General features: G+C 68.9%; 49 protein-coding genes and 1 pseudogene (2 of these 50 only partly in view). 20 read left to right on the forward strand and 30 right to left on the reverse strand.

Annotation, left to right across the window (positions count from 1 at the left end; genetic code table 11):
• Both ACRWNM_RS20755 and ald read left to right on the forward strand, forming a co-directional pair.
• Nucleotides 1-943, forward strand: the 3' portion of a protein-coding gene (locus tag ACRWNM_RS20755; RefSeq protein ID WP_431969702.1) for a glycerol-3-phosphate dehydrogenase/oxidase. Its footprint begins 812 nt before the window's first position; only the last 943 of its 1755 coding nucleotides appear in the window; the start codon falls outside the window, past its left edge; its stop codon occupies nt 941-943.
• A 236-nt stretch (nt 944-1179) separates the two neighbouring features.
• On the forward strand, nt 1180-2289 hold the full coding sequence (gene ald / locus ACRWNM_RS20760) for an alanine dehydrogenase (protein ID WP_431969703.1): 1110 nt from the start codon (nt 1180-1182) through the stop codon (nt 2287-2289).
• 38 nt (nt 2290-2327) lie between these two features.
• Here the strand turns inward: ald and ACRWNM_RS20765 are convergent, their stop codons facing one another.
• Nucleotides 2328-2852 (reverse strand): Lrp/AsnC family transcriptional regulator, encoded by a 525-nt coding sequence (locus ACRWNM_RS20765; protein WP_431969704.1) that lies wholly within the window; start codon nt 2850-2852, stop codon nt 2328-2330.
• 63 nt (nt 2853-2915) lie between these two features.
• Here ACRWNM_RS20765 and ACRWNM_RS20770 point away from each other — a divergent pair, with 63 nt between their 5' ends.
• On the forward strand, nt 2916-3155 hold the full coding sequence (locus ACRWNM_RS20770) for an EamA family transporter (protein ID WP_431969705.1): 240 nt from the start codon (nt 2916-2918) through the stop codon (nt 3153-3155).
• Nucleotides 3156-3395: 240 nt separating this feature from the next.
• On the forward strand, nt 3396-5090 hold the full coding sequence (locus ACRWNM_RS20775; protein WP_431969706.1) for an enoyl-CoA hydratase-related protein: 1695 nt from the start codon (nt 3396-3398) through the stop codon (nt 5088-5090).
• A gap of 34 nt (nt 5091-5124) precedes the next feature.
• Here ACRWNM_RS20775 and ACRWNM_RS20780 read toward each other — a convergent pair whose 3' ends face one another.
• The 3 genes from ACRWNM_RS20780 to pruA all read right to left on the reverse strand — a co-directional run bounded on the left by ACRWNM_RS20780 (nt 5125) and on the right by pruA (nt 9391).
• Entirely contained in the window at nt 5125-6576 is a 1452-nt protein-coding gene (locus ACRWNM_RS20780) for an amino acid permease (RefSeq protein ID WP_431969707.1), read from the reverse strand.
• Between the two features lie 185 nt (nt 6577-6761).
• On the reverse strand, nt 6762-7727 hold the full coding sequence (locus ACRWNM_RS20785) for a proline dehydrogenase family protein (protein ID WP_431969708.1): 966 nt from the start codon (nt 7725-7727) through the stop codon (nt 6762-6764).
• Entirely contained in the window at nt 7727-9391 is a 1665-nt protein-coding gene (gene pruA / locus ACRWNM_RS20790; protein ID WP_431969709.1) for an L-glutamate gamma-semialdehyde dehydrogenase, read from the reverse strand. The genes ACRWNM_RS20785 and pruA overlap by 1 nt, the downstream gene beginning before the upstream one ends.
• Nucleotides 9392-9527: 136 nt before the next feature.
• On the opposite strand from pruA, the gene ACRWNM_RS20795 reads away from it, so the two are divergent.
• Nucleotides 9528-11168 (forward strand): PucR family transcriptional regulator, encoded by a 1641-nt coding sequence (locus tag ACRWNM_RS20795; protein ID WP_431969710.1) that lies wholly within the window; start codon nt 9528-9530, stop codon nt 11166-11168.
• A gap of 23 nt (nt 11169-11191) precedes the next feature.
• Here ACRWNM_RS20795 and ACRWNM_RS20800 read toward each other — a convergent pair whose 3' ends face one another.
• Nucleotides 11192-11917: a uracil-DNA glycosylase gene (locus tag ACRWNM_RS20800; RefSeq protein ID WP_431969801.1), complete on the reverse strand. Its 726-nt coding sequence runs from the start codon at nt 11915-11917 to the stop codon at nt 11192-11194.
• A 323-nt stretch (nt 11918-12240) separates the two neighbouring features.
• On the opposite strand from ACRWNM_RS20800, the gene ACRWNM_RS20805 reads away from it, so the two are divergent.
• The 3 genes from ACRWNM_RS20805 (at nt 12241) to ACRWNM_RS20815 (ending at nt 14434) form a co-directional block, all read left to right on the forward strand.
• Entirely contained in the window at nt 12241-13284 is a 1044-nt protein-coding gene (locus tag ACRWNM_RS20805; protein ID WP_431969711.1) for a Clp protease N-terminal domain-containing protein, read from the forward strand.
• Nucleotides 13285-13400: 116 nt separating this feature from the next.
• On the forward strand, nt 13401-14045 hold the full coding sequence (locus ACRWNM_RS20810) for a LutC/YkgG family protein (RefSeq protein ID WP_431969712.1): 645 nt from the start codon (nt 13401-13403) through the stop codon (nt 14043-14045).
• Nucleotides 14046-14050: 5 nt separating this feature from the next.
• On the forward strand, nt 14051-14434 hold the full coding sequence (locus ACRWNM_RS20815; RefSeq protein ID WP_431969713.1) for a DUF488 domain-containing protein: 384 nt from the start codon (nt 14051-14053) through the stop codon (nt 14432-14434).
• Between the two features lie 16 nt (nt 14435-14450).
• Here ACRWNM_RS20815 and ACRWNM_RS20820 read toward each other — a convergent pair whose 3' ends face one another.
• Nucleotides 14451-15515 (reverse strand): GNAT family N-acetyltransferase, encoded by a 1065-nt coding sequence (locus ACRWNM_RS20820; protein ID WP_431969714.1) that lies wholly within the window; start codon nt 15513-15515, stop codon nt 14451-14453.
• 180 nt (nt 15516-15695) lie between these two features.
• Nucleotides 15696-16316, reverse strand: coding sequence for a QsdR family transcriptional regulator (locus ACRWNM_RS20825; RefSeq protein WP_431969715.1), 621 nt, complete (start codon nt 16314-16316; stop codon nt 15696-15698).
• Nucleotides 16317-16422: 106 nt separating this feature from the next.
• On the opposite strand from ACRWNM_RS20825, the gene fabG reads away from it, so the two are divergent.
• The 3 genes from fabG (at nt 16423) to ACRWNM_RS20840 (ending at nt 19867) form a co-directional block, all read left to right on the forward strand.
• Entirely contained in the window at nt 16423-17184 is a 762-nt protein-coding gene (gene fabG / locus ACRWNM_RS20830; protein WP_431969716.1) for a 3-oxoacyl-ACP reductase FabG, read from the forward strand.
• 118 nt (nt 17185-17302) lie between these two features.
• Nucleotides 17303-17728 carry a hypothetical protein gene (locus tag ACRWNM_RS20835; RefSeq protein WP_431969717.1) on the forward strand — a complete coding sequence of 142 codons (426 nt, stop codon included), beginning with the start codon at nt 17303-17305 and terminating at the stop codon, nt 17726-17728.
• A 66-nt stretch (nt 17729-17794) separates the two neighbouring features.
• Nucleotides 17795-19867: a serine/threonine-protein kinase gene (locus tag ACRWNM_RS20840; protein WP_431969718.1), complete on the forward strand. Its 2073-nt coding sequence runs from the start codon at nt 17795-17797 to the stop codon at nt 19865-19867.
• A 442-nt stretch (nt 19868-20309) separates the two neighbouring features.
• Here ACRWNM_RS20840 and ACRWNM_RS20845 read toward each other — a convergent pair whose 3' ends face one another.
• On the reverse strand, nt 20310-22664 hold the full coding sequence (locus tag ACRWNM_RS20845; RefSeq protein ID WP_431969719.1) for an MMPL family transporter: 2355 nt from the start codon (nt 22662-22664) through the stop codon (nt 20310-20312).
• Entirely contained in the window at nt 22665-22850 is a 186-nt protein-coding gene (locus ACRWNM_RS20850) for a hypothetical protein (RefSeq protein ID WP_431969720.1), read from the reverse strand.
• Nucleotides 22851-22929: 79 nt separating this feature from the next.
• Here ACRWNM_RS20850 and ACRWNM_RS20855 point away from each other — a divergent pair, with 79 nt between their 5' ends.
• The gene (locus ACRWNM_RS20855) at nt 22930-23301 is read left to right on the forward strand and encodes a helix-turn-helix domain-containing protein (RefSeq protein ID WP_431969721.1); all 372 of its coding nucleotides are present in this window, start codon (nt 22930-22932) and stop codon (nt 23299-23301) included.
• A gap of 593 nt (nt 23302-23894) precedes the next feature.
• Here ACRWNM_RS20855 and ACRWNM_RS20860 read toward each other — a convergent pair.
• Complete coding sequence (locus tag ACRWNM_RS20860) at nt 23895-24758, reverse strand: protein kinase family protein (RefSeq protein WP_431969722.1); 864 nt, start codon at nt 24756-24758, stop codon at nt 23895-23897.
• Between the two features lie 729 nt (nt 24759-25487).
• On the opposite strand from ACRWNM_RS20860, the gene ACRWNM_RS20865 reads away from it, so the two are divergent.
• Nucleotides 25488-26036, forward strand: a complete 549-nt coding sequence (locus ACRWNM_RS20865; RefSeq protein WP_431969723.1) for a hypothetical protein — start codon at nt 25488-25490, stop codon at nt 26034-26036.
• A 243-nt stretch (nt 26037-26279) separates the two neighbouring features.
• Here ACRWNM_RS20865 and ACRWNM_RS20870 read toward each other — a convergent pair whose 3' ends face one another.
• Nucleotides 26280-26675 (reverse strand): winged helix-turn-helix transcriptional regulator, encoded by a 396-nt coding sequence (locus tag ACRWNM_RS20870; RefSeq protein ID WP_431969724.1) that lies wholly within the window; start codon nt 26673-26675, stop codon nt 26280-26282.
• A 64-nt stretch (nt 26676-26739) separates the two neighbouring features.
• Here ACRWNM_RS20870 and ACRWNM_RS20875 point away from each other — a divergent pair, with 64 nt between their 5' ends.
• Nucleotides 26740-27579, forward strand: a complete 840-nt coding sequence (locus tag ACRWNM_RS20875; protein ID WP_431969725.1) for an NAD(P)H-binding protein — start codon at nt 26740-26742, stop codon at nt 27577-27579.
• 362 nt (nt 27580-27941) lie between these two features.
• Here ACRWNM_RS20875 and ACRWNM_RS20880 read toward each other — a convergent pair whose 3' ends face one another.
• The 8 genes from ACRWNM_RS20880 to ACRWNM_RS20915 form a co-directional block, all read right to left on the reverse strand.
• Entirely contained in the window at nt 27942-28475 is a 534-nt protein-coding gene (locus ACRWNM_RS20880; protein ID WP_431969726.1) for a hypothetical protein, read from the reverse strand.
• Nucleotides 28476-28827: 352 nt separating this feature from the next.
• On the reverse strand, nt 28828-29943 hold the full coding sequence (locus tag ACRWNM_RS20885) for a hypothetical protein (RefSeq protein WP_431969727.1): 1116 nt from the start codon (nt 29941-29943) through the stop codon (nt 28828-28830).
• Nucleotides 29944-30016: 73 nt separating this feature from the next.
• Nucleotides 30017-30529, reverse strand: a complete 513-nt coding sequence (locus tag ACRWNM_RS20890) for a DUF2199 domain-containing protein (protein WP_431969728.1) — start codon at nt 30527-30529, stop codon at nt 30017-30019.
• 173 nt (nt 30530-30702) lie between these two features.
• On the reverse strand, nt 30703-33489 hold the full coding sequence (locus ACRWNM_RS20895) for a DUF5682 family protein (protein WP_431969729.1): 2787 nt from the start codon (nt 33487-33489) through the stop codon (nt 30703-30705).
• Nucleotides 33486-34601, reverse strand: coding sequence for an ATP-binding protein (locus ACRWNM_RS20900; RefSeq protein WP_431969730.1), 1116 nt, complete (start codon nt 34599-34601; stop codon nt 33486-33488). Before ACRWNM_RS20900 ends, ACRWNM_RS20895 begins: the two co-directional genes overlap by 4 nt.
• A 13-nt stretch (nt 34602-34614) precedes the next feature.
• Nucleotides 34615-35991, reverse strand: a complete 1377-nt coding sequence (locus ACRWNM_RS20905) for a VWA domain-containing protein (protein WP_431969731.1) — start codon at nt 35989-35991, stop codon at nt 34615-34617.
• Nucleotides 35988-37364: a hypothetical protein gene (locus ACRWNM_RS20910; RefSeq protein WP_431969732.1), complete on the reverse strand. Its 1377-nt coding sequence runs from the start codon at nt 37362-37364 to the stop codon at nt 35988-35990. Before ACRWNM_RS20910 ends, ACRWNM_RS20905 begins: the two co-directional genes overlap by 4 nt.
• Nucleotides 37364-37858: a hypothetical protein gene (locus ACRWNM_RS20915; protein ID WP_431969733.1), complete on the reverse strand. Its 495-nt coding sequence runs from the start codon at nt 37856-37858 to the stop codon at nt 37364-37366. Before ACRWNM_RS20915 ends, ACRWNM_RS20910 begins: the two co-directional genes overlap by 1 nt.
• A gap of 275 nt (nt 37859-38133) precedes the next feature.
• Here ACRWNM_RS20915 and ACRWNM_RS20920 point away from each other — a divergent pair, with 275 nt between their 5' ends.
• The 3 genes from ACRWNM_RS20920 (at nt 38134) to ACRWNM_RS20930 (ending at nt 41415) form a co-directional block, all read left to right on the forward strand.
• Nucleotides 38134-39681 (forward strand): phytoene desaturase family protein, encoded by a 1548-nt coding sequence (locus ACRWNM_RS20920; RefSeq protein ID WP_431969734.1) that lies wholly within the window; start codon nt 38134-38136, stop codon nt 39679-39681.
• Nucleotides 39682-39828: 147 nt separating this feature from the next.
• Nucleotides 39829-40617: an SAM-dependent methyltransferase gene (locus ACRWNM_RS20925; RefSeq protein ID WP_431969735.1), complete on the forward strand. Its 789-nt coding sequence runs from the start codon at nt 39829-39831 to the stop codon at nt 40615-40617.
• 72 nt (nt 40618-40689) lie between these two features.
• Nucleotides 40690-41415 (forward strand): ferritin-like domain-containing protein, encoded by a 726-nt coding sequence (locus ACRWNM_RS20930; RefSeq protein ID WP_431969736.1) that lies wholly within the window; start codon nt 40690-40692, stop codon nt 41413-41415.
• On the opposite strand, the gene ACRWNM_RS20935 is transcribed toward ACRWNM_RS20930, so the two are convergent.
• A complete protein-coding gene (locus ACRWNM_RS20935; RefSeq protein WP_431969737.1) occupies nt 41416-43944 on the reverse strand; it encodes a caspase, EACC1-associated type in 2529 nt (842 codons plus the stop codon).
• Nucleotides 43931-44317: a hypothetical protein gene (locus ACRWNM_RS20940; RefSeq protein ID WP_431969738.1), complete on the reverse strand. Its 387-nt coding sequence runs from the start codon at nt 44315-44317 to the stop codon at nt 43931-43933. Before ACRWNM_RS20940 ends, ACRWNM_RS20935 begins: the two co-directional genes overlap by 14 nt.
• Nucleotides 44318-44447: 130 nt before the next feature.
• On the opposite strand from ACRWNM_RS20940, the gene hutH reads away from it, so the two are divergent.
• Together hutH and hutU are read left to right on the forward strand one after the other, a co-directional pair.
• Nucleotides 44448-46019, forward strand: a complete 1572-nt coding sequence (hutH, locus tag ACRWNM_RS20945; protein WP_431969739.1) for a histidine ammonia-lyase — start codon at nt 44448-44450, stop codon at nt 46017-46019.
• Nucleotides 46016-47677, forward strand: a complete 1662-nt coding sequence (gene hutU, locus ACRWNM_RS20950) for a urocanate hydratase (protein ID WP_431969740.1) — start codon at nt 46016-46018, stop codon at nt 47675-47677. The genes hutH and hutU overlap by 4 nt, the downstream gene beginning before the upstream one ends.
• Nucleotides 47678-47687: 10 nt before the next feature.
• On the opposite strand, the gene ACRWNM_RS20955 is transcribed toward hutU, so the two are convergent.
• From ACRWNM_RS20955 to ACRWNM_RS20970, 4 genes are all read right to left on the reverse strand, one after another.
• On the reverse strand, nt 47688-48800 hold the full coding sequence (locus ACRWNM_RS20955) for a PQQ-dependent sugar dehydrogenase (protein ID WP_431969741.1): 1113 nt from the start codon (nt 48798-48800) through the stop codon (nt 47688-47690).
• 163 nt (nt 48801-48963) lie between these two features.
• On the reverse strand, nt 48964-49890 hold the full coding sequence (locus ACRWNM_RS20960; RefSeq protein WP_431969742.1) for a DUF5995 family protein: 927 nt from the start codon (nt 49888-49890) through the stop codon (nt 48964-48966).
• Between the two features lie 210 nt (nt 49891-50100).
• Nucleotides 50101-52053, reverse strand: coding sequence for a protein kinase domain-containing protein (locus tag ACRWNM_RS20965; protein ID WP_431969743.1), 1953 nt, complete (start codon nt 52051-52053; stop codon nt 50101-50103).
• Between the two features lie 79 nt (nt 52054-52132).
• Nucleotides 52133-53053, reverse strand: coding sequence for an LLM class F420-dependent oxidoreductase (locus ACRWNM_RS20970; protein ID WP_431969744.1), 921 nt, complete (start codon nt 53051-53053; stop codon nt 52133-52135).
• A 151-nt stretch (nt 53054-53204) separates the two neighbouring features.
• On the opposite strand from ACRWNM_RS20970, the gene ACRWNM_RS20975 reads away from it, so the two are divergent.
• Nucleotides 53205-53690 (forward strand): gluconokinase, encoded by a 486-nt coding sequence (locus ACRWNM_RS20975; RefSeq protein WP_431969802.1) that lies wholly within the window; start codon nt 53205-53207, stop codon nt 53688-53690.
• A gap of 58 nt (nt 53691-53748) precedes the next feature.
• Here ACRWNM_RS20975 and ACRWNM_RS20980 read toward each other — a convergent pair whose 3' ends face one another.
• From ACRWNM_RS20980 to ACRWNM_RS21000, 5 genes and pseudogenes are all read right to left on the reverse strand, one after another.
• On the reverse strand, nt 53749-54126 hold the full coding sequence (locus ACRWNM_RS20980; protein ID WP_431969745.1) for a hypothetical protein: 378 nt from the start codon (nt 54124-54126) through the stop codon (nt 53749-53751).
• Between the two features lie 221 nt (nt 54127-54347).
• A complete protein-coding gene (locus ACRWNM_RS20985) occupies nt 54348-55139 on the reverse strand; it encodes a M50 family metallopeptidase (RefSeq protein WP_431969746.1) in 792 nt (263 codons plus the stop codon).
• A 62-nt stretch (nt 55140-55201) separates the two neighbouring features.
• Nucleotides 55202-56608 (reverse strand): Gfo/Idh/MocA family oxidoreductase, encoded by a 1407-nt coding sequence (locus ACRWNM_RS20990; RefSeq protein ID WP_431969747.1) that lies wholly within the window; start codon nt 56606-56608, stop codon nt 55202-55204.
• A 79-nt stretch (nt 56609-56687) separates the two neighbouring features.
• Nucleotides 56688-56795 (reverse strand): annotated as a pseudogene (locus ACRWNM_RS20995) (hypothetical protein); the annotation flags it as partial.
• Nucleotides 56796-56952: 157 nt separating this feature from the next.
• On the reverse strand, nt 56953-57671 hold the 3' portion of the coding sequence (locus ACRWNM_RS21000; RefSeq protein ID WP_431969748.1) for an amino acid adenylation domain-containing protein. It continues 16552 nt past the right edge of the window; the window shows 719 of its 17271 coding nt (coding positions 16553-17271); the start codon falls outside the window, past its right edge; its stop codon occupies nt 56953-56955.

Raw genomic sequence — 57671 nt, forward strand, 5'->3', positions numbered from 1 at the left:
CCGGATCGACTCGGCGACCGGCCTGATCACCGAGACCGAGAAGAGCCTGCTGTTCGTGATCCCGTGCCCGTGGAGCGAGGACCACTGGGTCATCGGCACCACCGACACCGAATGGGACCACGACCTGGCCCACCCCGCCGCCACCCGCGCCGACATCGATTACATTCTCGCCCAGGTGAATCGGCTGCTGGAACAGCCGATCGACCACGACGACATCGTCGGCGTCTACGCCGGGCTGCGGCCCCTGCTCGCGGGCGCCTCCGAGCAGACCAGCGCGCTCTCGCGTGAGCACACCGTGGCGACGCCGGTACCCGGCCTGGTGATCGTCGCGGGCGGCAAGTACACCACCTACCGCGTGATGGCCAAGGACGCCATCGACGCCGCCGTCGCGGATCTGCCAGGGCGGGTGGCCCGGTCGTGCACCGAGCGGGTGCCGCTGGTCGGCGCCAACGGATACCGTGAGCTCTCGCTCTCCCGCGCCCGGTTGGCCGACGAGTTCGGCGTCGACCTCGCGACCGTGGAGCACCTGCTCGGCCGGTACGGCAGCGCCGTGGCGGAACTGCGTGAGATCGTCGCCGCGCAGCCGGAACTCGGCGCCCCGCTGGGCAATTCCCGGTACCTGCGGGCCGAGATCGTCTACGCGGTGACCCACGAGGGCGCCCTGCACCTCGACGACATCCTCACCCGCCGCACCCACCTGTCGGTGGAGACCGGCGACCGCGGGGTCCTGGTCGCGGCCGAGGTCGCGCGGCTGGTGGCCCCGTACCTGGGCTGGGGCGGTGAGCGAGTCGAGCGCGAGATCGAGACCTACCGGGTCCGCGTCGAGGCCGAACTGCGCGCCAACGAGCAGCCCGACGACCGGTCGGCCGATGTGGTCCGGCTCAGTGCGCCGGACTCGCGCGGGATCGCGGGGGCGCCGGAAGAGGACCGGGTCTCGGTGTAGCCGGTGTGGGCGCGGCCTCCGCGCCCGCGCCCGGTCCGAACCGGTCGAAGATGATTCGACCGGACGGCCGCGGTGACCGACCGTCTCGTCGATCACGTATATATACGACCCAATCTGAGAATTATCTTCGGATATCTGGATCTGATCTCGCAGAATTTTCATACTGAGACCTGTCGCGATCCCCATCAATAGGGATTCGCTCTGACTCGAAAGCCGACGAGACGACAGGAGTGCTGATGAAAATCGGGATCCCCCGCGAGGTCAAGAATCACGAGTACCGGGTGGCGTGCACACCCGCCGGTGTGCGTGAACTTGTCGCTCGCGGACACGAAGTGTTCCTCGAGGCCGGGGCGGGCGCCGGATCGGCGTTCGAGGACGCGGCCTATGGATACGTCGGCGCGCGCGTGCTGCCGACGGCCGACGAGGTCTGGGCCGCCGCGGATCTGGTGTTGAAGGTGAAAGAGCCGGTGGCCGAGGAGTATTCGCGGATGCGCGCCGGGCAGGTGCTGTTCACCTATCTGCACCTGGCCGCGTCAAGGGAGTGCACCGACGCGCTGCTGGCCTCCGGTGTCACCGCCCTCGCCTACGAGACGGTGACCGGCCGGGACGGCAGCCTGCCGCTGCTGGCGCCGATGAGCGAGGTCGCGGGCAGGCTCGCGCCGCAAGCGGGCGCGTACCACCTGATGCGCAGCGAGGGCGGCCGCGGCGTTCTGATGGGCGGGGTGCCCGGGGTGCGGCCCGCGAAGGTCGTGGTGCTCGGCGCGGGAGTGGCGGGTCGCAACGCGATCGCCGTCGCGGTCGGGATGCGCGCTGAGGTCACCGTGCTGGATGTGAACATCGGCCGGTTGCGCGAGGTCGACGAGCAGTACCGCGGGCACGTGCGCACCGTCGTCTCCAATGCGCTCGAGGTCGAGAATCTGGTGCGCGAAGCGGATCTGGTGATCGGCGCGGTGCTGGTGCCGGGCGCGAAGGCGCCCGAACTGGTGTCGCACGACCTCGTCGAGCAGTTGAAGCCGGGATCGGTGCTGGTCGACATCGCCATCGACCAGGGCGGCTGCTTCGCCGATTCCCGTCCGACCACCCACGCCGACCCCACCTACCGGGTGCACGATTCGGTGTTCTACTGCGTCGCGAACATGCCGGGCGCGGTGCCGAACACCTCCACGGTGGCGCTCACCAATGCCACCCTCCCTTACGTCATCGCGGTGGCCGAGCACGGCTGGCGCGCCGCGGCGGCCGCCGATTCCGGCCTGGCCGCGGGGCTGAGCACCCACGAGGGGATGCTGCTGTCCGAATCCGTCGCCGCCGCACACGGTTACACCGCGGAGCGGCTCGTCGCCGCGTGAGGTCCGAACGCCGCGCACCGTGCGGGGCGCGGCCGCGCTCAATGCCCGGGCACCGGTGTCTGCGGACGTAGGTGCTCGAAGATGAGGATCGTCTCCGTCGAGGACACCGCCGGGTTGGCGCTCAGGTGCTCCAGCACGAAACCCCGCAGCTCGTCGGTGTTCTCGGTGGCGACGTGGATCAGATAGTCGTCAGCGCCCGCGATGAAATACACATTGAGCACTTCGGGCAGCGCCGCGAGCCGATTGCCGAACTCGGCGAGGCGCTGGCGCGAATTCCCTTGCAGCCGTACCGCGATCATCGCCTGCAAGCCGCGCCCGAGGGCGGCCGGGTCGATATCGGCGTGGAAGCCGCGGATCACGCCGCGCTCCACCAGCGCCCGCACCCGCCCCAGGCAGGTCGACGGCGCGATACCGGCCGCCGCGGCGAGCGCGTTGTTGGTGATCCGGCCGTCGCGCGCCAGGTGGTCCAGCAGGACGCGGTCGACGTCGTCGAGGGGGACCGGCGCGCGACTGCGACTCGAGGAGGCCCGCGGCGGGGAGTCGGCTGAATCCTTGCTGGTCATCGACCCCATCTTAGCGAATTGGATTCGATTCCGAGCCCGATCGTCCGAACAATCGTCGATCGGATGCATCTGGCCTTCTTCACCACATTCCTGGCCTACCGGCTCTTCGGATACGGTCTGCGGCACACGCCGGTGGAGGTGGCCACCACGCTGACCCTCGCCGAGCCCGCCGTCGCCGCGATACTCGGCGTGGTGATCGTCGGCGAGCGTCTTCCGCTCGTATCGTGGTGCGGCCTGGCGGTTTTGGGCGTGGGGCTCGCGCTGCTCACGCTCGCGCCGGGCCGGTGGAGCCGCGGGGAGTGAACTGTCGCGGGTTCGGGACCGCGTGCGGTGCCGAACCCACGCCGGTCGGGAGGTCGAATCGCGGAATTGCGGGCCGGTCGAATCGACTCGAGTGATAATGGCTTGCGCTTTTGGATTGTCGTTCGTGTCCGAGAAATGGTGGCGGTGGTCCGGGAAGTACCTCGACGAGTGCCGTGCGAATTTCGCACCGAGTGTTTTCCGGGGAAGACGTAAAGCTCTCTACATGCGATGGAGGGTGTCTTGCGAATTCTGTTGGTGGCCAATGCATTCAATAGTCTCACCCAGCGCGTCCACGCCGAACTGCGTGCCCGCGACCACCACGTCGGCGTCGAATTGGCGCTCGGCGACGAATTGTTGCGGGCGGGGGTGGCGGCCTTCCAGCCGGAATTGATCCTGGCGCCGATGCTCACCACCGCGATCCCCGAGGACATCTGGTCCGCGCACACCGTCCTGATCGTGCACCCGGGACCCATCGGTGACCGCGGGCCCTCCTCTCTCGATTGGGCAATTCACGACGGCGAACGCGAGTGGGCTGTGACAGTGCTTCAGGCGGTGGCGGAGTTCGACGCGGGACCGATCTGGGCTTCGGTGCCGTTCACCGTCGCGGCCTGCGGCAAGAGCGAGCTCTATCGCACCGACGTCGCCGATGCCGCGGTGCGGGCCGTGCTGCTCGCGCTCGCCCGGTTCGCAGGCGGCCGTTTCCAGCCGGAGCCACTGGGCCGCGTCCGGTCCGATGCCAGGGGACGGCTTCGGCCCTATCACGATCAGCGATACCGCCGGATCGACTGGGCTTCCGACGACACGACGGTCGTGCTGCGGAAGTTACGCGCCGCCGATTCGCAACCGGGCGTCCTGGACGAGCTGTGCGGCCAGGAGTTCTACCTGCACGGTGGCCATCACGAGGATCGGCTGCGTGGCCGTCCCGGCACGATCATCGCCACCCGTGCCTGCGCGATCTGCCTGGCGACCGTCGACGGCGCGGTGTGGGTGCCGCAGCTACGTCCGCGCCGGGAGGCAGGCGGCCCGCCGACGTTCAAGCGGCCCGCGACCGACGCGCTCGGTTCCGGGTTGCCCGCGTCGGTCAGGGAAGTGCCCGTGTCACCCGCGGCGGCCACGATCCGGGACACCTGGTCCGAGCTGCGCTACTGGGAGGACAGTGCCGTCGGCTACCTCGAGTTCTCCTTTCCCGGCGGCGCGATGAGCGCCCGCCAGTGCCGCGCGCTGCTGTCGGCCTACCGGCAGGCCTGTGCGCGACCGATCGACGTGCTCGTGCTCGGCTCGCCGCGCGACCTCTTCTCCAACGGCATCCACCTGAACGTCATCGAGGCGGCCGACGACCCGGCGGTCGAATCCTGGCTCAACATCACCGCGATGAACGACGTGGTGGAGGCGATCCTCACCACCACGGACAAGGTCGTGATCTCGGCGCTGGCGGGCAACGCGGCGGCGGGCGGCGTGATGCTGGCATTGGCCGCGGACGAAGTGTGGTGCCGAGAGTCGGTGGTGTTGAACCCGCACTATCGGCTGATGGGCCTGCACGGCTCGGAGTACTGGACCTATCTGTTGCCCCGGCGCGTCGCCGCGACCGAGGCCGATCGCCTGATGCGGGAGGCGCTCCCGGTGGGAGCCGGTGCGGCCGCGGCACTCGGTCTGGTGGACCGCGTCGTACCCGGCGATGCCGAGACCTTCTCGGACTCGACACGGCGAGAGGCAGCGCGTCTGGCGGGCGGCGCGGAGCTGGCGCAGCGCCTTGTGGCGAAGAAGCAACGCCGCGCCGCCGACGAGATGACCAAACCGTTGGACGCCTATCGCGGCGCGGAGCTGGCCAGGATGCACCGCAACTTCTTCGCTCCTGGCGAGCCGTATCACGCGCTGCGGCGGGACTTCGTGCGCAAAGCGCCTCCGGCCGTGACCCCGCCGCATCTGCTCGGATGACCCGCGCGCGGCAGGCTCGCCTCGGACGGGCAGGCTACGCCCGAGCGTGCTCGCCGGCCGGCGGCGGCGCGGCGGGACCGGTCTGCTGGAGCTTGGAGTGGGTGCGCGAGTACCCGAAATAGATCACCAGGCCGATCACCAGCCAGACCCCGAAGCGCACCCAGGTCTCCCACGGCAGCGACAGGATCAGCCACACCGAGAACACCACGCCGACGATCGGGACGACCGGCATGAACGGCAGCCGGAAGGTGCGCGGCACCTCGGGCCGGGTGTAGCGGAAGACCAGCACGGCTACACAGACCACCACGAACGCGCTGAGGATGCCGATGTTGGTGAGCTCGGCGACCAGGTCGATCGGCAGCAGTCCGGCGAGGACGGCCGAGCCGACGCCGACGATCCACGTCACGCGGGTCGGCACTTTGCGCTCCGGATGGGTCTTGGCGAACCATTCGGGCAGCAGGCCGTCGCGGCTCATCGAGTACCACACCCGGGTCACCCCGAGCATGAAGGTGAGCACCACCGTGATGATGCCGACGATGGCGCCGACCGCGATGACGTTGGCGATGCCTGGCATGCCGACGGACTCGAAGGCGGTGGAAAAGCCGCTCTCCGGATCGATTTCGGTGTACTTCTGCATGCCGGTGAGCACCAGGGTGGCCAGCACGTACAGCACCATCGCGATGGCCAGCGAGTAGAGGATCGCCTTGGGCAGGTGCTTCTTGCCGTCGACCGACTCCTCGGCCGCGGTGCTCATGGCGTCGTAGCCGAACACCGCGAAGAACACGGTGGCCGCGCCGGTCATCACCGCGCCCGTGCCGTACGGGAAGTAGGGGGTGTAGTTCGCGCTGTCGATCTGGAAGACGCCGAGCACGATGATCAGCAGCACAAGGGCGACCTTGATGCCGACGGCCACCGTCTCGAACCGGCCGACGCTGCGGATGCCGCGGGACAGCACCCACGCCGTGCCGAGGCAGAACACCATCGCGAACACGTCGACTACGTGGCCTTCGCCGGTCCCGGAGGCGCCGAGCATCCAATCCGGCAGCGTGATGCCCACCTGATCGAGCAGGAATCCGAAGTATCCGGAGACGCCGATCGCGACGACCGCCGCGACGGCGATGTACTCCAGCAGCAGATCCCAGCCGATGAACCAGCCGACGAACTCGCCGAGCGAGACGTAGCCGTAGGTGTAGGCCGATCCGGCCTTGGGCACCATGCCGGCGAATTCCGCGTAACACAGCGCCGCCGCCGCGCTGGCCAGGCCCGCCACCAGGAAGGACAGCAGCACGGCCGGACCGGTGGTCTTGTTGGCGACGCTGCCCGCGAGGGTGAAGATGCCCGCGCCGATGATGCCGCCGACGCCGATCGCGGTGAGCTGCCACACGCCGAGGTGTTTGGCCAACCGTTCGTCGGTGGGCGTCTCGTCCTCGACTTCGACGAGGGGCTTGCGGCGCAACATCTGGTGGCGCAACTCCGCGAGGGACATGCGGCTTCCTTTCTCCGCTGCGTTCGGCTCGGCACGCCCCGGGTCGCGGGGCGTGCGCCGTAACGCGGATCACACTGGTGGCTGTCAGCTAATCGGACCACGAACGCGGTGTGATCGGTGAGTTGGATAAATAATGTTCGACCAGGCTTGGCCGATCGGACAACGCCGGGCGGGGCGCGGCGGGCTCAGCGCCGGTTGGCCGGAGCCAGCGCGCGCAGGAAGAACGCCAGGTTGGCGGGCCGTTCGGCGAGCCTGCGCATGAAGTAGCCGTACCACTGGTCGCCGTAGGGCAGATAGACGCGCACCTGGCGCCGGTCCTCGGCGAGGCGGCGCTGCTCGACGTCGCGGATGCCGTAGAGCATCTGGAACTCGAACTCGTCCGCCTTACGGTCGACAGTGTCGGCGTAGCGCTGCGCGGCCTCGATCATCGCCGGGTCGTGGGTGGCCACCATCGGATAACCCGCGCCGTCCATCAGGATGCGCAGGCACCGCAGGTAGGCGGCGTCCACCTCGGCGGCCGACTGATACGCCACCGACTCCGGCTCCCGGTACGCGCCCTTGCACAGCCGGATCCGCGAACCCGGCCCCGCGAACTCGCGGCAGTCGGCCTCGGTGCGCCGCAGGTACGCCTGTAGCACGGTGCCGGTGCCGGGAAAGTCCGCGCGCAGGTCTCGCACGATCGCCAGCGTCGAATCGGTGGTGGTGTGGTCCTCGGCGTCGACGGTGACCGCGACGCCCGCCGCGTCGGCGGCGGCGCAGATCTCGCGGGCGTGGTCGAGGGCGATCCGGTGGCCGTCGTGCGGCAGGGACTGACCGAGCGCCGAGAGCTTCAGCGAAACCTCCAGCGGCCGAGCGGTTCCCGGCTCCGCGGCGGCGAACGCCTCAGCGAGCGCCGCGAACAGTTCGCGATAGTGTGCCACGGTGTTGCGCGCCTGGGCCGGGTCGGTGGTGTCCTCGCCCAGGTAGTCGATGGTGACGAACCGGCCGGAGCTCCGGAGCGCTTCGGCCGCGGCGATGGCTTGCGGTTCGGTCGACCCGGCCACGAAACGATCGACCAGCGAGCGGGTGGCGCGCATCCGCGTGACGCCGCGCTCCAACCGCGGCGAGCGAGCGGCCGCGAGCAGCGCGGGCCGTAGCCGTCCGGCGGGCATCACTGCACCTCCGTCTCGGTGCCGGGCGTCGGTGCCTGGTGCGGATAACGGTGCTCGGTGGGCGGCACGAAGGTCTCCTTGATGGTGCGAGCAGAGGTCCAGCGCAGCAGGTTCTGCGGTGATCCCGCCTTGTCGTCGGTGCCCGACGCGCGGGCGCCGCCGAACGGTTGCTGGCCGACCACCGCGCCGGTGGGTTTGTCGTTGACGTAGAAATTGCCCGCCGCGAAGCGCAGCCGGTCGGTGGCCGCGGCGACGGCCGCGCGGTCGTCGGCGACGATCGAGCCGGTGAGGCCGTAGGCCGTCCCGCGGTCGACGAGTTCCATTGCCGCGTCGAAGGATCCGGGCGCCGAGTCGTCGTAGACGTGCACGGCCAGGATCGGTCCGAAGTACTCGGTGCGGAACGCCTCGTCGGCCGGATCGTCGCCGAGCAGCACGGTTGGATCGACGAAATAGCCCACGCTGTCGTCGGTTCGGCCGCCCGCGGCGATGGTCAGCCCCGGCGTCGCCTTCGCGCGGGCGATGGCGTCGGCGTTCTTGTCGAAGGCGCGCCGATCGATGAGCGCGCCGCCGAAATTGCCGAAATCGGTGACGTCGCCGTAGGTCAGCGCGCCGACCTTGTCGATGAAATCGACGCCCATCCTCGCCCACACCGAGGCGGGGACGAACGCGCGCGAGGCGGCCGAGCACTTCTGGCCCTGATAGTCGAACGCGCCGCGGATCAGCGCCGTGGTGAGCACGTCCGGATCGGCGGAGCTGTGCGCGAGCACGAAGTCCTTGCCGCCGGTCTCGCCGACCAGGCGCGGATATCCTTGGTAGCGCTCGAGATTCGTCGCGACGGTGCGCCACAGGTGCCGGAAGGTCGCGGTGGATCCGGTGAAATGCACACCGGCCAGGCGCGCGTCGGCCAGCGCCACCTCCGAGACCTCGGGGCCCGCCCCGTGCACCAGGTTGATCACGCCGGGCGGCAACCCGGCCGCCTCCAGCAGCTTCATGGTCCAGTACGCGGCCACCGCCTGCGTCGGCGCGGGCTTCCACAGCACGGTATTGCCCATCAGCGCGGGCGCGGTGGGCAGGTTGCCCGCGATGGCGGTGAAGTTGAACGGGGTGATCGCGTAGACGAAGCCCTCCAGCGGACGGTATTCCAGCCGGTTCCAGACGCCCGGCGTGGAGATCGGCTGCTCGGCCAGGATCTGGCGCGCGAAATGCACGTTGAAGCGCCAGAAGTCCACCAGCTCGCACGGTGTGTCGATCTCGGCCTGGTACGCCGTCTTGGATTGGCCGAGCATCGTCGCGGCGGCGAGGGTTTCGCGCCACGGCCCGGCGAGCAGATCGGCGGCGCGCAGGAATACCGCCGCCCGGTCCTCGAACGACAGCGCGCGCCAACCCGGCGCGGCCGCGGTGGCGGCCTCGATGGCGTCCTGCACATCGCGGTGCTCGGCGAACGTGACGGTGCCGAGTACCGAGGCGTGCCGATGCGGCTGCACCACCTCGACGATCGGGCCCGCCGTGCGGCGGTGTCGGCCGCCGATGACGTGGTGCACCTCGGTCGGTGTCGCCGTGAGCCGGGCCAGTTCGGCGCGCAGCCGCTCCCGTTCGGGTGTACCGGGGGCGAAGCTGCCGACCGGTTCGTTGACGGGCGTGGGCGTGGTCGCGATGGCGTCCATGGATCCTCCTGCCTGGTCGGAGCTGGTCAGCGCAGTCAACTCCGGGAAAGCCCGGCGCAGGATCGGCCGATAGGACAAAGATGGAACCGAGTTGTTGTCCGATCGGCCGAAGCCGAGCGGAACGAAAGGTGTGAGCGTGGTCACCGAGGAACCGGGCCGGCGGGAGGGCGTGCCGCTGCGCGAACTGCTCGACGCGCTCGACAGCACCGTCATCGATCTGGTCGAGGCGCCCGACGGCGACGCGGTCGGGATCGGCTCGGTGGCGCTGCTGGACAGCGACGATCTCGGCGAGACGCCCGCGACGCCGGCGGACATGGCGTTGCTGGTGGGTGTGCGGGAGTCGGCGGTGCGGCGCTGGCTGGGGGAGCTGGCCGCGCGCCCGCCCGAGCAGCGCCCGCGCGTAGTGCTGCTCAAATCGACCGCCGAGTCGGCTTCGGTGCGCGGCGCCGCCCGCCGGTCGCGAGTCGCGGTGGTCGTGGTGCACCACAAGGCGCGCTGGGACGCGGTGCTGGCGCAGGTCCGCCGCGTCCTCGACCGGGCGGCGGGTGGCGGGCCCGCCGACGACCCGCTCACCACCGACACCGACCTGTTCGGGCTGGCCCAGATCGTCGCGCAGAACGCGGGCGGCATGGTCTCCATCGAGGACCCGCATTCGCACGTGCTCGCCTATTCGGCCTCCGACGACTCGGCCGACGAACTGCGCATCCTGTCGATCCTCGGCCGCGAGGGCCCGCGCGACTACCTGCGGGTGCTGCACGACTGGGGCGTGTTCGACCGGCTGCGCCGCAGCGACGAGGTGATCGACCTGCCCGCACACGAGGAGCTGAACATCAAGCGCCGCTTGGTCGTCGGCATCCACGCGACGGCCGTCGACGGCGGGTCGCGCACACTCGGCTCGATCTGGTTGCAACAGGGTGACCGGCCGTTCAAGCCGGACGCCGCGGAGGTGCTGTGCGGAGCCGCCGCCATCGCCGCCCGCATCATCGCGCGCGCCCTGGACGCGCCGTCCACCGAAACATTGCTGCTCCAAAGGCTTTTCGGTGCGCACGGCGCCGGTGTCGACATACCGTCCGTGGCGGGCGCGCTGCGCGTCCCCGTGCACGGGCCTGCGGCCGTCGTCGGATTCGCCGTGCATGCGCCCGCGAGGGAACGGCATTCGGCGCTGGGCAGCGTGATCCGGTTGCACGCGAGTTCGTTTCGTCCCGACTCGATCGCGACCGTGCTCGGCGACCGCGTCTATGTGCTGCTGCCCGGATACCGGTCCGCGCCGTCGGTCATCGCGTGGACCCGGCAGCTGGTCGACCAGCTGGAGGCCGGCCGCGGCGCGGTCCTGCGCGCGGGCATCGCCATTCCCGTCGCCGACCTCACCGAGGTGGCCGCCGCCCGCGCCGAGGTCGATCGGGTGCTGGACAGCACCGCCGCCACCTTTCCGCGCGGCCGGGTGACCACCCTCGCCGAATCCCGCACCGCCGTGTTGCTCGGGGAGATCCTCGATCTGCTCGCCACCCGCGACGATCTGCGCGACCCCCGCGTGCGTGCCCTGTTCGACTACGACCGCGACCACGGCTCGCAACTCGGCGAGAGCGTCGAGGGCTATCTGCGCGAGCACGGCGACGTGCGCCGCGCGGCCGCCGCGCTGCGGGTACACCCGAACACGCTGCGCTACCGCCTGCGCCGCGCGGAGTCCATCACCGGCATCGGCCTGACGGACCCCGCCGACCGACTGCTCCTCGAGCTCCAGCTCACCCTGCACCGCCGCGGGAATCGCCCGGCGTGAACTGACCTTCCGGGTCGGCGATCTCAGTGCGGCCGGTGCGGGTGCAGTCCCGCGGCCGTCGCCGCCTCGGCGAGCACCTGCTCCAGCATCGCCGGGGTCAATCGTCCGGTGAAAGTGTTCTGCTGGCTGACGTGGTAGCAGCCGAACAGTTCCAGTTCCGCGCGGTTCGCGACAGCGGGCGCCAGCGTGTAGCGCACGCCGTGGCCGAACTTCGGGCGCGGGCGCGGCACCACCCAGCCTGCCTCGGCGAGCGCGGGCAGCGCCGCCTGCCACCCGAACGCGCCGAGCACAACGACCGCACGCACCGTCGGCGCCAGCAGTCCGAGCTCGAGGTCGAGCCAGCCGCGGCACCGATCGCGTTCGTCGGGAGCCGGTTTGTTGTCCGGCGGCGCGCAGTGCACGGGCGCGGTGACCCGGGCGCCGAGCAGCTCGAGCCCGTCGTCGCGGCGCACCGAGGTCGGCTGGTTGGCGAGGCCGACGGCGTGCATGGCGGCGTAGAGCACGTCCCCGCTGCGGTCGCCGGTGAACATGCGCCCGGTGCGATTTCCGCCGTGCGCCGCGGGCGCGAGGCCGATGATCAGCAGCCGGGCGTCGTCCGGACCGAAGCCGGGAACCGGTCGGCCCCAATAGGTTTCGTCGCGGAAGGCGGCGCGCTTCTCGCGCGCCACCCGCTCCCGCCATGCCACCAGGCGCGGGCAGGCGAAGCAATCGGCGACCGAGGCGTCGAGTTCGGCGAGGGTGCGGCACATGGGTACCACTCGATCACGGCCGTCGCCCGGCCGCGGCGGAACAGGCCCGGTGCCGGTCGCCATGCCAGCAGGATAGGTCCGCCCGGCACGTAGCGGCCGATTAGCCCGTATCGACTTGATCACGAACCGCGCGGTTGCCAGCCCCTGTGAAACGGCGGTACGTTGCCAGGGAGCGCGCGCTCGATTTCCCGTGGTCGCACCGGCGTCAGCGACGCGATGTGAACGAGCGCGAACCGTGAGCAGTCCAGTGGGGTGCCATCTCGTCCGGCGCCGTCCGTTATCCCGTTGGCGCACAGCGTGCGCCGCGACGCAGCGAGGTGGACATGACCGAGGGTTGGCCCAGTTCGATCAGTTCGTTCGACGACATCTTCCAGCGGTTCTTCGGCTCGGGGATGATGTCCCAGCCACCCGTGCAGCGCACCGGTCTCGGGCGGCTGATGACCGACAACGCCAAACTGCTGATCGCCACCGCGCGCGAGACGGCCCGGGACTGGGGCAATCACGAGGTCACCCCCGAGAATCTGTTGTACGCGGCCACCGAGGCGGAACCCGGTCGCAGCATCATCGCCGAACTCGGCCACGACCCCGACAAGGTTGCCAACCAGATGCGGGACGTCAGCGACACCGGCGAACCCGCCGAGGAGGCCGACGAGCCGGTGACCCTGAGCCCGGCCGCCAAGCTCGCCCTGCGGGCGGCTCAGCGCCGCGCGGCCGAAGCGGGCAGCAGCTATATCGGACCCGAGCACGTCCTGCTCGGTATCGCCTCCCTCACCGACAGTCCGGCGGCCCACGTGCTGCTGTCCGGCGCGAAGCCCGCCCCCACCGGCCGACCGGCGAAAAGCGAGACGCCGACGCTCGACGAATACAGCCGCGATCCGACCGCGGAGGCGCGGGCCGTCATCAACACCAGCAACATCGGCTCCGACCTGATCCTCTCCGCGCCCGAAGGCGATGTCGACGCGATCACACCGCAGCTGATGGATCGGCTGAGCGCGCACTTCCGCCCCGAGTTCCTCAACCGGATCGACGAGACCATCGTGTTCCACCGTCTCGACCGGCAGGAACTGCGCAACATCGTGGATCTGGTGCTGGACGGCACCCGCCGCCTGCTGCACGCACAGGACATCGACCTCGACATCACCGATCCCGCCGTGGACTGGCTCGCCGAGCACGGCTACCAGCCCGAGTACGGGGCCCGCCCGCTGCGCCGCACGGTGCAGAAAGAGCTCGACAACAAGCTGTCTCGCCTGCTGCTGGACGGAAAGCTCGGCCCGGGTGATGCGGTGCGCGTCGACGCCGACGACAGCGGGTTGATTCTCGGCGCGATCGAGCATCGCGGCGGGCAAACCGTGGAAGCCGGAGTCTGAGCGGTGGTCCCTTCCGTGCGGTACTATCGCGACGCCTATCCGGAAAGAGCCGGAGAGATGGTGGAAACCGCTGGGGGAGTGGGACATTGGGCGAACACGAGCGGATGGTGGCGCACGTGAATTCTCGCGAGGATCTGCTGCGCAGGATCAGGGACGCGCTGGTCGAGCTACCCGATGACGAACGGGTGGTACCGGTGCCGCGCGCCACCGCCCGCCCGGGCTCCGGCCCCGAGCGCGGCGACCTGGCCGAGCTGGTCGATCTGCTCGCCGAGCGATTGGCACAGCACGGTGCGCAGCTGCGCCGAATCACCGCCGCGGCCATCCCGGACCGGGTGGACGCCGCGCTGCGTGAGCACGGCGCGCGCTCGGTGATCGCCCCCGACGGATTACCCGGTGAATGGCTGGCTCGGTGGGCGGCCGCGGAAGGGCACCGCATCGTTCCCGACAGTCCGCTGGCGACGGCGAGCGAGACGGAACAGGTCGACGCGGTGGTCACCACCTGCGCGGCCGCGGCCGCCGATATCGGCGTCCTCGTGCTCGACGGTGGTGAAGGGCAGAGCCGCCGTCCCTCGACCCTGGCGCCCGACTGCCACGTCTGCGTGGTGCGAGCCGAACAGATCCAGCCGTCGCTGCCGGAGGTCATGGACCGGCTCGACCCGCGCCGCTCGACCATCCTGGTCAGCGGCCCGTCGGCGACCGCCGACGCCGTGGCGCCCGGAGTACACGGGCCGCGCAGACTGATCGTGCTCGTCGTGGAGTGAACCGGATGGCACAGCGGAAGGACGCGAACGTGAGTGAGTTCCGGACCAAGCGGATCTACGAGGACCCGAGCGACGACGACGGCCGCCGCGTGCTGGTCGACCGGCTGTGGCCGCGCGGCATCAGCAAAGAGCGGGCCCGAATCGACCTGTGGGACAAGGAGATCACTCCCTCGAACGAGCTGCGCACCTGGTTCCACCACGACTCCGCCGCCGACTTCGCCGAGTTCGCCCGGCGTTACGAGGCCGAACTGTCCGGCGAACCGCAGCGGCGCGGTCTCCAGGAGCTGCGCGAGCTGGCGGCCGAGCATCCCGTCACCCTGGTGACCGCGGCGAAGGACCCGTCGCACAGTCACGTCTCGGTGCTGCTCGACCAGCTACGCGGCGACTGAGGTCGATCGGCGAAGATCAGCGCAACTCCGCGGCGCCGGTGACCGCGTCGCCCTCGACGCGCGGCCGCGCACCGAATCCGGTGTGGATGAGCCGCCGCGCCGCGGCGTTGTCCGGCGTGGTGACGGCGGTGAGGCGGTGAGCGCCGGTTCCGGCGGCGAGCTCGCGCAACCGAGCTACGACCCGACCGCCGACGCCCTGGCCGCGATGCGAACGGCCGATCCACACGCCCGCCTCGACCTCCTCGCCGTGCGGTTCGAGCCGCGCCGCGCCGACGACCCGCCCCCCGGCCGTGATGACGAAGGTGCGTTCGTTCGGGCAGGTGGGGTGCAGCGCGCGGTCACGGTGAAAGGCGAGGAATGCCTGCTTCCGCTGTTCGGTCCAGCCGGGCGGACCTGGCACCGGCGCCATGACCTCGAGCGGGTCGGCGTCGGCGACGGCCGCGTCGAGCAGGAGCGGGAGGTTGTCCTCACTGAGTTCGATCAGCTCGACAACCGGTGCGATGCGCTCGCACCGGATCGTGTCGGCTCGCTCGAGATGCTTCGGCGACCAGAAGGCGGCCCAGTCGGCGTCCTGGCCGAGCCCGCGGCGAATCGACAGCACCCGATCGACGAGAACGACCAGATCGGCGAGGGCGCGCTCGCTCTCGGCGCGGTCCACGAAGCCCATGTGAACGGCGGAGTCGCGCACCGTGACGATCCGCGCGAGCAGTTCCTCCGGTAGGCGAACGTCGGCGGGTGTGGCGCGGTTCAGCACCTGCGCGGCCTCGATCGCGCCCACGGTCCACATGTCGGGCAGCGGCCGGTCCGGATGCTCCGGCAGCCCCGCCAGCGTCAGCGTCGTCTCGATGCCCGCCGACTGCCCGCGCACGAGGTGGATGTCGATCGCGGCGAGGACGGCCTTGAGCAGCGCCTCGGCGCACGCGCCGATCGAGACGGCCTGATCGATCAGCGCGAGCGGTTCGCGCGAATCGGTGCTGGCCAGCGCCCTGCGCGCGTGCGCGCACGCCAGCTGATCCAGCGCGGCGGGCAGCCGATCGTAGTCGACCGCGCCGAAAGCGGTGGGCCACTTGCGAAGTGCCATCGTCGGCTCCCGAAGATCGTGGGTGCGGATGTCGGGTTGTAGATTGCCACACCGCGCCCGGCCCGGCTCGGGCTTTTCACGGGCCCACAGACCATTTCGACGCCGCACAGCGCCACTGTCGCTCCGCGGCATGGCGGACGGCCCACCCGCGTGGGTTCGGGTCGGTGTCGCGGGCGCGGATCAGGCGGGGGCGCCGGATTGCTCGGTGAGACCGAGCAGCACCGACTGCACCTCGCGCAGCCGGTCCACGTCGTTGCGGATGCCCGCGGCGGTGTCGGTGTAGAGGAACGCCTCGCCCAAACGAACCAGCGTGTACGCCAACAGCTCTCGTTCCAGGAGTGGGCGGTAGCCGTCCTCCTCCTCGACCCGGGCGATGAGTTCGGTGACGGCCGCGACCGCGCGCGGCTGGACCGGTCCGTCGCTGGCGGTGAGGATGCGCAGGCCCGAGATCGGTTCGTTCTCGAAGTAGCGCCGGAAGGGCTCGTTCACGGCCTCCCAGCGGGCGACGCGGTCGAGCACCTCGAGGATGCGCTCCGCGCCACTGGTCCGCCGCTTGGCGTCGGCGCGGGCGATCATCTGCTCGTATTCCTGGAGCAGCATGGCGCCGAGCAGACCGTCCCGCGAGCCGTACCAGCGGTAGACCGAGGCGCGGCTGAGCCCTAGCTCGGCGGCGATCGCCTGCACGTCGACGCGTTCACCGGCCAGGAAAGCACGGCGGGCGAGTTCGATGACCTGCTCGCGGGTGGCCGAAGCCGGGCGTCCGGGGGAGCGGGTGGCGGTGGGCCGCGAGGAAGTGGTCACCACGTGAATCGTACAGCCGCCGCCATTTCATTGGAGACGCAGTGGTCGAGTTGTATTTTATGGATGTCCCCTCGAATCGGGACCACCCTCGACAGTCAGGAGAACCATGAGCGCCCCGACTTCTCGCACGGCCATCGTCACCGGTTCGGCCCGCGGCATCGGCGCCGCCACCGCACGCAAGCTCGCCGCGGACGGGTTCGCGGTCGCGGTCCTCGATCTGGACGAGGCCGCCTGCAAGCCCGTGGTCGAGGAGATCGAGGCCGCGGGTGGCAAGGCGCTCGCGGTCGGCGTCGACGTGTCCGACGAACAGTCCGTCGGAGCCGCCGTGCAGCGTGTCGCCGACGAACTCGGCGCGCCGACGGTGCTGGTGAACAACGCGGGCATCACCCGCGACAACCTGCTGTTCAAGATGAGCGTCGCCGACTGGGACTCGGTGCTGAGCGTGCACCTGCGCGGCTCGTTCCTGATGAGCCGCGCCGCGCAGAAGTACATGACCGAGGCCAAGTGGGGGCGCATCGTCAACCTGTCGAGCACCTCCGCGCTCGGCAACCGCGGCCAGGCCAACTACTCCGCGGCGAAGGCAGGCATGCAGGGCTTCACCAAGACACTGGCCATCGAGCTCGGCAAGTTCGGCGTGACGGTCAACGCCATCGCCCCCGGCTTCATCGAGACCGATATGACCGCCGCCACCGCCGAGCGGCTCGGCGTGACCTTCGAGCAGTTCCGCGAGGCGGCCGCCAAGCAGATCCCGGTCGGACGCACCGGCAAGCCGGAGGACATCGCCAACACGGTCTCCTTCCTGGTCGGCGAGGGCGCCGGATTCGTTTCCGGGCAGGTCATCTACGTGGCGGGCGGCCCCACCGACTGACCGCAGCGCCGCGGCGCGCTCGCCGGAGCGAACGGCCACCATGATCGGCGGATGGCGCAATCCGCCGGTGTCGGAGCGATACCATCGGAAGGGGCCGGCGTCCCGGAAGGGGTACAGGATGATCGTTGACCGCGATACTCGTCGGCGGCCGATTCGCGCCACCGTGATGGCGAGCGCCTGTGCGGGCGCCGCCGCGATCGCCGTGGCCGCCGCGCCCTCGGCGGGCGCCACGGCGACCGGAGTCGGTGTTCTGCCCGACCTCGGCTACGGCCTCGCGACCAATTTCGGCACCGGCTGTAGCTACACGATCGAGGCATTCCTCACCGACGCCGTCTCGCCGGTGTACTTCTACGACAACGGTATTCCGCTCGCCACGGTGCGGCCGACCGGCGGGGTCGCGCTGCTGAAGTGGGTGCCCGCGACGCCGGGCAGGCACACGATCAGCGTGGTGCAGGCGCCCGACGACGTCATCACCGCCGACTACGCGGTGTCCGTCGGCACCGGCGTGCACGTCGGCCACGGGTGTGCGGTGTTCGGCGGCTGATCCACGGCTCGCGCGGCACGGGGCCGCGCCGCCGTCCGGGAGCGATGCGCGTCACGGAGGATCGATATGACGAACCAGCGCAGACTCGAGGTCGGATCGGAATTCGGGCCGTACCGGCTGGTCCGGCTGATCGGTCGCGGCGGCATGGGCGAGGTGTTCGAGGCCTACGACACCGGCAAGGATCGCGTCGTCGCGATCAAGGTGCTGCCCGAGCGGCTCGCCGAAGACCCCGTCTACCGCGAACGGTTCCGGCGCGAATCGCACGCCGCGGCCCGGCTCAAGGAACCGCACGTCATCCCGATCCACGACTACGGCGAGATCGACGGGCACCTCTTCATCGACATGCGCCTTGTCGAAGGCGAGAACCTGCGCGCGGTACTGCGGCAACACGCGCCGCTGGAACCGGCCGTCGCGGTCGAACTGATCAAGCAGGTGGCCGCCGCTCTCGACGCCGCGCACGGTGACGAGCTGGTGCACCGTGACATCAAGCCCGACAACATCCTGACCACGCCCGACGGCTTCGCCTATCTCGTCGACTTCGGCATCGCGCACTCCAGCACCGCCGAGGGCCTGACCGCCGACGGTTCGGCGATCGGTTCGTTCCATTACATGTCGCCGGAGCGGTTCACCTCGCGCGTGGTGACCCAGTCCGCCGACATCTACGCCCTCGGCTGCGTGCTCTACGAATGCCTCACCGGCGCCAGACCCTTCCCGGCCGAGACCGACGGCGAGATCATGCGGGCGCACATGAACGAGCCGCCGCCGCGGCCGAGCACGCTCCGTCCGGAGATCCCGTCGGCCATGGACACCGTGATCGCCAGGGCGCTGGCGAAGGACCCCGACGCACGGTATGCCAGCGCGGGGGAGTTCGCGGCCGCCGCGCAGGAGGCGCTGCGGGGCGAGGCGGAGGTGGCACTGCCGGTGCTCCCGACTCAGGAAGCGGCCATCGGCGATGACACCGTCACGAGCGCGGAAGCCGTTGTGCCGCAGGGCGCTACAGCCGGAGACGGGCCGCGAATCCGGCCGCTCGCCGAAGACGGCGGTGCGCGGTCGCTCGGGCCGCCGAAGCGGAACTTGCGGCGGACGGCGCGCCGGTTGGCCGTCCCGGCGCTGATCGCCGCCGTGATACTCGCGGCGGCAACGGTTCTCGTCGCCTGGATGGCCTCGGGCAGGCCCGCCGACGGCACCGCGGTTCCCGACCGCGCCGCCTTGAACCCGGCGGATGTGGAGCTGGTGGCCAGCGCGGGCCTGATCGGCTACAAGCGCACCAATTGCGTGCACCGCGAGCCTGCCGCCGACACCACGGCGATCGTGTCCTGCGACGCCAACGACCGGACGGACGCCCCCGCCGCCCGCCTCTTCCGATTCCGAACCCTCGACGGCCTGCGGGACTACTACCGGCATTTCGTCGTCGAGGCATACGACGCCACGAACTGTCCGAACGATCCGCCGGGCGACGACGGCCCCCTCGTGGTGGACGGCAAGCCCGCGGGGCGGGACGCATGCCTGACCAGCCGCGTCGACGACCCGGCGACGCCCAAACCGGTGCTCGCCGTGGCCGACGAGGACCAGCTCTCGCTGGGTATCTACATCTGGGCGGACCCGAGTGACCAGCCGACGCGCGATTACGTTGCGTCGCACCATCTCTACCATTTCCTGCCGCAGGAGAAGACGGTCGACCCGGACTTCTTCACCGCCGCCGATCGGCGTGTCCTCGATCACCTGACCGGCGATTTCGGACCCTCGACCTGCAAGCACATGGACCTGCCCGCGGGTAGCACGGCGGAAGCGGCGATCCACTGCGCCACCCACCGCGGCGACCCCGCTCCCACGTTCTTCGGTTTCCCTGACCACCGGACGATGACCTTCGGATATCAAGCCGGGCTGGGGCAGGTGTCGGGACACGCGTGCGGTGGCTCCGGCGCGGACGACGTGTGGCGCAAGGCATCCGGCCCCGTCGGCCGCTTCTTCTGCTACACCGACGAGAACGCCACGTTCGGCGCGCGCCCCTGCCTGCTGGCGGTGCACGACGAATTCCGGCTCATGGTCGATGTGTGCGCCCTGGCCAAGGACGATCCGGACGAGGGCGTGAAGTCGGAAGCGGATCTGTTGGGGTGGTTCCGCACCAATTTCGGCTAGCTGCAGGGGTTTACGGTCCGGCCGTTGTTCCTGGCAGGCGAAGAAGTCGATCCCGCAGGTTTCGAGTGGGTGACCGACGACCGCCTCACGAACACCCCCGCCGATGCCAGGGTCACCCACGTAACCCTGGTCCCCTGCAACGAACCGCACTATGCGGAGGTGATCACCGAGGTACGCCTGTCCGGACCATGGCCCGGCACCGCACAGGCCTTTCAACAGTCCGAACGCCTCTGTATGGACGCCACGATAGCGATCCTGACCAACAGCACCATGCTCGATCAGCTTCGCAACCTCGTCCTTACCCGGACCAGACCCGCTGGACCCGCAAGGGCACGGCCACCTGCTTGGTAATCAACGGTTACGGCCCACAACTCACCACCGCAGTACCGCGCTGACCGATCCGCCCATAGCGCGCCCAGCGGTATGGGCGTGCGTATGGCATTTATCGATGGATCGGCGTGGTGGGCGGTTCAGTGTCGGTTGAGATGGCTCGGGGCGGGCGTGGTCGCCGCAGTCGTGACACCCGCCGTTGCGACGGCGCGGGGTCGGGACCGAACACCGCGGGCAGCTGTGTGGTGACCGGATCGGTGACCGGTGTCGTGCGGATCAGATCCACCGGGTTGGCGTTACGAGGGTGCGCGTCGTCGAGGACAGGTTCGCCGAGCCCGGCTTTCTGTTGAATGCGTTTCATCCATTCTGGCGCCCACCAGCAGTCGTCGCCGAGCAGTTTCATGGTCGCTGGGACCAGCAGCATGCGCAGGACCGTGGCATCGATAATCAGGGCCGCGATCATGCCGACGGCGATGTACTGCATCATCACCAGATCCGAGAACGCGAATGCGCCGACAACCACGAGCAGGATCAACGCGGCGGCGGTGATGATGCGCCCGGTGTGCGCGGTGCCGATGCGCACCGCCTCGGTGGTCGATGCCCCCTGCGCGCGGGCTTCGACCATGCGTGAGAGCAGGAAGACCTCGTAGTCGGTGGACAGGCCGTAGATGATGGCCACGATGACCACCAGCACCGGCGAAGTGATCGGTTGCGGGGTGAAGTTCAGCAGCGTCGCGCCGTGGCCGTCGATGAAGATCCAAGTCAGGATTCCGAGGGTGGAACCGAGGCCGAGCGCGCTCATCAGTGCGGCCTTGATCGGCAGCACCAGTGATCCGAAAGTCAGAAACATCAGCACCGTCGTGATAAGCACGACCAGGGTGACCATCCACGGTATCCGGGATAGCAGGGTATCGACACTGTCCTTCTGCAGGGCGGGCATACCACCGACGAGCATGCGCACGGACTCGGGCTGGGGGAGGTCACGCAGGTAATCGATGGCGGGCCCGGCGTTGCTCGAGTTGGTGAGCACGGCGGTGGTGCGGAAGACCTCGGGCTGTGTGGTCGAGCGGGCCGGCACACCGAACGCTTCGGCCAGGCCGGGTGCGGCGTTTGCTTGTTTCCACAGCGCGCCAATGGCGTTGGTGTCCTCGGAGACGAAAATCAGTTCGATCGGGTCGGATTTGCGAAGCGGGAAGAGCTGGTCGAATTCCTGTTGGGCCAGACGGGTCGGATTGTCCGGTGGCAGGTATTTCTCGCTGAGTCCGCCGAATGCCAGGTTGCCGATGGGCAGGATCAGCAAGACGAGCCCGAGCACGAGCGGGACCAAGACCTTGATCGGATGGCGCATGACCCAGCGGGTGCTGCGTCCCCAGAACCCGTTCTCGACCTCTTCAGCCGACCTCGTTTTGCGGAATCGCTTGATACCCAGCATGTCCACCCGCGGTCCGAGGACCGCCAGCATCGCGGGCAGGATCGTGATGGCGGTCAGCGCCGCCATCGATACCGTCGCGATCGCGCCATAGGCGAAGGATTTCAGGAATCCTTGCGGGAACAGCAGCATTCCGCCGACGCTGGCGACGATCATCGTCGCGGAGAAGACAACGGTGCGGCCCGCGGTCATCACGGTGCGCCGCACGGCGGCAGGAGTGTCATAGCCTTCGGCGAGTTCTTCGCGGAACCGGCTGACGATGAACAGTCCGTAGTCGATGGCAAGGCCGAACCCGATCATCGAAACAACAGCGGAGACAAACGAGTTGACCTCGGTGAACTCGGTGAGGAACTTGACGATGCCGAAGGCGCCGAAGACCGTCAGCCCGCCCACGACCAACGGCAGCGACGCGGCGACGAGACCGCCGAAGATGAAGAACAACAGCAGCCCGACGACGGGGAAGGCCAGCAGCTCCATCCGGTGGATATCTTCGGCAATGGTGTCGTTGAGTGCGCTGGCAACCGGCTGCAACCCGCCCACCTGCACATCGACGCCAGCGATGTCGAAGGCGCCCTTGACAGCCCGGTAGTTGCGGATCATCGACGTGTCGTCGTCGCCGTGCAGGGCGATGGCCGCGAAGGCGTGTCTGCGATCGTCGGTCGCGAGCCGGGGGCCACTGATTTTTCCGGTTTCGGTGCGCCAGTAGGCGGCGGTGATCCCTGAGATCTGCTCCGGGTATCGTCGTGGCAGATCGTTGAGGCTTTCGACGACCTTGCCCGAGAACTCGGGATCGTCGACGGTCTTCCCCTCGGGCGCGGTGTAGAGGACGAGCACATCACCGTCGTGGTTGCGCCCGAACGCCGTATCAGCCAGCCGCGCGGCTTCCGAGGACTCCGAGGTCGGGTCGAACATCCCGCCCGAACTCAGATGATCCGCGAGCCCGGCCCCGTAACCGGCCAGACCGAGCATGCCCGCGGCCACCACCCCGATGACCACGAACCGGATCCGCGAGACCAGGCCACCCCACCACGCAAACACTCACACCACCGCCACAATGCGCGCGGCGGTTAGGCGTGGGGTGAGCGTCTCGGTCTCGGTGATGGCTTCGGCCAACTGGACGATCGTGGCACCGCGGTAGTCGGGGTGTGCGCGGATCTGCTCGATGCCGAGGGTGTATCCGTCGTGCCAGCCGATCGGACAAGGCAGGCTCGCGGCACCCCTCACCGGCCACCGTGATGCGACTGCTGCGCGACCACGACCAGCACACCCGACCGATTGCCGATCTGGGACAAGGCGGGCACCGATGACCAACTCACCAGCTGTATTACGCCACGGCGCTGACGCCGCCGCATGGCAGAGATTCGGTGCGCGCCTGCGGGCGCTGCGCCGCGAAGCACGCAAGACCCAGGACGACATCGCGGCGGCCCTCTCGATCCCACGCGGCGCGGTATCCGAACTCGAACGCGGAAACCGCAAGCTACACAGCGGCGAACTCGCCCGCTTGGCCCGCTTCTCCGACATCTCGGCCGACGAGATTCTCGACCTCCCTGTGCAGACCAGCACGCTGCTCGGTGTCGACCTGCGCCCGGCCGACTACCGAACGGTGCTGTCCTACGCCGAATACCTGCGCTACCAATGCGATCGCGTCGAACAGGACAGTGCGCCGACGCCGTGAGCTGGGCACTGAACTATTCGCGCGGCGGGCCGCGGCGCGCGAATCTGTCACCGAAGCGTTCAGTAAACGCCGTCGCCACTGGGCTTCAGCCGATGCACAACGACCTTGACCTGCGCATTGCACTGAAGCTGACAGGCACTGAACTGTGCACTGCCCTGTTCGTTGAAAGACTGTCCTTTTGTCTGACGTTTCGCGTGTTCGCGAGCGTCTAGATCGCCGCTGGGTGCGAGTTCCCACCTCGATGTCAGCGTTCAGTCACAGACGGGGGAGTGACTGAGTCCGCCTCGTGCAGGAAGCGTTCGATGGTCGACCGCCACTGTTCGCGCGCGTCGATGTGTGTCATATGTCCGGCTCCGTCGAGCACTACTGCCTCGGCAGAGGGAATCGACATCGCGGTACGTTCGGCCGTAGGCAGGCCGTTCAGCAGAAGCGGATCAAAGTACCCAGGGCCTGCCGCATCCAGCCCTGTTGTCGGCCGCCCGGGGGCCATCAGATGGTGAACGAGCTGTCCGGCCCGCCGATCCGGCGGATCGCCTCCAGGGGATACGGGGTCTGTCTGCTCTCGAAACGGAACTCGCGGTAGTAGTCCGTCATTACTGCGGCGACCGGTGCGTGGCGGGTGAGGATCGCCGCGATCTGCGGCGGAATTCCCGTTGGAGGTTCCCCTCGTGCGCAGGCGTGCACGAACGCGATGCACTCGTCCCGCTCGACCCGTACAGGGCGACGACGAGCCACTGCACCAGGTGGGTGAGGGTGTAGCAGCGGTCATAGGTCTGGTGGTCGGCGAAGAAGTCGACCTCTTCCTTGGACAGGTCGAACCGGGAGGAGATCGCGAGGCCGTAGTCGGTGAAGAACAGCCGCTTGCCGTCGGTGAGGATGTTCTGGAAGTGGCCATCGAAGTGCAGGAGCCCGCGGGCGTTCATGAAGGAGATTCCGGCTTCGAGTTCCTTCGTGACCATGGTGCATGCCTGCTCGGCGGTCTCGTCGTCGGCTTTGACCTGAACGTCCAGCCAGTCGTGCAGGTTCTGCGGGATGTACTCCAGGAACAGTGTGACGCTCGCCGAGGAGTCCCGCAGCGCCTCGATCCGGTGGCGCACCTGTGGTCCGCCTCCCCAGTAGGCGACAACTTTCTCCACATCGGCCAGTTCCTCGGGCAGCGCCTGCCCGGTGTGGGGCAGCACCCGCCAGTGGTACATCAAGGGAAAGCCCTCATGGTCCTGTGCGAGCACCCAGTTCGTCGTCATGGTGTGCACGGCCAACTCCCGCCAGGCCCCCCATCCCGGGCTTCCGGGGACCCCGAGGCCGGGATGGCAGAAGACAGGTAGCCCGAAGAGGTTCGCCGTGGACCGGACGTGCTCCGGCTGCCTTTCCAGATCGGTCAGCGGCAGCCGCTTGACGAAGACCGGGGTCCCGTCGACCTCCAGCAACGCCGAAGTCCCGCCGATGCCAGAACCCATCGGCGCAGCCGTATCCACTAGGTCGCGCAGTTCGCGATCACTGCACAGCGCCAATGATGTGGAGACGGCACTGTAGGCAGCCAAACGCGCACCACGCGATGCGTCGAGCTTCTCGACGGCTACCTCCACCAGGGCACCGACCTCTCTGCGATACTCGAGTCCGTCCAAAGGGCGCGCACACACGAGGGATAGCCCGGCGGCGCGCCCGCTGGGACGGGCGGACGGCATCCGGGACCATGTTTGTGAGGCCGATCCAAATACCCTTTGGCCGCACTGTACGAACCGCGCCAGCATGGTGTTCAACAAATGCGTCGAAAACAGTTGGTGTTCAACAAATTCTGTCAGACCTTTCTCGGACAGCCACGGCTATGATCGCGACGACCGACCGACCTGATGCGGTCGTGCTCGACGGCGACACCCTCGATCCGATCGTCGGAGGTGGTGCGCGAAGCCCTCGACACCACTACACCAGGCGGCCGCCTCGTCTTCATGTGTTCGCCGCCCTCGCCGAGTTCATCCGCGACCTGATCGTCGACGGGACCAACGAGGGTCCGGCTGCCACATCGTCGCGGCTTGGTGGAAGGAGTCGTGGTGTGGGCATCGTGCGAGATCGCCACCGACTTGTGCAGTCCCAGTACTGTTGCGGTACAGCGCTATGGCCGATCGCCTGGCGCTCTCGGCACAGTTCTCGAAGGGCCCCGTATGGACAACTTTCTTGCCGTGTCCGGTATGGCCGGAACCGCCGTCGGTATCGCCGGGCTCATTTTCGCGATCATCGCATCGCGGCGGACGGCACGCGCGCGGCGGCGCCGCCAGGATCTGCTTCAGTGGGCGATCGACCGAGCCAACCACGCGAAAATGGAACACGAGATCCTCGATGACCTCGTGGCGACGAACAATGATCCCCTGCTCGCCCGCTGGCTGTGGCTGAGCCACCAGAGCGGAACCGACATGTACCTCGCCCTCGTCGACGAATACCTGTCCGGAGAGAAGAAATTCACCTACGCCGACCTGAACAAGATCGCCGACACTGGTCTTGTCGGTGGCGCCTGGCAGTACCGGTACTGGCTGTCGAAGATCGTGCTGAGGCCGGAGAACCGCGGCGAGGATGCTCCCGCAGCGCCCCAGTTCACCAGCACGCGCGTGCGGCGCCACAACGAACTCCGTCGGCTCGAAGCCGAAGGCGGCAACGCAGCCCTGACTGCTCTCAACGCGGACCCCGCAAGCGAATCGGGAAAGGCCAGCCACCCGCTCGGCCGAAAACCGGCGGATGATTGACACATCGCCCGTAGGGCGCTGGCGATCCAGGGTGGCATCAACCAACATTCCCGTGCTGCCTCGCATTCAGTTGGACAATCTCGCTCCAGTCACTTGACATCTATAACTGGTGGAGTGCACTTATTTGCGGTCTGCACTGATCCGATGGTCCTGGCCGTCCTGAGTGCCGATGAGCGAGTGATCCGGGGTGTGCTGCCGAATCTCATACGCCCTGCTCGGCTGGGGTGACTCCCAGACGTTCGGTCATGTGTGGTGTTGGTCGTATTGCTGTCGTGCGGCGGTCACATCAGCGGCGTGGAGGCGGACCCATGCTACGAATGGCTGCAGGGACTCGGTCAGGCTGTGTCCGAGGGCGGTGAGTTCGTAGCTCACCCGTGGTGGGGTGGTGGGTTCGACACTGCGTACTACCAGCCCGTCCCGTATCTGGGTGCGCAGGGTTTGCGACAGCATCTTGTCGCTGATCCGATCGATCGCGGCCTGCAACTCGGAGAATCGTAATGGACCGTCCCGCAGCGCATTCAGAATGTGGCCGCCCCATCGGCTGGTGACGTCGACTACCTCGCGTGCGGAGCATTCGATGTTAGGTGTGTCACTCGCGCCCGATGCGGTGGGGTGGAAGACCTGCGACCGTACCGTCATTTCGGCAGCTTACCTGCAGGTAGGTACTTACCCGAGGCAAGTTCTCGGTTCTACTGTTCCGGCCATGTTGACAGTTGTTTTCGGAGCGAGTGGAAACGTCGGCCGCCACGTGGCGGCAGGGTTGAATTCCGCTGGTGCGCACGTCCGTCTGACCAGCCGCAACCCCGACACGGCGCCGCTCCCGCCAGGAGCCGACGTGGTGGCGGCCGATCTGGAACACCCCGCAACCCTTGCCTCCGCACTCGAAGGTGCCAACAAGGTGTTTCTCTACGCCAGACCCGCGGGGATCGACGGGTTCGTAAGAGCCGCCGAATCCGCTGGCGTGCAACATGTTGTGCTGCTCTCGTCGGTGGCCGTCCTGGACCTCGACCCCAGCACCAACCCCACTGCCTGGATGCACACCCAGGTCGAATCCGCCCTCGAGGCATCGGATCTGGAGTGGACATTCATCAGACCCGGGATGTTCGCCACGAACACCCTGTGGTCGTGGCAGCGGTCCGTTCGGGACGTGGGCGCGGTCCGGCTGCCGTATCCCGACGCGAGGACCGCACCTGTTCACGAAAAGGACGTCGCGGCGCTCGCGGTGGCGGCATTGACCGAGCCATACCACCGCGGCCGCGCCTATGTTGTGTCCGGACCAGAGGCGCTCACCCTGCGTAGCCAAGTGCAGCACATCGGCGAGGCCCTCGGCCGTGACATCGCCATCGAGGAATCCTCCGTCGACCAGGCACGCGCGGAATTGGTCGCGACCGTGCCACCCTTCGTCGCCGACGCGATCCTGGAGGGATGGCAGGCCGCGGCGACGACACCGCCACCGGTGTCGACCACGATCGCCGACATCCTCGGTTGTCCCGCAAGGACATTCGCGCAGTGGGCCCTCGACCACGAAGCCGACTTCCGTTGAACGACTGCTCGCCAAGCAACACCATGCTCAGTCGCGTGCATGAGTTATGACCCTCCTTCCCTTCCTTCCGATGTTCTGGCACAGGGAGCGTGGAGTCCAGGTGAGGTGGCGTCCCTTCTGTCGGTTCGAGCTGCTCGGGAGTTCGTGCCGAGGGCAAGTCGGTCGAGGCATCGTCCGTGTCTGGGTCGTGCAGGTATCGACGGCGATGTAGCGACGGAGTGGACGCGCGGCGATCACACTGTCGCGCCGACCGCGGCGGCGAGGCGGTCGATGTATTTCTCCGCCGAGGTACCGGTAACCGACTCCAGGAGTTGGCACAGCGGCCATCGGCACTACCCTCGGCCGCTGCGCTTCATCGCTCATCAAGCAACATCGTCGGGCCCGAACGGCGGACAGAACAGCTCATCGCTCGAGAGGATCCGCAAGCCCGGGTTCACCCGGATACTGTCGAGATCCACATGCGTATCCGAGTAGAGCGTCAGGTCGGTCAGGTTGGGAAGCGGTGGCAGCGAAACAGATTCGCCGTGCAGGTCGAGAATCAGCGACTTCAGCCCGGTCACGTCACTGAGGACATCGAACGTCTCGACAGCGACCAAGGACAGGACCAGATGGCGCACCGGAACTCCGCTGAGTTGCCCGAGATCCACGTGCGCAGGCCCACCCAGAAGAAGTCGATCCCACGACCGAACCTCGCCCTCGTCAGTCCGTGTCAGCGGTCCTAGATCCATGCCGTTCTCATCCCACAGCAGGGCCTCGCGCACCGCCGGCAGACAGGTCACCGGCTCCAAATATCCGACCCATTCGAGGTCGGTCGTGAGCCGTCGCCGACCGAGTATCGATGCCGCGTCAGGTGCGGCCTCTGACGCGGTGCCCGCGATAGCCCGCTGCCACGGCACGCTCAGGCTCTCCCAGAAGGAGTCCCATGATAGGTCGAAACGCGACTCCCACTGGGTGACCAGCGATGCAGTACCGTCCACCCACCCACCCTACGTTCGAACGCGGTCGCCCACTGCGATCGGTGAACGAAATACGGTTCGGTGCAGCACATTCCACAACGCCGAAGTGTCTGTGCCAGCTGCCGCTTGTGTCGGGTCGCCCTATGATCGAACCGGCCGCACTCGACAACACGCCGTAATGCCGCCTATTGCGCGGTCACGAACGTCCGCTTCTGCCGATGAGCGTGCATCTGGTCGTACCGCTTGTGTACACCGCGACCTCGAAGACTAACCCCAACGGGTCAGCGCACGCCTACATTGCCGTGCTGGGGAAAATCGCGACCGCACCGTCGATCAGCACATAGAGGGTGTGGGTCTTCGAGTCCACGGCGAGGCTGTGTGGATCCTCGACGCGCAACGTGCCGGTGCTTGCGCCGGTCACTGTGTCGATCATCTTGATCTCGTCGGTGTCGTCGGAGAATGCGTTACCCGCGACGTACACGGTGTGCGTAGCAGGGTCAAGCGTTGCCGTGTACATCAGATCGAGGCCCTTGGAGTCTTTCCGCTTTCCGAAGCCGACATGCCTCCTGAACTCCGCCATGGTGGAGTCGGCGACAACGAGATCGCCTTCTTGGTTCACAACAACGAGTTTGCCGGTGCCGGAATCGAACAGGGCGATCTCGGCCCTGGCGGATTCGCCGTAGGGCAGGCGGCTCGTCCTGGTTCGGGAGTGTGTCACCAGGTCGATCATGTCCACCTCGCCATCCACTACAAAAGCGGTGTTCGACCTGGCCTCGACAGCGATGTCCTTACCGTAGCCGACGGCCACCGGCACCGCAGCCGTGACTGACGTGGCACCCTCCGGGAGTGCCGACATGGTGCTGTTGTAGTGCAGCCCGTCGACATCCTCGACCGTACCTTGGCTGAGAATGTATGCGGTGTGGGTGTTTTCATCGACGTCTACCCGCATCGAGTACGTTCCCGTGTGAACGTTGGCGGTGATGGCGTTGGTCTTGCCGTCGATGACCGTGAGCAGCCCACGACGTTCCCGACGGTCCAAAGCGCTGACGACGTAGAGGCTGCGCGTAGTCGAGTCGAATGCGATATCCGAGGGGTAGGCGGGAAGCGGGATCACGGAGCGGGCAGCCTTGGACGTCATGTCGATCACTGACAGCGTGTAAATGTTGGTGCGGGGATCGTCGCGATCGGAGGCGATAGTGGCGGCGTACAGCGTGCCCGATGCAGGGTCGATGGCGAGTTCGCCTGCAAATACGTTGTCACCCAGAGGGATTGTCGAGATGACAGCGTTGCCCTTGATCGTTGCCGAGCAGCCGCTAGCGGGTATCGCGATACCCGCGACGCTAACCGCTGTCACGAACAGGCGGAACCATCCTGTCCGTGACAGCAGTGAAAAATGGGCTTGGTGCACCCGTCCCCCCGAGTATCGATCTTGATCGCCATACTACCTGGCACGACCTTATTGGTCGGGGCTACGGCGGTTGTCACTGCTGAGGGTGCAGCAACAGTTCGGCGATGGCTTGTATGCGGGCGAGGGTGATGCCGGTCCGCTGTTCCACGGCCAGTGGGTGGTCGGTGGGTTCCAATTCCACTGTCGGGCGGACACCGACGGGCTGGCTGTGCACCTTCGTCTTCAAGTTCAGGGTCGTCGGTTCGTATGTGGACAGCTCGGTTGAGAGCCAGCCGAAATACGGTGGCTCCTGTACCCGCTCCGGACTGGTCCACAACTCCGTCGCACGTGCGAAGTTCGCCTTGCTCAGCGAAATCCACACGCCCCATTCGAAGTCCTTCTCCGAGTCCAGGACCGGCAGGATCAGGCGGGCACGGAGGAAGAAGTGCTCGTCGGCGATCACGCACTGGTCGTCGCCGAGGACATTGCCCGAACCGCCTTCCATGCCCTCGTTCCAGTACGCGGGCGCGACCGTGCCATAGGTGAATGGCAGGCCATCGTGTTCCTGACCGCAGTGAGAGCAGAGGAACGCCAGATCTGTCGACATGCCTGACAGCATAGAAACCGGACATCGCGCTCTCGTGATCGCAGAGTCGCTCTTGGTCCGGAAGACGCCGTGGAGAATCTTTCGGCGGGTTCGGGTCTGCGGACACCCGCTCTCCCGCGCGCCGATGGCTCCGGCGTGGCGGGAGAGCGGGTGTCCGCGGCGGCGTGGGCGGCTCAGCGCCTCGCGGTGGGGACGAGTGTGGCCAGGGCCGCCGCTGTTTCGGGATGCCGGGTGACGAGCGCCGCGACCTCGGTGTGCGGGGTCGCGGCCGGGCGCTGCCATTCGCCGCTGTGGCCGAGCAGCGCGCCGAGCGCGTCGCAGGCCGCAGGGTGGGCGAACAGCAGATCCGTGACCGGTCCGCCCGCCGCCGCGAGAGCGGGCGCGGCCGCGGGTTGCGGCGTGCCGGTCCACGGCGGACTCCAGCTGTCCACGGCCGCAAGACCGGACGGGAAGGTGCGACCCGCCTCCCTGGTGAGCGCCGGAATCAGTTCACCGGCCTGGCCGCGCAGGGTGGTGATCAGCTTCGGCAGCCAGGGCAGCAGCACGCTGTCCGGCAGGCGGCCGAACGCCTTCGACAACAGCTCCACCACAAAGGGTTTCAAGGACGGCACCGGATCCATGGCCTGCACGAAACCGCTCAGATACTGCGGGAACGCAGGCACAACGAGCGGGTTGGCCAGCATGTCGTCGCAGCGGGTGCGCAGTTCCGGCAGCGTGAGCAGACCGAGTTGCAGGCGTGTCGCCCACAGCAGCGCCACCTTCGCCGGTGCCTCCGGATGCGACTGCAACACCGCCAGCTCGAGCTGGGTGTGGTCGCAGCCGAGCGACAGGGCCAGGTTCTCCATGCCGAACAGGAAGCCCAGCATGGCGGCGACCGGTCGCACGCCGGTGTTCTCGTCGGTGAAGGCGGTCGGCAGCAGCGTGCAGTAGTGGGCATAGCCCGCGGTGACGAACCGGCCGCACCAGTCGGGGAGACCGTCCTCGGTCGATCGGAAATAGTTGAGCAGCAGCCGGATTCGGCGCAGGACCTCGGGTGCGTCGTCCACCGATCGCTCGGCGGCGAGCAGTTCGACGGCGCGGTGGCCGAGTTCGTCGGCCAGCCGCGGCGACTTCAGGTACAGCAGCGCGTCTTCCACCGTCGCCAGCGCTACCGCGGCCGTCGCGTCGGCCGCGGACACCGCCATGCGCAGCCGTTGCTCGAGCACCTGCTCGATGGTCACGCCTTCGTAGCCGAGCTCGACCAGGGCCCGCTGGTGTTTGCCGAGCGCCAGATCCCAGCTTTCCTGGATGGAGCTCTCACCGAGCGTGCGCGACCCCATGATCGGCCGCACCGCGTCCGACGGCAGCAGCCTGCGCAGGATCCACAGCAGATCCGAACACGGCCGCAGATGCGGGTCGGCCCGCAGGTCCAGCAGCGACCGCTGCACGGTGCGCTTGCCGGTGTCGATGCCGAGCGGCGCCAGCCGATCGAGCACGTCGCGCGCGAGCGGCGGCAGGGCCGCGTAGCCCACCTGGCCGATGCGATCACCGCCGAGCAGGATCTCGCACAGCTTGCGCACGTCGCGGCGACCCGGGACGTGGTCCTTCTCGATGCACGTGATCGCCGCGTCTTGGAAGTCGTACGGCGTCGGGCGGGCGCGATTGCGCACGCCCGCCAACAGGATCGAGGTCTCGAACACCGCGATCGCATCGGCGGTGCTCGCCAGGTAGCCGTTGCGCCGGGCCAGCCGGACGATGTCCACCGACCAGTCGAGCAGCTCGGCCTCGTCGAGCGAGTCCAACCGCGGCGGCGTGGACAGAAACCCCGTCAGCTGGTCGGCCACCGCGGCGGTGGTCACGACGGGCGGCGTGCGCTTGCTCGTCTTCTTGCTCGCGGACTTCTGGCCCGCGAGCTGGAACGGCTTCACACCGCCCCGCCGCAATCCCTTCGACCAGGTCGCCGCGGCGATCGACACCGACCCCGAGGCGAGCCCGAACTGCTCCTCGATGGCCGACTGGCTGGACGGGATGAGCCCGTACTGCCAAGTGGTCTTCGACCGCGGCGTGATCTCGTAGGGCGCGGCGTCGGCGGGGAGGCCGAACTGCTCGACCCTGCTGGCTGCGTGGAACGCCCCGCACACGTAGAGGCAGTCGGCAGGGTCGGCGCCGGTCGCCTCGAGATGTTCGCGCATCCGCGTCCACATGTAGCGCTCGCGGTTCTCGTCCTCCTCGACGCCGGTGCGGCGCAGCCGGCGGAACAGGCTGCCGATCAGCACCATGACTTGGCGGTAGGTGTCGTAATCGGCTCCCGCCAGCGGTTGTTCGACGTACTGGTCCCACCACTCCGACCAGTGCCGCACCTTGCCGTGGTGCAGCAGGTGCTCCTCCAGCTCGGCGAAATGCGGTCGCAGATCACCGATGTCGATGCCGACGGCGTCGCCGTGCAGCGCGCCGTCCTCGGTGGGCTCCGGCGTCTTGTCGGCGGGTGTGTCACCGTCCGGCGTGCCGCCGTTCGGCGCCCACTGGAAGACGTGGTCGGTGGAGCGATCGACGAGCACGAGTTCGACGCCGGGAGTGTCGAGCGCGTAGGAGATCGCCTGGTATTCCGCCGACGCCTCGGTGATCGGCGCGACCACCGACAGCGGCGCCCAGGTGGTAGGGAAGCCGTCGAGTTCACCGGCCCACGCCTGCACCGCCACCGGCAGCTTGCAGTTGCGCAGCTCGTCCAGGATCGGCCGCAGGTCCTCGCACAGTTCCAGATAGACGACCTTGGGTCGCTTCTCGTGCAGTCGCCGCACCATCGCCAGCCCCGAGGCGGGCGAATGATGGCAGACCGGGAAGATCTCGAGCTCGACCGCCAGCGCCCGGTCGACGTCGTCGACGATGCCGGCCAAGATCTCCGCGACCGCGCCGGGCTGGGCCGCGAATCGGGTCGCGGCCTCGGCCAATTGCTCGCGCAGCGCGCCGAACGGACCGGTCACGAGAGCCTCGCGATCGCCGCCCGGCCGCCCTCCAGGAACTCCGACCAGTCCCCGCCGGCGTCCTTGCTGCGCGGTTCGACCACGCCATGCCAGAACTTGTTGAGGATGGCCAGATCCTCCGGCGCCCGCCGGGCGAGCGAGCCGACCAGCGAACCCGCGAGCGTCTCCGCCCGCAACGTGCGGTCGCCGAAGAACTGGCTGTGCAGAATCGCGTCCTCCAGCACGCCGATCTGCTCGGCGGTCGACAGCGCGGACTCCAGCTTCTCGTCGTCGCTGGTCGCGGCGGCGGCCGCGGAGCGGAGATCGGCGAAGCTGTCGAGCAGGATGTCGAGCAGCGTGGGCGGCAGCTCCAGCTCGATCTGGTGCCTGCGCAACAGTTCCGCGGTGCGGAAGCGCACGATCTCGGCCTCGCTGCGCTTGTTGGTCACCACCGGGATGCGCACGAAGTTGAAGCGCCGCTTGAGCGCCGAGGAGAGGTCGTTCACGCCGCGGTCGCGGCTGTTGGCGGTGGCGATGATGGAGAAGCCCGGCTTGGCGAACACAACGTTGTCGTCGTCGAGTTCGGGGATGGAGACGTACTTCTCGGACAGGATCGAGATGAGCGCGTCCTGCACATCGCTGGTGGAGCGGGTCAGCTCCTCGAAGCGGCCGATCACGCCCTGCTCCATCGCGGTCATGATCGGCGACGGGATCATCGATTCCCTGGACTGCCCCTTGGCGATCACCATCGAGATGTTCCAGGAGTACTTGATGTGATCCTCGGTGGTGCCCGCGGTGCCCTGGACCACGAGCGTGGAGTTCCGGCTGATGGCCGCGGAGAGCAGTTCGGCGAGCCAGCTCTTGCCGGTGCCGGGATCGCCGATCAGCAGCAGCCCGCGGTCGGAGGCCAGCGTGACGATGCTGCGCTCGACGAAACTGCGGTCGCCGAACCACTTCTGGTCGATCTGCCGGTCCAGGCCGTCGGAGCGCTCGGAACCGAGGATGAACAGCCGCACCATCTTCGGGCTCAGCCGCCAGGCGAAGGGCTTGGGGCCGTCGTCGATCGACTCCAGCCAGTCCAGCTCCTCGGCGTACTTCAGTTCGGCGGGGGCGCGCAGCGTGGTATCGGTCATGGTCTGAGGTCTCCTAGTCGAGAAAGTTCTTGAGTTCGAACACGAGTTTCTGGATGCGGCCCGAGATCACCGGCGTGCCCATGGCCTTGAAGCGTTCCCGGAACCAGGGATTCACGCTCTGGTGCCCGGAGCTGTTGACCGAGCCGACCGGGATGAGCTTCACGCCGTTGCGATGCACGGCCTGCATGCTCTCGTACAGCGGCTGGGAGCGGTCGAACTCGTAGAAGTCCGAGATCCACACCAGCACGGTGTTGGTCGGGTCGACGATCTTCGGCTGGGCCATCGCCATGGCGACGGGGCCGTCGTTGCCGCCGCCGAGGTTGGTGCGCAGCAGCACCTCGAACGGGTCGTGCACCCACGGCGTCAGGTCGATGGCGCGGGTGTCGTAGGCGATCAGGTGCACGTCGACCTTGGGCAGTCCGGCGAAGATCGAGGCGAGGATGGTGCAGTTCACCATCGAGTCCACCATCGAACCGGACTGGTCGACCACCACGATCATCCGGGCGGGCACGGTGCGCTTGGCGGTCTGCCGATAGAACAGGCGGTCCACATAGAGCCGCTCGTCGTCCGGATTCCAGTTGGTGAGGTTCTTCCAGATCGTGCGGTCCACATCCAGATTGCGCAGGATGCGCTTCGGCGGCACCGAGCGGTCGACGGTGCCCGCGGTGGTCTGCTGCACCTGGGTGCGCAGCACCTCGGCGACCTGTTCGACGTAGCGCCGGATGAGCGATTTGGCGTTGGCCAGCGCGACGCCGGACAGATTCGCCTTGTCGCGCAACAGCTGTTCGAGCAGCGACATGCTCGGTGTCAGCTGGGACGCCAGCGCGGGATCGGCGAGCACTTCGCGCAGCCGCATCCGCGAGACCAGGTCGGCCTCGAGATCGGCGAGCACGCCGCGCACCTCGCCGCCGCCCTCTGCGCCGAGCATGCGCCGCAACCAGCCCGCGTCGCGCTGCCAGCCCGCGAGCTGGGTCGCGCTGACCGTGCCGCCGCCCGTCGCGAAGACGTTCAGCAACAGCTTGGACACCAAGGCGGCCGAACGCACCTCGCCCGCGCCGATGACCGCGTCGGCCTCCGTATCGACGGGATCCCGCTGGTCTCCGGCTTCGGTTGCGTCCCGATCCGGCTCGTCCGCTCCTACGACGCCGGTCATCGATTCCGCGGCACGCACGTGCACGCCGAGGCCGTCGAATTCGGACCCCAGATCCGGGAAGCGTTGCACGACATTGTCGATCGAGACGCCGGGGTCGAGCAGTGCCGCGGGCAGGCCGAGGTCGTCGACGATCGCGACGCTCGACGTCTCCAGCGCGGGCTGGGCTTCGCTGTCGAAAATGCCCGCCAGCAGCCGCCAATAGAGGATCTGCCGTCGAGTCTCGTTGCTGTCGGTCATTTTCTCAGCAGCCGTCCCGCTCGTTCCCTCAGCACCGCCACCGCATCGCCCGACTTCGCTTGCGCCTTGACCACTTTCGGGTCGGTCGGGCCGCAGGCCCAGTCGCCGCCGTGCACGTCGACCTCGACGCCCTTGGTCTGCTTGCGCACCGCGAGCGGTCGCAGCGACCACCGCCCGGCATCCCAGCGCAGCATGCCGAGGCAGGTCGAGGAGCTGTTCACCGCGGCGGGTGTGAGCGGACCGCAGGTGGGCAGCCGATCCAGTTCGAGGGCGAGCCGGTGCCCGTCCAGCTCGATGGCGCCGTCCTCGACCTTGTAGCCCTCCAGTAGGACCGGTTCGCACAGGTGCACCGGATCGCGATCGAGCGGGGGAACGGCGGGCGCGAGCGCGCCCGCGAGCCCCACACGCGCCGTGGCGAACGGATCGGCGCTCGCGCCCAGACGAGCCGACTCGTCGTGCCAGATCAGGTCGCCGCCCGCGGTCATCGGCATGCCGTCGATATCGAGGCTCAGCCGTTCGGCGATCGCCTTCATCAGCTGCGGATGGTCGGTGAACAGCTGCCAGATCGCGGGGCCGACGATCGTGTCGACCTTGGCCGCGGCGACGCTGACCCGCACCCGGCGCGTCGCTCCCGCCGCCGTCTCCAGCAGCGCGTACAGCTGAACCTGCACCGCGGTGCCGTGCTCGTGCACGTCGACGCCCAGCGGCAGCAGCCGCCCGGACACCGCCGTCGTCTCCGCGAATCCGCCGGTGCGCCAGGACAACAGGAGCGCTCGCGCCCACAGGTCCGCCCAGCGGCGCTGCGGCAGCCGATCCAGCGTCGCGACCGGACAGCTGGCGCGCAGCTCGGCCGTCAGGCCGTCGAGCAGCACGGCGAGCCTGCGCAGGGCGGGTTCGGCCAGCAGCGCCTCGACGGTCTTGTCGGCGGCGGAGACCAGGTCGTGGTCGACGCCGCGCCATCCGGTGATGGCCACCTCCTGCAACCAGGAGCGGCTGCCCACCGCCAGGTTGTGCGGTGTGTGCGCGGGCTCGGGCTGTTCCCAGGCGGCGCGCTCGCGACCCATGGCCGTGTCCACACGGTCGAGCAGCGCGTCGTGCACGGCGCCGAGCAGCGCGGCCCGCCCGCCGGCCAGCGCCGAGAGCTCCTCAGGGCCGATCGAACCCGCGCTCAATTTCGCGACCGCCTCGGCGATCGCGGGCCCGAGCGGGGATCCGCCGGTCGCGGCGGCGAGGTTCGCCAGCGCGGCCGTGTGTTCGTCGGTGAGCCGCGCGAATCCGTGAGTCAGCGCGGTGTCGAATCCGGTCACCACATCGAGCGCCTCCGCCACCCCCGGCAGCGGCTCGAGCAGTTCGGCCATCTGTACGCCGAGCATCAGCGGCTCACCCCCGTCGAGGGGAACCACTGCAACTCGGGGATCGGCGCGGTGCCGCCCGGCAGCTCCAGGTACGCCAGATGGCGCAGGAAGCGGCTGAACACGACCGCCGCGGGCGCGGGCTCGTGCGAGCAGTTCAGCGCGTGGTACAGGCTCGCGCCCTCCGCGATCTCGACTCCCAGGTAGCGGGCCACCCGTTCGACGCCGTACTGCACGACCGCCTCGTCGAGCAGCGCGTCGATGTGCTTGCACGGATAGGCGCCGCGCAGGCCGCCGCACGGCCGATTGTTGTTGGTGCTGCAGCTGAGTCCGTGCGTCTTCGCCGCCACCGACGAGACGTACACCCGCGCGATGTCCGATCCGCTCGACACCACGCCCTGCAACCGCCCGTCCGCCATTTCGACGAAGGGCACCTTGGCCAGCTTGCGCGGCGCCACGACGGGCAGCGTCTGCACCACCGCCGCCCGCTCCCACTCGCGGTCACCCGAGTCCATCGCGTTCCCTCCCGTTTCTCTTCATGACCGAAAACCTACGCGAGCCCACCGACAAGTTCGCCGTCCTGTTGTTGATCTTGTGAATACCGACAACGACTGTCGCGCAGTACTTTTCGACAGAGACGATGTTGTCGGTACCGGCTGCTAACCTCGCGCTGGGCGACGCTGTGCCCGGCCGTGGAACCGGCCTTCGGCCACTCCTCCCAGCCGGTCTCGAGCAGCCCGGCGGCGCGTCGGCGCGCCGGGTCGGGGCGCGGCCGTGGTATCGAGGACGGATGACGCCGACGCGCTCCTCCTATGACGTCGTTGTGGTCGGCGGCGGCCACAACGGCTTGGTCGCCGCCGCGTACCTGGCGCGGGCCGGTCGGTCGGTGCTGCTGCTCGAACGGCAGTCGCACACGGGCGGCGCGGCCGTGTCGGAACGCCCGTTCCCCGGTGTCGACGCGCGAGTGTCCCGGTATTCGTACCTGGTGAGCCTGTTGCCTGCGAGCATCGTGCGTGATCTGGGTCTGCGGTTCCTGACCCGCCGCAGGCGGATCTCCTCCTATACCCCGGTCGGCGACGCAGGGCTGCTCGTCGACACCGGATCCGAGGCGCGCACCAGGGCGAGCTTCCAACGGCTGACCGGTTCGGAGCGGGACTTCGAGGCGTGGCAGCGGTTCTACGCGCGCACCGGCGCGATGGCGCGGCGTGTATTCCCCACCCTGACCGAACCACTGCCGACGCGGACGGAATTGCGCCGGACCGTCGCGGACGACGAGCTGTGGGACGCGGTGTTCGAGCGGCCGCTGGGGGAGACGATCGAGCAGACCTTCGCCGACGACACCGTTCGCGGTGTGGTGTTCACCGACGCGCTGATCGGCACCTTCACCCACGCGCACGATCCCACGCTGCGGCAGAACCGCTGCTTCCTCTACCACGTGATCGGCGGCGGCACGGGCGACTGGGACGTGCCGGTGGGCGGCATGGGCGCGCTGACCGACGCGCTGGCGGACGCTGCCCGCGCGGCGGGGGCGGAACTGATCACCGGATGCGCGGTGACCGGTGTCGACAGCGACGGCGTCGCGGCGCAGGTGCGCTACGAGGGCGGCGCCGTCGGCGCGCGGCACGTCCTGGTGAACGCCGCGCCGCACGAGCTGACGCGACTGCTGGGCGGGCCGGAAGAGCCGAAACCCGAAGGCTCCCAACTGAAAGTGAATATGGTGCTGCGGCGCCTGCCGCGCCTGCTCGACACCGCGACGGATCCCGCCGAGGCGTTCGCCGGAACCTTCCACATCGCCGAATCGTATGCCGAGCTGGAGCGGTCCTATCGGGAAGCGGAGGCGGGACGGATTCCCGCGGCGCCCCCGTCCGAGATCTACTGCCACACCCTGACCGATCCCTCGATCCTGTCCGACGACGCCGCGGCTCGCGGCATGCACACCCTCACGCTCTTCGGTTTGCACACTCCCGCAAGACTTTTCCGTGACAACCCCGACGCGGCCCGGACGGCTGCGGTGAAAGGCGTGCTCGCGCAACTGGATCGGGTGCTGGCCGAGCCCATCGCCGAATGCCTCGTCGAGGATGCCGACGGCGCGCCCTGCCTGGAGGTGAAGTCTCCGCTCGATCTGGAGCGCGAGGTCGGGCTGCCCGGAGGCCATATCTTCCACCGCGATCTCGCTTTTCCCTACCGCGACGACGGCAGCGCGACCGATCCCGCCGTGCGCTGGGGCGTCGCCACCGAAGTGCGCAATGTCTTCCTCTGCGGTTCGGGCGCGGTGCGCGGCGGCGGCGTGAGCGGCATCCCCGGCCACAATGCCGCGCGGGCCGTGCTCGAATCGTGAACCCGCCCGCCGGACATCATTCAGCGATCCGCACCGATCTGCCCGCCATGCCCACCCGGTGGACAACATCAGCGAACTTTCGGATACCGCAACGCGATCGGCTGTACAGTCACCGCGACCTCGCTCGAATTTCGTCCAGGAGCCACCATGGCAGACAAGCGCTCCGTCCGTACCGACATCCCGCATTCGGCGCGAGTCTGGAACTACTGGCTGGGTGGCCGCGACTACTACGAGGCCGATCGGATGGCGGGCGAAGCCGGTGTGGCGGTGTATCCCGAGATCAAGACGATGGCGGTCCAGTCGCGGCAGTTTCTGATCAGGGCGGTGCGATATCTGGCCGCCGAAGCGGGAATTCGCCAGTTCCTCGACATCGGCACCGGACTGCCCACCATGCAGAACACCCACGAGGTGGCGCAGTCGGCCGCGCCCGACTCCAGGATCGTCTACGTGGACAACGATCCGCTCGTCCTCGCCCATGCCAGAGCGCTGCTGGTCAACACCACCGACGAGGGTGTGACCACCTATCTGGAGGCGGATTTCCATCGGCCCGAGGTGATTCTCGCCGACGCGCGCAACGTGCTGAACTTCAGCAAGCCGATCGCGATCATGTTCATCGGCGTGCTGGGGCACGCGCGCAGCTACGACGAGGTGCGGCGCGTGGTGAGCGCCATGATGGACGGTGTGCCCTCGGGCAGCTACCTCGTCCTCAACGACGGCGCCACCGACGACAGGGCGTACGTGCGGATGTGCGAGAACTATGCCAAAACCGGTGGGGATCCGTACAACCCGCGCAGCTCCGCCGAGATCACCGGCCTCTTCGAGGGACTGGAGCTGGTCGAGCCCGGTGTGGTGCCGATCAACCATTGGCGTACCGACGAGGCCGCCGGAGGCGTGCGCGACGTCTCGGCGTGGGGCGGCGTCGGCCGGAAACCCTGACCGTCGGCATCTTCACGAAATCTCCACCGAGTCACCCCGGTATCGGCGCAGCATGCTCCTAGGGTGGCTCGCATGGTGATCGAGCAGCTCGCATCGCACGAATTCCTCCGCTGGACACGGGAATTCGAGGCGAAGGCGCGCGCGAGGGCGGCGGCGGGCGATCCGGATTGGAGTCGCGGCGCCCGGCTGCATCCGGCCATCGCGCGCAGCGTGCAGCGGTTCCAGGTCGGCGAGAGCGGCGACGGCGCCGACCTCATCGCCAAAGCCGAACGCGCGGGGGACCCCGTGTACACGGCGGCGGTCCGATTGTTCGTCGACGAGGAACGCAATCACGCCCGCCTGCTCGAGCGGCTGCTGCACGCGGCAGGGCAGCCGACCATCGCGAACCACTGGACCGACGCCGTCTTCATCCGATTGCGCCGAGCGCTGGGGTTGCGCCTGGAACTGATGGTGCTGATGGTCGCCGAAATCGTTGCCCTCCAGTACTACCGGGCGCTGCGCGACGGTACGAGCGACCCGCTCACCACCAGCGTCGCCGCCCTCATCCTCGACGACGAACGCAGGCACGTCCCCTTCCACACCCAGCGACTCCGCGCGGCCTTCGCGGGCGTTCGACTGCCTGCCCGCCTCGCCGCCCGCGCCTTCTGGTGGATCCTGCTCACCGGCGCCACCCTCGTCGTCGCGCACGACCACGGCCGCGCGCTGCGCCAACTCGGCTGCTCCCGAACGGAATTCGTCCGCGCATCGTTGGGCCTCTTCGCGACGATCGCGCCGACCGCGATCCACGGTCGGCGGTGATCACTGGCTCTCGGATCCGTTCGTGGGCTTCTCGACGATCGCGTGCGCGGGATTCACTCGGGTCGCTTCGTGGGCGCGGGCCGACTTCAGGGTGACACTCATTTGTACGGACCGTCCCGACTCGAGATCCGTTACCTGCATGTGCACGAGCCTGTTCGAGTCGATATCGACGGTCACCTCGATATCGGCGGCGCCACGCGGCTGGGGCGCCAACCCCCCCAGCTCCAGCACCCCGATCTTCCGATTCCGTGACGCGAGCCTGCTCTCCCCTTCGAACAGCTGCACCTGGACGTGCCGTTGGTCGTCGGCGACGGTCGTGAAGTTCAGAGATCTCTTGGTGGGCGCCGTGGTGTTGCGCTCGATGATCGGCACGATGCGCCCGTTGACATCCGCGACGCCGACAGTTGCCGCGCTGACGTCGAGCAACAGCGTGTCCTTGAAGTGTCCGAGTATCACGCCCGCTTGGAGCGTCGCGCCCAGCACGACACCGTCGGGAATCACCTCTCTGCGCGGCTGCCGACCGGTGATGTCCTTGACCAGGTCGACGATCGCAGGCATCCGGGTGGCGCCGCCGACGAGCGCGATCTGTTGCAGCTGGGCTGTCGTGAGGTACGCCTCGGTCACCGCGCGCTGGATCAGCGTCCTGCACCGGTCGATCAGGTCCCGCGTCAGCTCTTCGAATTCCGCCCTGGTGATGGGCAGTTCCAGGTCCAGCGGTCCGTCCGGGCCGACGCAGATCGTGGGAAGCACGATCTCCGTGGAGATCCGGGAGGACAGCTCGATCTTGGCGCGCTCGGCCGCTTCGCGGAGCCGCGCCGTCGCCCGCTGGTCTGTCGACAGGTCGATGCCGTGTTGCCTGCGAAAACGTCCGGCGGCATGTTCGAGGAGCCGATCGTCCCAGTCCACGCCGCCGAGCCGGTTGTCGCCGCCGGTGGCGAGTACCTCGACGACGCCGTCGCCGATCTCGAGGACGGAAACATCCAGCGTCCCCCCGCCCAGGTCGAACACCATGATCGTTTGGTCGGTTTCCGTATTCGCGCCGTAGGCCAGTGCCGCCGCGGTCGGTTCGTTCAGTAGACGCAACACGTTCAGTCCGGCGAGGGCGGCGGCCTCGACGGTGGCCTCCCGTTGGATCAGATCGAAATGCGCCGGGATCGTGATCACCACGTCCCGCACCATGGCTCCGAGAAATCTTTCTGCGGCCGAACGTAATTCGGCCAGTATCGTCGCCGCGACGCCGACGGGGGTGTAGGTGCGGCCGAACGCGCGAAAGCGCTTCTCGGTGCCGAGCGCCAGTTTGACCCGGGAGAACGTGCTCGCCGGATTGATCGTCGCCCGCCGCCGTGCTTCTTCCCCGACGACCCAGTTTCCGTTCTCGGTCACGGCGGCCACGCTCGGCATCGTCCGGTCACCGATCGCGCTGAGCACGACCCGGACGTCGTCGTCGGTGAACACCGCGATGGCGGAGTTGGTCGTGCCGAAGTCGATGCCCACCGCGTGCCTGGTCCGCGGACGATCAGCGCCCGGCAGCCGCGACACCCCGCGCTCGTCGCCGACGGGCAATTCCCCGAGTCCGCGCGAAAACCACAGCTGCTGGGCGAGTTTCGCCACCGCCGGATCAGGATCCGCCACCAGCGCGGTCAAATCCGCTCGCGCGGCGTCTCGAACCTCGGGCCGCCAGCTGCCGAGCAGGTTCTCCAGCTCGTGCAGCGCGCCTATCCGCTGCCACGGCAGCTTGCTGCGCAGCGCGTCCCGAATGTCGCCCGGCACGTGCTGCGGCCGGGCGGCGACATTGCGGGCGAGATACAGCGCGCCCTGAACGCTCGCGACGCTGCGCGTCGGAGTCTGGTTCGGTGCGCGACGGCGCACGGTCTCGTGCACGTAGCCGTACAGGTCGTCGATGCTGATCCAGCCGTCGCCGTCGAGATCGGCGGCGCCGGAACGCAATCCGTGCACAACCGCGCTAGTGAACACCGAGGGTTCCGCCGTGGCGCGGCTCGTCGCCTGGGACTCGTGGCTGAACTGCAGCGCGGTCGACGCGGTGATGACCACGCGGCCGCGGCCGGAGAACGGCTCGCGCACGTCGACCGACTCGGCGGCCGACCGGGTGCGCAAGCCGCGGGAGAACGCGCCGCTGTAGCAACAGTCGAGCATCAGGACGGTCTTGCTGGAGCGGCTGCCCTCGATCTGGTCGCTGATGAAGGTCGAGTCGATGCCCGTCGAGGCGACATAGGCTTTCTCGGTATCGGTGCCGACCAGATAGAGGCGATTGTGCAGGTCCTTCTGGCCGTGGCACGAGATGTGCAGCAGCAGAAGGTCGTCGCCACTCGCACTCCGGAAGAAGGTCTCGATCGCCTTCCGGCACTGCGCGGCCGTCCCGTCGCGCAACACCTGCACGTCGAATCCGGCGATATCCGGGTCGGAGAGGACCGCTTGGAGTTCCGCCGCGTCGCGCGCGGCCCCGGGCAGTTCGGGATAGGCCGGATCGTCGTAGTGCTGGTTGGCGATGATCAGACTACGGTTGACCATCGCCGTCCGCTCGCCGCCCGGCGAGGAACCGCTCGACGAGCGCGCGTTCCTCATCCTTTGCGACGCTGCTGATTTCGAGTTCGTCCTCGCCGAGCCTGATGCGGATCGAGCCGCGTTGGCGGCGCACCAGCCAGCTCTTGGCGACCTCGGTGGCCATCTGCAACACGGCGGGCGAGGACACGATGGCCACGATGGAGGCGACGGTCGTCACGTCGCCCGCGCGCGTGCCCGCCGGGGCGGTGCCGATCACCGGGCGATCGAGATCCTCGAGGCCGAGTTCGTGTAGTTCGGCGAGCAGCAGGCTGCTGTCGTTGCTGAGCAGTTCCGGGTCGTCGCCGTCTTCGACGAGACGGAATTCGATCTGTTCGCGCATCGAGATCCCCCGGGTATGTCGTCGCTGCTTCGGACCCTCAATATAGGTCCTCGCGGGGCCGGCCGCGGCGGATACCGGTTCGAACGCGGCGATGCCGGGTCCGTGGCCGTGCTCGGCGCAGAATGGAACCATGCCGGATATCGCGTCGCAGTCGGCCGTGATCATCGATGGGCCGCTGACCAGGGCACAGGTCGTCGCTGTCGCGCGCGACGGTGTTCAGGTTCGGTTGAGCGCCGCCGCCGAGCAGCGGCTGATCGCCGCCCGCGGGCACGTCGACGCCTTGGCCGAGGCGCCGACGCCGACCTACGGCGTCTCCACCGGATTCGGTGCGCTGGCGATCCGACCCATTCCGCCGCAGCGCCGTGCCGCGCTGCAACGGTCATTGATCCGCTCCCATGCCGCGGGCGCGGGCCCCGCCGTCGAGCGGGAGGTGGTGCGCGCGCAAATGGTCCTGCGGCTGCGCACCCTCGCCTCGGGATATACCGGAGCCCAGCCGGTGACCGCGCACGCGCTGGCCGCCATGCTCAACGCGGGCATCACCCCCGAGGTGCCCGAGTTCGGCTCGCTCGGCTGCTCCGGCGACCTCGCGCCGCTGGCCGCGGTCGGGCTCGCGCTCATGGGCGAAGGCACCGTGACCGATGCCGAGGGACGGGCGACCGAAGCGGCAGAAGCCCTGCGCGCCAGCGGAATCACTCCGGTCGTGCTGGCGGAGAAGGAGGGGCTCGCCCTCACCAACGGCACCGACGGCATGCTGGGCATGCTGGTGCTCGCGCTCGCCGACCTGCACCGGCTGCTCGATGTCGCCGACGTGACTGCCGCCATGAGCGTCGAAGCGCTGCTCGGCACCGATCGCGTCTTCGCCGCCGATCTGCAAGCCCTGCGGCCCCACCCGGGCCAGGCGCTGGCGGCGGCGCGGATGCGGGCCGCGCTGACCGGTTCCCAGATCGTGGCCAGCCATCGGGATTGTCATCGGGTGCAGGACGCCTATTCGCTGCGGTGCGCGCCACAGGTGCACGGCGCGGCCCGCGACACCGTCGCCCACGCGGAGACGGTGGCCGATCGAGAGTTGGCCGCCGCCATCGACAATCCGGTGGTACTGGGCGACGGACGCCTGGAATCCAACGGCAACTTCCACGGCGCGCCCCTGGCCTACGTGCTCGACTTCCTGGCCATCCCGGTCGCCGATGCCGCGAGCATGGCCGAACGCCGCACCGACCGCATGCTGGATGTCGCTCGCTCGCACGGACTTCCGCCGTTCCTGGCCGCGGATCCCGGCGTCGATTCCGGGCACATGATCGCCCAGTACACCCAGGCCGCCCTGGTCGGCGAACTGAAGCGGATCGCGGTCCCCGCCTCGGTGGATTCCATTCCGAGCAGCGCCATGCAGGAGGACCACGTGTCCATGGGCTGGTCGGCCGCACGGAAACTCCGCACCGCGGTGGACGGGCTCACCACCGTGCTCGCGGTGGAGTACCTCACCGCCGCCCGCGCGCTCGAACTGCGCGCCCCGCTGCGACCGGCGCCCGCCACCGCCGCCGCGGTCGCGCTGTTGCGCACCAGGGTCGAGGGGCCGGGCCCGGATCGGCACCTGGCTCCCGAGATCGCCGCCGCCGCGGACCTGATCCGCGACGGCGCGTTGCTCCACGCGGTCGAACCTCACCTGGCCGCGGACTCGGCACCCGGCGAACGGAGGCAGCCATGACCACAGAGCATCCGACCGTGCGGGCGGCGCGCGGCACCCGACTGACGGCCCGCACCTGGCAGACCGAGGCCGCGCTGCGCATGCTGCACAACAATCTCGACCCCGAGGTCGCCGAACGCCCGCACGACCTGGTGGTCTACGGCGGCACCGGCAAGGCGGCCAGGGATTGGGCCAGTTTCGACGCGATCAGCCGCACGCTGACCACGCTCGCGGCGGACGAGACGCTGCTCGTGCAATCCGGAAAACCGGTCGGTGTGCTGCGGACGCACGAGTGGGCGCCGCGGGTGCTGATCGCGAACTCGAACCTGGTGGGGGACTGGGCGACCTGGCCGGAGTTCCGCAGGCTGGAGGCGCTCGGGCTCACCATGTACGGGCAGATGACCGCGGGCTCCTGGATCTACATCGGCACCCAGGGCATCTTGCAGGGCACCTACGAGACCTTCGCCGCCATCGCGGACAAGCGATTCGGCGGCACCCTCGCGGGCACGCTGACGCTCAGCGCCGGCCTCGGCGGGATGGGCGGTGCGCAACCGCTGGCGGTGACCATGAACGGCGGCGCGGCGCTGATCGTCGAATGCGATCCCGCGCGGGCGCGGCGGCGGCTGCACGACGGCTACCTGGACGAGATCGCCGACGACGTCGACGACGCGATTCGCCGGGTCACCGCGGCGTGTGCCGAGCGAAAGGCGTTGTCGGTCGGCCTGATCGGCAACGCGGCGGAGCTGCTGCCGCGACTGGCCGCGGCGGACCTGCCCGCCGACATCGTCACCGACCAGACCTCGGCGCACGATCCGCTGTCCTACCTGCCTCGCGGTGTCGATCTGGCCGACTGGTCCGACTACGCGGCACGCAAACCCGACGAATTCACCGAGCGCGCCAGGGAATCCATGGCCGAACACGTCGACGGCATGCTGCGCTTCCTCGACCGCGGCGCGGAAGTCTTCGATTACGGCAACTCGCTGCGCGGTGAGGCCCGCCTCGGCGGATGCGACAGGGCCTTCGATTATCCGGGTTTCGTGCCCGCCTACATCCGGCCGCTGTTCTGCGCGGGCAAGGGACCGTTCCGCTGGGCGGCGCTGTCCGGAGATCCCGCCGATATCGCCGCGACCGATCGCGCCATCCTGGACCTGTTCCCGCACAACGAATCCCTGCGCCGGTGGATCGCTCTGGCCGGGCAGCGCGTGGCATTCCAAGGGCTGCCCGCGCGGATCTGCTGGCTCGGCTACGGCGAGCGGCACCTGGCCGGGTTGCGGTTCAACGAGATGGTCGCGAGTGGCGAGCTGCGTGCGCCCGTCGTGATCGGCCGCGACCACCTCGATTCCGGCAGCGTCGCCTCGCCCTACCGCGAAACCGAGGCGATGGCAGACGGTTCCGACGCCATCGCGGACTGGCCGCTGCTGAACGCCCTGGTGAACACCGCGTCCGGGGCGAGCTGGGTGTCCATCCACCACGGCGGCGGCGTCGGCATCGGGCGGTCGATACACGCCGGGCAGGTGTGCGTGGCCGACGGCACCGAGCTGGCCGGGCAGAAGCTCGAACGCGTGCTCACCAACGATCCGGCGATGGGCGTGCTGCGGCACGTGGACGCCGGATACGAGCGGGCCAGGTCTGTCGCGGAGGCGGAGGGACTGCCGATTCCGTTGCGGGACAACGGCTGATCGTCGGGCGTCAGCGCGCGGGGAACCGGAGGATGCGATCGTCGCCGTGGCGTACGTCGCCGCGGCCGTCGGTGTTCGAGGTGGTGACCCACAGTGCTCCGTCCGGCGCCACTTCCACGGTGCGCAGGCGGCCGTAGCGCTCCTCGAACATCGCTCGCGGCGTACCCGCAGAACCGTTCATCAGCGGCACGGTCCACAGCCTTTCACCGCGCAGCGCCGCGACGTAGAGGGTGTCGCCCGCGATGGCGATGCCCGATGGCGACGCCTCGGCCGTGGTCCAGGTGACGACGGGATCCACGTAACCGCGGCCCGCGCCGCCACCGCCTTCCACGGCGGGCCAGCCGTAATTGCGGTTCGGTTCCACGAGATTGATCTCGTCGAGGCGATTCTGACCGAACTCGGCGGCGAACAACCGTCCCGCCCGATCCCACGCGAGACCCTGCACGTTCCGGTGGCCCAGGCTGTAGACCGGCGAGTCCGGAGTCGGATTGCCCGGCGCGGGCCTGCCGTCCGGTGTCAGACGCAAGATCTTGCCGTTGGGCGAGGCCGGATCCTGGGACAAAGCGCTGCGTGCCGCATCGCCGGTGCCGACGTAGAGCATGCCGTCGGGCCCGAACGCGATCCGTCCGCCATTGTGGTTGCCCGCCTTGGCGATTCCCTCGAAGACGACCTCCGGCGGTCCGTCGAGCCGGAACCGAACGATCCGGTTGTCCGTACTCGCGGTGAAATAGGCGTACACGTAGCCGTTTTCGGCGTACCCGGGCGACACCGCGAGACCGAGCAGGCCGCCCTCGCCGCCTGCGACGACCCCGGGTACGTCGTACACCGCTTCCGGCGGCCGTCCGGGCGCCACGCGCAGGATCTTCCCGGTGTCGCGCTCGGCGACCAGCGCCGTGCCCTCGGGCAGGAACGCCAGACCCCACGGCACATCGATCCCCTGCGCCACTTCCTCGGGCGCCGCGAGGTCGGGCATGCCCGACGGACTGCTCGCGACGGTGCTCGTCACGACCGGCGCCGTCGTCTCCTCGGTCTCGGTGCGCTCCGCGCCGCAGGCGGCGACCATGGCGAGAGCGAGCAAGGCGGCACAGGCCGTTGCCCTACCCTTCACTCGCACAGATCCCATGATTGCGCTCCCTGTTCATTCGACCGGCGCGGTCCTCGAGTTCGACGACCGAACCGAGCCCGCGCCCGCTCGTGAGCGTGCACCCCGAGCCCGGATCCCGCCGTACCGGAACCCACTCTTCTCGATCATGCCCTGTGCCAGGACGGGGAGAAACCCCGAGTAGTCACAGGCCGCCGAGCGCGGCGAGGACTTCGAAGGCGGCGTCGGCGCTGCGCCAGAGGAGGTCCATTTCGGCGCGGACGGCCGGGGCCAGCGCGGGATCCTGAAGGGCGAGGCCGTTGCCGAAGATCACGACGTTGGCGCCCGCGTCGGCCAGACGGAGCAGGGGACCGGTCGCGACGCCCGCGCCGAGCACGGCGTCGAGGCCCTCGCCGACGAAATAGAAGCGCCAGAGCGGGCCGAGGTCACCGCCGTAGACCGCCTCGGTGACGTCGACGATGCGAAAGCCCTCGATGGCGATGGCGTCGACGATCCTGAAGTAGTCGGGTCCGTTCGCGGGGGTGCCGCGCAGCGCCGCCACCGAGAGCGAGAGATCGATGGTGAGGTGTGCGTTGTAGCCCGCCATCGCCACCCGGGCGGGGGACAGCAGGCACTGTTTCGTCAGGGTGAAGTAGTGCGCCCAGTGGGGTTCGGTTGCGCCGCCGGTGAATTCGGCGTGCAGGTTGCGCAGGAAGCGGGACAGCAGGTCGAGGCTGATCCGGTGTGACCAGTCCGGGTCGTCGAAGACGGCCTCGCTGCGCTGGAGCGGCATCACCGCCGCCTGTTCGATGGCGTCGAGTCCGATCGCGAATACGCCGCGCCGGTCTCGGTGCTCGGCGAGGATCTCGACGATCCGGCGGTGGTTGGCGACGCCCTGTTCGAGCCGTTGCATGGCGGTGCCGGTCAGCGTGGTCGTGTCGGAGAGTTCGACGATGGTGTCCACCTCGGCGGCGGACAGCGGTGTGCCGCAGGCGGTGTCGAGGTCGGCGGCGCGTGTGGGCGGTGCGCTCACGCCCGCCAGCACGACGAGCAGCGCGAAGGTGATCGCCAGAACTCGTGCGACGTGCGCGGGACTGTTCAGGTGCGGGACACGCGTGCCTGCCGAATTCATCGGTGCTCCGTTGTCTCGAAGAGGGGTTGTCTCGAAGAGGGGTTGTCTGGAAGAGGGATTGTCTCGAGGCGGCTCGGGGCGCGTGCCCCGTGGGTACTCGTCGAAAGATCGCGTGCCCGTGGGTAATCGCTGCGGTGCGTTGGGATCGGGAGGCGTGTCGGCGCGCGGGCCAAGCCTAACCGACTCGACCCGCCGCGGCCGGTATCGGCGTCAGCCGCGGCGCAGCGTGCCCGCGATGGTGCCGCCGAAGACGCCCGGCGTGCTGTAGGACAGCGACCCGTCCGGTTGCAGCCGCACCGTCGAGGTGGCGCCCCCGTCGGTGCAGTCGGTGGGGCTGTCGGCGCTGAGCCGGGCGACGAAGGTGAGCTGGTTCTCGGTGGCGGCGGTGAGCCGTTCGATCCGCGCGCAGCGCTGCTGGGACAGCTTGCCGGTGTTGGCCGAGGTGGCCACCTCTTGGCCGACTTCGCCGTCCTTGACGGTCAATTCGATGTCGAAGGTGACCAGGCCGTCCGCGGCGGTGCCGCGCCAAGTGCCGACGAAAGCCTTCGGCACCCTCGTCACGGCCGTGCCCGTGTCGGTACCGGGAGCGCCGGTGACCGGAGCGGCCGACGCGGAGGCCGCGCTTCCCCCGGTATCGCCGCCGGACCCGCGCAGCTGGGTGCCGATGACGAACGCGCCGATCGCGACCACCACGCAGGCGATCAGCAGTCCGGCCAGCAGCGGTCCGCGGCGAAGACCCCGCGCGGTGGTTGTGCCCGCATACTGGGCTTCCGGGGCGGCATTCCGCGCTTCGGCAGGCCCTTGCCGCTCGGGCCGCCACTGCGTGTTCGGCCCCGATTCCGCTTGCTGCCATGGTGTTCGGCTCGGGGACGATGCCCCGAGCTGCCACTGCGGGGGAGTCGCGGGCGCCGCCGGATGGGGTCGCGGCGCGGCGTCGCTACCCGTACTCTGCGTCCAGGGTGATCGGCTCGCAGGCGTTTCGGTGTGCCGCCACTGCGTGGCCGCATCGGCTCCTGTGGGCGGAACCGACTGCTGGCGAGGCGAACTCGTCGCATCGACGTCGATACGAGAGGCCGGTCCGTGCTGCGCAGGCGGATACGCGGCCCACGGCTCGCTCCGCTGGCTGGTCCGATCCTGCGGCGGGGTCGCACCGGCGTTCGTCGGCCGACCGAGATCCGGCCCACTGTGCGCAGGCGCGGCCGGGCCGGGAGATCCGCTCAGGTCGGCGGGTAGGTCCACCGGCCCGGAATCCAGGTCGAGCAACCGCACCGCGCGCATGCTCACCTCCTCCAGCACCGGCGGCGGCAGCCACCCCGCGCGCTCGGGCACCCCGAGCGCGGCCAGGTCGTCGAGCAGCCTGCGCGGCGTCGGCCGGGCGGCGGGATCCTTGGCGAGGCAGGACGCGACGAGGGGCCGCAGCCGATCCGGCACGGCGTCCAGGCGCGGGTCCTCGTACACGATGCGCCATAGCATGTGCATCGTCTCGCCGACCCCGAACGGGCCGTGTCCCGCGGCCGCGAAGGCCAGCACGCCGCCGAGGGCGAACACATCGCTCGCCGGACCGACCGTCCCGCCGGTCACCTGCTCCGGACACATGAAACCCGGTGAGCCGATGACCTTTCCGGTGGTGGTCAGCGCGGTGTCCTCGACGGCGCGCGCGATGCCGAAATCGATCACCTTGGGTCCGTCCACGGCGAGCAGCACGTTGGACGGTTTGAGATCGCGGTGCACCACCCCGGCCTCGTGCACCGCGACCAGCGCCTCGGCCAAGCCTCGGGCCAGCACCAGAAGCGTGGCCTCCGCGAAGGTGCCGAACCGCTCCACCGCCTCCGACAGCGCGAACCCCGCCACATAACCGGTCGCCAGCCAGGGCGGATCGGCGTCCACGTCGGCGTCGAGCACCGGGGCGGTGAAGCGCCCGCCGACCCGCCGCGCTGCCGCCACCTCGCGCCGGAACCTGGTTCGGAATTCGTCGCCGCCCACCAGATCCGGGCGGATCACCTTCACCGCGACGGTGCGACCGCCCGCGTTGCGCCCGAGATAGACCCGCCCCATTCCGCCTGCCCCGAGGACGCCGAGAAGCCGGTAGTCGCCGATCCGTCGCGGATCGTTCGTGCCGAGCGGTTCCATCGCGCAGTCGGTTCCCTTCGAATGATCGAACATCGAAAGGCTACCGACCCGGACCCGGTCACACCGAGCGGCGCGACGACCCCGGTTCGAGGGGCAGCCGCGCCGCGCGGTGTCAGAGCTGAGACTTGACCTTGTCCGCGATGAGTTCCAGGTGTGCGAGGTCGTCGAGGTCCAGGATCTGCAGGTAGATGCGGCCCGCGCCGATCTCGGCGTAGCGGCCGATCTTGTCGGCCACCTCGTCCGGCGTGCCTGCGAGACCGTTGGTCTTCAGCTCGTCGACCTCACGGCCGATGGCGGCGGCGCGACGGGCGACCTCGGCGTCGTTGCTGCCGACGCAGGCGACCAGGGCGTTGGAGTACACCAGATCGTCGGCGCGGCGCCCGTACGACTCGGCCGCGGCGCGGACCCGCTCGAACTGGCGGGCGCTGTCCTCCAGCGAGGCGAAGGGCATGTTGAACTCGTTCGCGTACTGCGCGGCCAGCCGCGGTGTGCGGGTGGCTCCGTGGCCGCCGATCAGCACCGGCACCGGGTCCTGCACCGGCTTGGGCAGCGCGGGGGAGTCGGTCAGCCGATAGTGCTTGCCGTCGAAGCTGAAGGTGTCGCCGGGCTTGGTCGCCCACAGCCCGGTGACGATCGCGAGCTGTTCCTCGAAGCGCGCGAACTTGTCCGAAGGGAACGGGATGCCGTACGCGGCGTGCTCTTCGGCGAACCAGCCGGTGCCAAGGCCGAACTCGACGCGGCCGCCCGACATTCGATCGACCTGCGCGACTTGAATCGCGAGCGGGCCGGGCAGCCGGAACGTCGCGGCGGTGACCAGCGTGCCCAGCCGGATCCGGCGGGTCTCCCTGGCCAGACCGGCGAGGGTGATCCAGGCGTCGGTGGGTCCGGGCAGACCGTCGGAGCCGCCCATGGCGAGGTAGTGGTCGGAGCGGAAGAACGCGTCGAACTCCAAGTCCTCGGCCGCTTTCGCCATGGTCAGCAGGGTGTCGTAGTCCGCGCCTTGCTGCGGCTCGGTGAAGATACGCAGTTTCATGAAGTCCATCGTGCCCGAGGGATCTCGGTGATTCGCGCCGTGCGCCCCGGGGAGTGGCCGATGCCACTAGGGTCGGCTGCGATCACATCGGCGCACGCCCGTCTTCGAGGAGGACCCCGTGACCGCAGCCCCCGTTCCGCGCGTCGTCGTCATGGGCGTCTCCGGGGCGGGCAAGTCGACCATCGGCGGCAGGCTCGCGCACGCCTTGGGCGTCCCGTTCGCCGAGGGCGACGACTTCCACCCGCGGGCCAACGTGGCCAAGATGCGAGCGGGTGAACCGCTCACCGATGCCGACCGCGTCCCGTGGCTGGACAGCATCGCCGCTTGGCTGGCCGAACGGGCGGTCGGGGGCGGCGTCGTCAGCTGTTCGGCACTGAAGCGCGACTATCGGGATCGGCTGCGGGCGGCCGCGCCCGATGTGCTGTTCCTGCACCTGACGGCCTCCCGCGAAGAGCTGGCCAGCCGGATGTCCACGCGCCGCGACCATTTCATGCCCGCGAGCCTGCTCGACTCCCAGCTCGCGACTCTGGAACCGCTCGCGGCCGACGAACGCGGCATCGCCGTCGACGCCACCCGTGCGCCCGCGGACCTGGTCCGCGAGACGATCGCGGTCCTGAACAGCGCCCGCCCCTCCTGAGCCCGGAAGGCCCACGCGGGCGGCTATCCGGCAGCAGTGACGGGAGTGCGCGCAGTGTTCACCCGACGATGTGGGTCCAGTCGCCGAATCCGGACATGTCGGCGAGGTTGACGAATTTTCCGTTGCCGTTCAGTTGGCCCGAGGCGGCCGTCCGGCTCGCGCGGTTGTAGAAGAACAGCCGTCCATCCACGGGCACGACGTGGGTCCAGTCGCTGAATCCGGACATGTCGGCGAGGTTGACGAAGTTTCCGTTGCCATCGAGTACGCCCGAGGCCGCCGTCCGGCTCGGACGGTTGTAGAAGAACAACCGTCCATCCACGGACACGATGTGGGTCCAGTCGCTGAATCCGGACATGTCGGCGAGGTTGACGAAGTTTCCGTTGCCATCGAGCTCGCCTGACGCGGCCTTCCGGCTCGAGTTGTTGTAGAAGAGCATGGTTGCCACCACCTGGTGTCGGAGCTGATTTGGAAGGTCACACCATGGTCGACCGGCGCGGGTGGTGCGCCTAGGGTAGTGCGCTACCCGAAACTCGAGGGGCCCTCATACGCATCGCCGATCGCCGGAACCGGCAGCCATGACGACCGGCAGCCTTCCCCCCTGGTCAGGACGAAGAAGATCGAATCGCCTCCGTCTGTCGTAGCGCCGCAGGCAATCTGCTACGAGATGGATTGCGGGCATTCGCCGGAGACCACCGGCAGACAGATCCCCGTCGCATCCGACAGCATCAGTCCGCCGCCCACCAGCAGCGCGGCCAGCGCGATCGCCCCGAAGAAGAGGACCCACAGCAGCGCGGGTATGTGGGTCAGGCGAGCCAGTTGATCGGCGTCGGAGTCGACATTGCCGGGCTGGCGCCAGCGGTGCACCCGCCCGCGTTGCATCTCGATGACGGGGCGCAGCCCGGCCAGCAGCAGGAACCACGCGGCGAGGTAGGCGAAAGCGGCCTGCGCCGTGTCCGTTCCGAACCAGGACACCGCGAACACCGTGGCGCCTAGCGCGAACACCGTGCACAGGCCGTAGATGTTGCGGACCTTGATCAGCACGGCGGCGAGCAGCGCGATGGACGTCCAGAGCATCAGCGTGATGCGGTCGGCGCCGAGCAGGGCCGCGAAGCCCAGGCCGAGCAGCGGCGGCGCGGGGTAGCCCGCCATGGCGGTGAAAATCATGCCTGGTCCGTAGGGTTTTCCGCTGGAGACGGTCAGCCCCGAGGTGTCCGAATGCAGCGTGATGCTGTTGAGCCTGCGACCGGTGAGCAGCGCGGTGAACGCGTGGCCGCCCTCGTGCGCGATGGTGACGACATTGCGGGTGATGCGCCACAGCGGGCTGTAGCCGATCAGCACCAGTGCCGCCACCCCGGTGACGACGACCAGCTGCCAGGGCGGTGGGGTCTGCGTGGTGGTGAGCCGATCCGCGATGGAGGCGCCGCGGTCGACCAGTTCGGCGGTGTTCACCGCCGCACCCTATCGGTCGCGCGCGGGAATCGCACCGGGGGCGAATCCCCGCGGGCGTCCGGTCAGGTGAGTGGTACGGGCGTCCCGGAGGCGGACGAGCGCCGCGCGGCCTCGAGCACCCGCAGCGCCGCGACGGCGTCGCGTGGATCCACCGGCACGGGTCCGCCGTCGAGGATCGTGGCGGCCATCTCGGCGTAGAAGGCGGGATAGTCGCCCGCCAGCGTCGGATACGGCGACAGGTCCGGTTCGGCGCCGAGCAGTCCCCAGCGTTCGGATTCGACAGCACCCCACTCGTCCGCACGCGGGTCACGGCCCGCACGGAGCGCCTCTTCCTGCGGGTCGAGGCCGTAGCCGACGTAACCGGCATCCGCGCCGAGCACACGGAAGCGCGGGCCGAGCTGGGGCGTCACCGCGCTCATCCACAAGTGCGAGCGGACACCGCTCGCGTGGGTCAGCGCGAGGAAGACGTCGTCGTCGGTCTGGACGCCGGGGCGGCGGCGGTCCAGCTCGCCGTACACCGAACGAGCCGGACCGAACAGGGTGAGCGCCTGATCCACCAGGTGGCTGCCGAGATCGAAGAGCAGTCCGGCGCCCTCGGCGACGCTGCCGACCTCCCGCCATCCGCCCTTGGACACCGGACGCCACCGCTCGAACCGGGACTCGAAGCGCCGCACCGCGCCGAGCCTGCCGTCCTCGACCAGTGCGCGGATCGTCCGGAAATCGCCGTCCCAGCGCCGGTTCTGGAAGACCGACAGCACGACGCCCGCCCGCTCGGCCCGCGCCACCAGCTCCTCGGCCTCGGCGACGGTGACCGCGAACGGCTTGTCCACCACCGTCGGAATCCCGGCGGCCAACGCCCGCGCCGCCAGCGGCGCGTGGGTTCGATTGGGCGTTGCCACGACCACGAGGCCGATGCCGCGGAGGTCGGCGAACAGCGCGTCGGCGTCCGGGAACACCCGCACCCCGTCGTGCGCGCGGCGGGCCTGCTCGGCACGCTCCGCCGACCCGGTGACCACCGCCGCCACCCGCATTCGCGGTTCCGCGGCAATCAGCGGCGCGTGGAACACCGCGCCCGCCAGGCCGTATCCGACGATGGCCACCTCCAGGCTGCTCATGTCGCCGACGCTACCGCCCGGCGGCCGCGCGCCCGCGCAGCGGCACGGAGCGCTCGACGCGCGGATACCGCTCAGCGCGCGGTTCCGCGCGAAAGTGGTTCGGTCGGTGAGCAATGCGACCGAGGTGAGCGGCCAGGCGCCGACCGCGACCACCAGCAGCAGCCTGCCGAGCAGCCGCAGACCCGCCACGTCGATCGCGACGCCGGTGGAGAACGCGGCGACCGCGGTCATACCGAGTGGGAAGACGGTGGCCCAGCGCCGGATGTCGTAACGCGGCCGCGGCCGGACGGCCTCGGCCAGGAGCAGCACCGCATAACCGAACAGGTTGAGCCCCAACACGATCAGTGTGGTCACGCGGAGGATGTTTTGCGCGACGCGGTGTGTCGGCCTCGGAGGTCCAGCGGGGCCGGTCGCGCACGAAGCGGGTGACGAAGTCGATCGCGAGCAGCACCCACACCGCGGCCGCGAGGACCAGCCAGATCCACGACAGCACTGCGAATCCGGTGAGATGCAGCCCGACCGACACGATGCCGGTGGCCATCACGAACGCGCCCGCCGCCGGGGGCAACTCCTGCCACCATCGCTGTGCCACCCGGCTATCACAACCGGAAAGCGATCGGGGGTCAAGCAACTCGACGGCTATCGGCTCGGCGAGGCGGCTGCGCAGATCGAGGGCAATGGATTTGCATGGACTCCGGTCAGTCGCCTGTCCGGTGATCGGCGGGAGCGTCGGAATGGGCGGTCCGCCGCGGAGCGTGTCCGGACCACGATCGGCTTGTCCTCGCCGGGGCGAGGGCCTGCGGCGTGGGGGTATCGGTGGACCGGAAGTGCTCGGTGAGGACGAGTCCGATTGCGCGGAGTGCGTCCGGGTCGGTCATCCGTTCGTGCCGGGCCGGAATGCGGTGTTCGGTGATACGGCCGGTGATGTGGTTGTTCCATGCGAGAGCCGGAGGGGGGCCGTCGTCTCTGTGGTCCGCGATGGAGCTGAAGTAGATCAGGTCACCGTCGAAGGATGCCGGCCGGTGGTTCCGGGTGAGGTCGACGAGCCGGGTGTAGTCGCGGTGCAAGGTCACGAGATGCTCGGGGGTCAGGGCGGTGAAGAGGCCGCCCTGCCGGTGCAGCAACTCGGCCGCGACCTCGAAGGTGAGGTCGGCGGGGAGCTCGGAAGCAGCGAGGCCGCCGAACTCGGTCAGCAAGTCCACGGTGGTGGGTGTGGGAGTGCTGACGCTGCGGTCGGTGACGACTCGGGTGTCCATCATGGCCAGGGTCGCGACATGGTCACCGTCGCGGCGGAGCTGGACGGCGATCGCGTGGGCGATGGTGCCGCCGAGCGAGTAGCCGAGCAAGTGGTAAGGGCCGTGCGGCTGGACGGACCGGATCTCCCGTACGTAGCGGGCGGCGAGTTGGTCCAGCGTAT

The sequence above is a fragment of the Nocardia sp. bgisy134 genome (assembly GCF_965341865.1).
Classification (GTDB): domain Bacteria; phylum Actinomycetota; class Actinomycetes; order Mycobacteriales; family Mycobacteriaceae; genus Nocardia.

Excerpts from the sequence above, each read along its gene's own strand:
- ACRWNM_RS20910 (WP_431969732.1), bottom strand. The coding sequence starts at position 37,364 with ATGCTCGGCGTACAGATGGCCGAACTGCTCGAGCCGCTGCCGGGGGTG.
- ACRWNM_RS20785 (WP_431969708.1), bottom strand. The coding sequence starts at position 7,727 with ATGCCCGCCGGACGGCTACGGCCCGCGCTGCTCGCGGCCGCTCGCTCG.
- ACRWNM_RS20965 (WP_431969743.1), bottom strand. The coding sequence starts at position 52,053 with ATGTTCGATCATTCGAAGGGAACCGACTGCGCGATGGAACCGCTCGGC.
- ACRWNM_RS20890 (WP_431969728.1), bottom strand. The coding sequence starts at position 30,529 with ATGTCGACAGATCTGGCGTTCCTCTGCTCTCACTGCGGTCAGGAACAC.
- ACRWNM_RS20820 (WP_431969714.1), bottom strand. The coding sequence starts at position 15,515 with ATGGCACTTCGCAAGTGGCCCACCGCTTTCGGCGCGGTCGACTACGAT.
- ACRWNM_RS20860 (WP_431969722.1), bottom strand. The coding sequence starts at position 24,758 with ATGGGTTCTGGCATCGGCGGGACTTCGGCGTTGCTGGAGGTCGACGGG.
- ACRWNM_RS20905 (WP_431969731.1), bottom strand. The coding sequence starts at position 35,991 with ATGACCGACAGCAACGAGACTCGACGGCAGATCCTCTATTGGCGGCTG.
- ACRWNM_RS20935 (WP_431969737.1), bottom strand. The coding sequence starts at position 43,944 with ATGGTCAACCGTAGTCTGATCATCGCCAACCAGCACTACGACGATCCG.
- hutH (WP_431969739.1), top strand. The coding sequence starts at position 44,448 with ATGCCGGATATCGCGTCGCAGTCGGCCGTGATCATCGATGGGCCGCTG.
- ACRWNM_RS20800 (WP_431969801.1), bottom strand. The coding sequence starts at position 11,917 with ATGTGCCGCACCCTCGCCGAACTCGACGCCTCGGTCGCCGATTGCTTC.
- ACRWNM_RS20835 (WP_431969717.1), top strand. The coding sequence starts at position 17,303 with ATGATCGTTGACCGCGATACTCGTCGGCGGCCGATTCGCGCCACCGTG.
- ACRWNM_RS20805 (WP_431969711.1), top strand. The coding sequence starts at position 12,241 with ATGACCGAGGGTTGGCCCAGTTCGATCAGTTCGTTCGACGACATCTTC.
- ACRWNM_RS20815 (WP_431969713.1), top strand. The coding sequence starts at position 14,051 with ATGGCACAGCGGAAGGACGCGAACGTGAGTGAGTTCCGGACCAAGCGG.
- ACRWNM_RS20875 (WP_431969725.1), top strand. The coding sequence starts at position 26,740 with ATGTTGACAGTTGTTTTCGGAGCGAGTGGAAACGTCGGCCGCCACGTG.
- ACRWNM_RS20870 (WP_431969724.1), bottom strand. The coding sequence starts at position 26,675 with ATGACGGTACGGTCGCAGGTCTTCCACCCCACCGCATCGGGCGCGAGT.
- ACRWNM_RS20780 (WP_431969707.1), bottom strand. The coding sequence starts at position 6,576 with ATGTCCCTCGCGGAGTTGCGCCACCAGATGTTGCGCCGCAAGCCCCTC.
- ACRWNM_RS20840 (WP_431969718.1), top strand. The coding sequence starts at position 17,795 with ATGACGAACCAGCGCAGACTCGAGGTCGGATCGGAATTCGGGCCGTAC.
- ACRWNM_RS20865 (WP_431969723.1), top strand. The coding sequence starts at position 25,488 with ATGGCCGGAACCGCCGTCGGTATCGCCGGGCTCATTTTCGCGATCATC.
- ACRWNM_RS20900 (WP_431969730.1), bottom strand. The coding sequence starts at position 34,601 with ATGACCGATACCACGCTGCGCGCCCCCGCCGAACTGAAGTACGCCGAG.
- ACRWNM_RS20920 (WP_431969734.1), top strand. The coding sequence starts at position 38,134 with ATGACGCCGACGCGCTCCTCCTATGACGTCGTTGTGGTCGGCGGCGGC.
- ACRWNM_RS20955 (WP_431969741.1), bottom strand. The coding sequence starts at position 48,800 with ATGGGATCTGTGCGAGTGAAGGGTAGGGCAACGGCCTGTGCCGCCTTG.
- ald (WP_431969703.1), top strand. The coding sequence starts at position 1,180 with ATGAAAATCGGGATCCCCCGCGAGGTCAAGAATCACGAGTACCGGGTG.
- ACRWNM_RS20925 (WP_431969735.1), top strand. The coding sequence starts at position 39,829 with ATGGCAGACAAGCGCTCCGTCCGTACCGACATCCCGCATTCGGCGCGA.
- ACRWNM_RS20770 (WP_431969705.1), top strand. The coding sequence starts at position 2,916 with ATGCATCTGGCCTTCTTCACCACATTCCTGGCCTACCGGCTCTTCGGA.
- ACRWNM_RS20980 (WP_431969745.1), bottom strand. The coding sequence starts at position 54,126 with ATGCTCTTCTACAACAACTCGAGCCGGAAGGCCGCGTCAGGCGAGCTC.
- ACRWNM_RS20960 (WP_431969742.1), bottom strand. The coding sequence starts at position 49,890 with ATGAATTCGGCAGGCACGCGTGTCCCGCACCTGAACAGTCCCGCGCAC.
- ACRWNM_RS20940 (WP_431969738.1), bottom strand. The coding sequence starts at position 44,317 with ATGCGCGAACAGATCGAATTCCGTCTCGTCGAAGACGGCGACGACCCG.
- hutU (WP_431969740.1), top strand. The coding sequence starts at position 46,016 with ATGACCACAGAGCATCCGACCGTGCGGGCGGCGCGCGGCACCCGACTG.
- ACRWNM_RS20930 (WP_431969736.1), top strand. The coding sequence starts at position 40,690 with ATGGTGATCGAGCAGCTCGCATCGCACGAATTCCTCCGCTGGACACGG.
- ACRWNM_RS20970 (WP_431969744.1), bottom strand. The coding sequence starts at position 53,053 with ATGAAACTGCGTATCTTCACCGAGCCGCAGCAAGGCGCGGACTACGAC.
- fabG (WP_431969716.1), top strand. The coding sequence starts at position 16,423 with ATGAGCGCCCCGACTTCTCGCACGGCCATCGTCACCGGTTCGGCCCGC.
- ACRWNM_RS20915 (WP_431969733.1), bottom strand. The coding sequence starts at position 37,858 with ATGGACTCGGGTGACCGCGAGTGGGAGCGGGCGGCGGTGGTGCAGACG.
- ACRWNM_RS20855 (WP_431969721.1), top strand. The coding sequence starts at position 22,930 with ATGACCAACTCACCAGCTGTATTACGCCACGGCGCTGACGCCGCCGCA.
- pruA (WP_431969709.1), bottom strand. The coding sequence starts at position 9,391 with ATGGACGCCATCGCGACCACGCCCACGCCCGTCAACGAACCGGTCGGC.
- ACRWNM_RS20765 (WP_431969704.1), bottom strand. The coding sequence starts at position 2,852 with ATGACCAGCAAGGATTCAGCCGACTCCCCGCCGCGGGCCTCCTCGAGT.
- ACRWNM_RS20975 (WP_431969802.1), top strand. The coding sequence starts at position 53,205 with ATGGGCGTCTCCGGGGCGGGCAAGTCGACCATCGGCGGCAGGCTCGCG.